Source organism: Chryseobacterium sp. sg2396 (assembly GCF_042610505.1).
Taxonomy (GTDB): Bacteria; Bacteroidota; Bacteroidia; order Flavobacteriales; family Weeksellaceae; genus Chryseobacterium.
Map to the genome: position 1 here is coordinate 288,358 of NZ_JBHGAQ010000003.1, position 48,957 is coordinate 337,314.

47 protein-coding genes and 1 tRNA gene (1 of these 48 only partly in view) are annotated in these 48,957 nt (G+C 39.9%); 41 read left to right on the plus strand and 7 right to left on the minus strand.

Annotated elements, in window-relative coordinates; all coding sequences use genetic code 11:
• Nucleotides 1-266: the 3' end of an endonuclease/exonuclease/phosphatase family protein gene (locus ACED20_RS04775; protein ID WP_294199118.1), read on the plus strand. It extends 568 nt beyond the left edge of the window; the window shows 266 of its 834 coding nt (coding positions 569-834); the start codon falls outside the window, past its left edge; the stop codon is at nucleotides 264-266.
• Between the two features lie 438 nt (nucleotides 267-704).
• Nucleotides 705-2,567 (plus strand): M1 family metallopeptidase, encoded by a 1,863-nt coding sequence (locus ACED20_RS04780; protein WP_294232794.1) that lies wholly within the window; start codon nucleotides 705-707, stop codon nucleotides 2,565-2,567.
• 83 nt (nucleotides 2,568-2,650) lie between these two features.
• On the opposite strand, the gene ACED20_RS04785 is transcribed toward ACED20_RS04780, so the two are convergent.
• Nucleotides 2,651-3,646 (minus strand): zinc metalloprotease, encoded by a 996-nt coding sequence (locus ACED20_RS04785; RefSeq protein ID WP_294232797.1) that lies wholly within the window; start codon nucleotides 3,644-3,646, stop codon nucleotides 2,651-2,653.
• A gap of 859 nt (nucleotides 3,647-4,505) precedes the next feature.
• Nucleotides 4,506-7,100, minus strand: coding sequence for an ATP-dependent chaperone ClpB (gene clpB / locus ACED20_RS04790; RefSeq protein WP_378103646.1), 2,595 nt, complete (start codon nucleotides 7,098-7,100; stop codon nucleotides 4,506-4,508).
• Between the two features lie 562 nt (nucleotides 7,101-7,662).
• On the opposite strand from clpB, the gene ACED20_RS04795 reads away from it, so the two are divergent.
• From ACED20_RS04795 to paaZ, 19 genes are all read left to right on the plus strand, one after another.
• Complete coding sequence (locus tag ACED20_RS04795; RefSeq protein ID WP_294199114.1) at nucleotides 7,663-8,241, plus strand: TetR/AcrR family transcriptional regulator; 579 nt, start codon at nucleotides 7,663-7,665, stop codon at nucleotides 8,239-8,241.
• Between the two features lie 504 nt (nucleotides 8,242-8,745).
• Complete coding sequence (locus tag ACED20_RS04800) at nucleotides 8,746-10,062, plus strand: phenylacetate--CoA ligase family protein (protein ID WP_294221926.1); 1,317 nt, start codon at nucleotides 8,746-8,748, stop codon at nucleotides 10,060-10,062.
• Nucleotides 10,063-11,148 carry a 2Fe-2S iron-sulfur cluster-binding protein gene (locus ACED20_RS04805; protein WP_294221924.1) on the plus strand — a complete coding sequence of 362 codons (1,086 nt, stop codon included), beginning with the start codon at nucleotides 10,063-10,065 and terminating at the stop codon, nucleotides 11,146-11,148.
• Nucleotides 11,149-11,244: 96 nt separating this feature from the next.
• A complete protein-coding gene (paaA, locus tag ACED20_RS04810) occupies nucleotides 11,245-12,183 on the plus strand; it encodes a 1,2-phenylacetyl-CoA epoxidase subunit PaaA (RefSeq protein WP_378103647.1) in 939 nt (312 codons plus the stop codon).
• A gap of 113 nt (nucleotides 12,184-12,296) precedes the next feature.
• Nucleotides 12,297-12,578, plus strand: coding sequence for a 1,2-phenylacetyl-CoA epoxidase subunit PaaB (gene paaB / locus ACED20_RS04815; protein ID WP_039364405.1), 282 nt, complete (start codon nucleotides 12,297-12,299; stop codon nucleotides 12,576-12,578).
• A gap of 69 nt (nucleotides 12,579-12,647) precedes the next feature.
• Nucleotides 12,648-13,397, plus strand: a complete 750-nt coding sequence (paaC, locus tag ACED20_RS04820) for a 1,2-phenylacetyl-CoA epoxidase subunit PaaC (RefSeq protein ID WP_294321685.1) — start codon at nucleotides 12,648-12,650, stop codon at nucleotides 13,395-13,397.
• 194 nt (nucleotides 13,398-13,591) lie between these two features.
• Complete coding sequence (paaD, locus tag ACED20_RS04825) at nucleotides 13,592-14,029, plus strand: 1,2-phenylacetyl-CoA epoxidase subunit PaaD (protein WP_378103677.1); 438 nt, start codon at nucleotides 13,592-13,594, stop codon at nucleotides 14,027-14,029.
• Nucleotides 14,030-14,205: 176 nt separating this feature from the next.
• Nucleotides 14,206-15,006: an enoyl-CoA hydratase/isomerase family protein gene (locus ACED20_RS04830; protein WP_294275617.1), complete on the plus strand. Its 801-nt coding sequence runs from the start codon at nucleotides 14,206-14,208 to the stop codon at nucleotides 15,004-15,006.
• 77 nt (nucleotides 15,007-15,083) lie between these two features.
• Complete coding sequence (locus tag ACED20_RS04835) at nucleotides 15,084-16,220, plus strand: 3-hydroxyacyl-CoA dehydrogenase NAD-binding domain-containing protein (protein WP_378103648.1); 1,137 nt, start codon at nucleotides 15,084-15,086, stop codon at nucleotides 16,218-16,220.
• 57 nt (nucleotides 16,221-16,277) lie between these two features.
• On the plus strand, nucleotides 16,278-17,615 hold the full coding sequence (locus tag ACED20_RS04840) for a M48 family metallopeptidase (protein ID WP_294199560.1): 1,338 nt from the start codon (nucleotides 16,278-16,280) through the stop codon (nucleotides 17,613-17,615).
• Between the two features lie 236 nt (nucleotides 17,616-17,851).
• Nucleotides 17,852-18,160, plus strand: a complete 309-nt coding sequence (locus ACED20_RS04845; RefSeq protein WP_378103650.1) for a hypothetical protein — start codon at nucleotides 17,852-17,854, stop codon at nucleotides 18,158-18,160.
• A gap of 27 nt (nucleotides 18,161-18,187) precedes the next feature.
• Nucleotides 18,188-18,436 (plus strand): hypothetical protein, encoded by a 249-nt coding sequence (locus ACED20_RS04850; RefSeq protein WP_294321675.1) that lies wholly within the window; start codon nucleotides 18,188-18,190, stop codon nucleotides 18,434-18,436.
• Nucleotides 18,433-18,846, plus strand: a complete 414-nt coding sequence (locus ACED20_RS04855) for a PaaI family thioesterase (RefSeq protein WP_378103651.1) — start codon at nucleotides 18,433-18,435, stop codon at nucleotides 18,844-18,846. Before ACED20_RS04850 ends, ACED20_RS04855 begins: the two co-directional genes overlap by 4 nt.
• A gap of 147 nt (nucleotides 18,847-18,993) precedes the next feature.
• Entirely contained in the window at nucleotides 18,994-19,236 is a 243-nt protein-coding gene (locus tag ACED20_RS04860; protein ID WP_378103653.1) for a four helix bundle protein, read from the plus strand.
• An 81-nt stretch (nucleotides 19,237-19,317) separates the two neighbouring features.
• Nucleotides 19,318-20,526, plus strand: coding sequence for a 3-oxoadipyl-CoA thiolase (pcaF, locus tag ACED20_RS04865; RefSeq protein ID WP_378103655.1), 1,209 nt, complete (start codon nucleotides 19,318-19,320; stop codon nucleotides 20,524-20,526).
• A gap of 152 nt (nucleotides 20,527-20,678) precedes the next feature.
• Nucleotides 20,679-21,272 (plus strand): transferase hexapeptide repeat family protein, encoded by a 594-nt coding sequence (locus ACED20_RS04870; protein WP_294199555.1) that lies wholly within the window; start codon nucleotides 20,679-20,681, stop codon nucleotides 21,270-21,272.
• Between the two features lie 104 nt (nucleotides 21,273-21,376).
• Entirely contained in the window at nucleotides 21,377-21,547 is a 171-nt protein-coding gene (locus ACED20_RS04875; protein ID WP_294266407.1) for a hypothetical protein, read from the plus strand.
• Nucleotides 21,548-22,121: 574 nt separating this feature from the next.
• Nucleotides 22,122-22,952, plus strand: coding sequence for an alpha/beta hydrolase (locus tag ACED20_RS04880; protein WP_294233241.1), 831 nt, complete (start codon nucleotides 22,122-22,124; stop codon nucleotides 22,950-22,952).
• A gap of 78 nt (nucleotides 22,953-23,030) precedes the next feature.
• Complete coding sequence (gene paaZ, locus ACED20_RS04885; protein WP_378103659.1) at nucleotides 23,031-25,526, plus strand: phenylacetic acid degradation bifunctional protein PaaZ; 2,496 nt, start codon at nucleotides 23,031-23,033, stop codon at nucleotides 25,524-25,526.
• Nucleotides 25,527-25,573: 47 nt separating this feature from the next.
• Here the strand turns inward: paaZ and ACED20_RS04890 are convergent, their stop codons facing one another.
• Nucleotides 25,574-26,776 carry a hypothetical protein gene (locus tag ACED20_RS04890; protein ID WP_295213051.1) on the minus strand — a complete coding sequence of 401 codons (1,203 nt, stop codon included), beginning with the start codon at nucleotides 26,774-26,776 and terminating at the stop codon, nucleotides 25,574-25,576.
• 233 nt (nucleotides 26,777-27,009) lie between these two features.
• Here ACED20_RS04890 and ACED20_RS04895 point away from each other — a divergent pair, with 233 nt between their 5' ends.
• The 4 genes from ACED20_RS04895 to ACED20_RS04910 all read left to right on the plus strand — a co-directional run bounded on the left by ACED20_RS04895 (nucleotide 27,010) and on the right by ACED20_RS04910 (nucleotide 33,313).
• Nucleotides 27,010-27,780 carry a DUF4241 domain-containing protein gene (locus tag ACED20_RS04895; protein WP_294233249.1) on the plus strand — a complete coding sequence of 257 codons (771 nt, stop codon included), beginning with the start codon at nucleotides 27,010-27,012 and terminating at the stop codon, nucleotides 27,778-27,780.
• Between the two features lie 5 nt (nucleotides 27,781-27,785).
• Nucleotides 27,786-28,472, plus strand: coding sequence for an SMUG2 DNA glycosylase family protein (locus ACED20_RS04900; protein ID WP_378103661.1), 687 nt, complete (start codon nucleotides 27,786-27,788; stop codon nucleotides 28,470-28,472).
• 443 nt (nucleotides 28,473-28,915) lie between these two features.
• On the plus strand, nucleotides 28,916-29,680 hold the full coding sequence (locus ACED20_RS04905) for an enoyl-CoA hydratase/isomerase family protein (protein ID WP_294221882.1): 765 nt from the start codon (nucleotides 28,916-28,918) through the stop codon (nucleotides 29,678-29,680).
• A 120-nt stretch (nucleotides 29,681-29,800) separates the two neighbouring features.
• A complete protein-coding gene (locus ACED20_RS04910; protein WP_378103664.1) occupies nucleotides 29,801-33,313 on the plus strand; it encodes an SNF2-related protein in 3,513 nt (1,170 codons plus the stop codon).
• A 483-nt stretch (nucleotides 33,314-33,796) separates the two neighbouring features.
• Here ACED20_RS04910 and ACED20_RS04915 read toward each other — a convergent pair whose 3' ends face one another.
• Entirely contained in the window at nucleotides 33,797-35,341 is a 1,545-nt protein-coding gene (locus ACED20_RS04915) for a hypothetical protein (protein ID WP_378103666.1), read from the minus strand.
• A gap of 127 nt (nucleotides 35,342-35,468) precedes the next feature.
• On the opposite strand from ACED20_RS04915, the gene ACED20_RS04920 reads away from it, so the two are divergent.
• The 9 genes from ACED20_RS04920 (at nucleotide 35,469) to ACED20_RS04960 (ending at nucleotide 40,988) form a co-directional block, all read left to right on the plus strand.
• Nucleotides 35,469-36,086, plus strand: coding sequence for a hypothetical protein (locus ACED20_RS04920; RefSeq protein WP_294200351.1), 618 nt, complete (start codon nucleotides 35,469-35,471; stop codon nucleotides 36,084-36,086).
• A 2-nt stretch (nucleotides 36,087-36,088) separates the two neighbouring features.
• Nucleotides 36,089-36,559: a hypothetical protein gene (locus tag ACED20_RS04925; protein WP_294200353.1), complete on the plus strand. Its 471-nt coding sequence runs from the start codon at nucleotides 36,089-36,091 to the stop codon at nucleotides 36,557-36,559.
• 5 nt (nucleotides 36,560-36,564) lie between these two features.
• Nucleotides 36,565-36,855, plus strand: coding sequence for a transcriptional regulator (locus ACED20_RS04930; RefSeq protein WP_294294333.1), 291 nt, complete (start codon nucleotides 36,565-36,567; stop codon nucleotides 36,853-36,855).
• A 67-nt stretch (nucleotides 36,856-36,922) separates the two neighbouring features.
• Nucleotides 36,923-37,213 (plus strand): hypothetical protein, encoded by a 291-nt coding sequence (locus tag ACED20_RS04935; RefSeq protein ID WP_378103667.1) that lies wholly within the window; start codon nucleotides 36,923-36,925, stop codon nucleotides 37,211-37,213.
• Between the two features lie 356 nt (nucleotides 37,214-37,569).
• On the plus strand, nucleotides 37,570-38,055 hold the full coding sequence (locus ACED20_RS04940; RefSeq protein ID WP_294200359.1) for a Coq4 family protein: 486 nt from the start codon (nucleotides 37,570-37,572) through the stop codon (nucleotides 38,053-38,055).
• A gap of 3 nt (nucleotides 38,056-38,058) precedes the next feature.
• Nucleotides 38,059-38,358 carry a hypothetical protein gene (locus tag ACED20_RS04945; RefSeq protein WP_378103668.1) on the plus strand — a complete coding sequence of 100 codons (300 nt, stop codon included), beginning with the start codon at nucleotides 38,059-38,061 and terminating at the stop codon, nucleotides 38,356-38,358.
• A gap of 18 nt (nucleotides 38,359-38,376) precedes the next feature.
• Nucleotides 38,377-39,747, plus strand: a complete 1,371-nt coding sequence (locus ACED20_RS04950; protein WP_378103669.1) for a DUF4153 domain-containing protein — start codon at nucleotides 38,377-38,379, stop codon at nucleotides 39,745-39,747.
• A gap of 134 nt (nucleotides 39,748-39,881) precedes the next feature.
• On the plus strand, nucleotides 39,882-40,427 hold the full coding sequence (locus ACED20_RS04955) for a hypothetical protein (RefSeq protein WP_294221865.1): 546 nt from the start codon (nucleotides 39,882-39,884) through the stop codon (nucleotides 40,425-40,427).
• Between the two features lie 48 nt (nucleotides 40,428-40,475).
• Nucleotides 40,476-40,988, plus strand: a complete 513-nt coding sequence (locus tag ACED20_RS04960) for a hypothetical protein (RefSeq protein ID WP_294200367.1) — start codon at nucleotides 40,476-40,478, stop codon at nucleotides 40,986-40,988.
• 77 nt (nucleotides 40,989-41,065) lie between these two features.
• Here ACED20_RS04960 and ACED20_RS04965 read toward each other — a convergent pair whose 3' ends face one another.
• The 3 genes from ACED20_RS04965 to ACED20_RS04975 are packed head-to-tail and all read right to left on the minus strand — an operon-like array spanning nucleotide 41,066 to nucleotide 42,685.
• Entirely contained in the window at nucleotides 41,066-41,749 is a 684-nt protein-coding gene (locus tag ACED20_RS04965; RefSeq protein ID WP_294200368.1) for an FKBP-type peptidyl-prolyl cis-trans isomerase, read from the minus strand.
• A gap of 30 nt (nucleotides 41,750-41,779) precedes the next feature.
• On the minus strand, nucleotides 41,780-42,229 hold the full coding sequence (dtd, locus tag ACED20_RS04970) for a D-aminoacyl-tRNA deacylase (protein WP_294233273.1): 450 nt from the start codon (nucleotides 42,227-42,229) through the stop codon (nucleotides 41,780-41,782).
• A 3-nt stretch (nucleotides 42,230-42,232) separates the two neighbouring features.
• Entirely contained in the window at nucleotides 42,233-42,685 is a 453-nt protein-coding gene (locus tag ACED20_RS04975) for a hypothetical protein (protein ID WP_294200370.1), read from the minus strand.
• Nucleotides 42,686-42,794: 109 nt separating this feature from the next.
• Here ACED20_RS04975 and greA point away from each other — a divergent pair, with 109 nt between their 5' ends.
• The 7 genes from greA (at nucleotide 42,795) to ACED20_RS05010 (ending at nucleotide 48,685) form a co-directional block, all read left to right on the plus strand.
• The gene (gene greA / locus ACED20_RS04980; RefSeq protein WP_294200371.1) at nucleotides 42,795-43,265 is read left to right on the plus strand and encodes a transcription elongation factor GreA; all 471 of its coding nucleotides are present in this window, start codon (nucleotides 42,795-42,797) and stop codon (nucleotides 43,263-43,265) included.
• Between the two features lie 27 nt (nucleotides 43,266-43,292).
• Nucleotides 43,293-43,682 (plus strand): HIT family protein, encoded by a 390-nt coding sequence (locus ACED20_RS04985; protein ID WP_294200372.1) that lies wholly within the window; start codon nucleotides 43,293-43,295, stop codon nucleotides 43,680-43,682.
• Nucleotides 43,683-43,753: 71 nt separating this feature from the next.
• Complete coding sequence (clpX, locus tag ACED20_RS04990) at nucleotides 43,754-44,941, plus strand: ATP-dependent Clp protease ATP-binding subunit ClpX (RefSeq protein ID WP_378103672.1); 1,188 nt, start codon at nucleotides 43,754-43,756, stop codon at nucleotides 44,939-44,941.
• Nucleotides 44,942-45,018: 77 nt separating this feature from the next.
• On the plus strand, nucleotides 45,019-46,986 hold the full coding sequence (locus ACED20_RS04995; protein ID WP_294221856.1) for a T9SS type A sorting domain-containing protein: 1,968 nt from the start codon (nucleotides 45,019-45,021) through the stop codon (nucleotides 46,984-46,986).
• Nucleotides 46,987-46,991: 5 nt separating this feature from the next.
• Complete coding sequence (locus ACED20_RS05000) at nucleotides 46,992-47,219, plus strand: signal peptidase (RefSeq protein WP_294221852.1); 228 nt, start codon at nucleotides 46,992-46,994, stop codon at nucleotides 47,217-47,219.
• Between the two features lie 61 nt (nucleotides 47,220-47,280).
• The gene (locus tag ACED20_RS05005) at nucleotides 47,281-48,567 is read left to right on the plus strand and encodes a TlpA disulfide reductase family protein (RefSeq protein ID WP_294237266.1); all 1,287 of its coding nucleotides are present in this window, start codon (nucleotides 47,281-47,283) and stop codon (nucleotides 48,565-48,567) included.
• Between the two features lie 44 nt (nucleotides 48,568-48,611).
• Nucleotides 48,612-48,685, plus strand: a tRNA-Met gene (locus tag ACED20_RS05010).
• Nucleotides 48,686-48,957: the final 272 nt, after the last annotated feature.

Below are 48,957 nucleotides of genomic sequence, written 5' to 3' on the forward strand. Positions count from 1 at the left end.
TTAACCTGACGGAAGATTCGGAGCCGATCAAGATCATGTCGAAAAACTTGGAAGATACCTTCTACCATTCGGAGACAAAACATTACGGACCAAAAGGGACTTTCACAGGATTCAATGTCAACGAAGTTCCGCAGGAAAGAATCGATTATATTTTTGTAAAGGGCTTCCGGATCAAATCGCACCGTCATATCAATGACAGGAGGGGAAATTTGCTGTATCCTTCCGACCACTTTCCGGTGCTTGCCGAATTACAGTTTATGAGATAATAAGGGTTTAAATAAAAGAAAATATTCCAATATCAGTAAAAGCGCATTTTTGACATGCGCTTTTTTTTGTTTCCGAAAATCGCATGCTGTAGAGATTCGCGTTTGGATTTCTGCCGGAGTGACATCGCATACTATTTCTCCATAATAACCAATACTGTAAATACTTTTGTGGAAAACTTGTTTTTAATTTAAAACTTATTTAAATAATTGATTTTTAAATATTTATTAATTTAAATTTTACCAAAATAAAGGAATTTAAAAGTTATCCACAAACCGATCCCCGGCTTATCCACAAGTTATCCACAATTTTCCTGTAGTGAAATTTGCAATTGAATTATTAAAAACAGTCTTTTTCCCTGGTACAAAAATTTGCAGGGGCAATAAGGCTGGTATTGCTGTTTTTTGTACTTTTATATTGAATTAAATACCTATAATTTAATGAAGAGAATTATATTGGGCGTTGTGCTTTTAACTTCGTGGCAGCTTTCCGCACAGGAACTGTATATGCCGAGAAATATTAAAAAAGCATACGAAAACGGAACCCGTGACAGATCGGGTGCTCCGGGAAAAAACTACTGGCAGAACAAGGGGATTTATAATGTTGAGGTAAAAGTAGATGCCGGTTCAAAGATCGTTTCAGGGAAAGAAACGATCGTGTATACGAACAACAGCCCCAATGCACTTAACGACTTAGCCATAAGGTTCGTTAATAACCTGCATAAACCTCAGGCGCCAAGATCAGGAATGGTATCCGAAGATTTTCTGACATCGGGATTACACCTCAAATCGTTTGTCGTAAATGGCGAAAAATATGCGGTGAACAGCAAAGATTGGGGGACAGTGGAAAAAATAAAGCTGAATGCTGCACTCAAGTCCAAAGCAAAAGCGGAAGTGAAAATAGAATGGGAGTATCCGCTGTCGGTGCAGAGCGGAAGGGAAGGGCAAATTGACCCTGAAACATTCTATGTCGCTTATTCTTTCCCAAGAATCTCCGTGTACGACGATTACAATGGCTGGGATATGCTGCCGCATTCGGACAGGCAGGAATTCTACAACGATTTTAATGACTACAGTTTTGCAATCACCGCTCCGAAAAATTATGTAGTCTGGGCAACCGGCGATTTTCTGAATCCTGATGCTGTCCTGCAGCAGGAATATCTGAAACGGTATAAATCTTCCCTCAAAAGCGATAAGGTGATTCATGTTGCGAACGAACATGAGATGAAGTCGGGAAAAGTGACCAAACAGAATAAATGGAATACCTGGAAATTCAAAGCCAGCCATATTACCGATTTCTGTTTTGCGCTCAGCAACCATTACGTCTGGGATGCGGCCAGTGTACAGCTGAAAACGAAAAGGGCCAGCGTGCAGGCAGGGTATAAAAACGGAGCTAAAGATTTTGAGCATTATGTAGAGTGGATGCAATATAACCTCGATTGGTTCTCAAAGAAGTGGCCGGGCGTAGAATATCCGTATAATGCAATGACGGCAATTCAGGGATATGCCGATATGGAATATCCAATGATGATTAATGATACAAGCATTCCGGATGACTTTCAGGATGCAAGGCTTACGGCAGATCACGAAATTGCACACACCTATTTCCCCTTCTATATGGGAATCAACGAAACGCGTTATGCTTTTATGGATGAAGGCTGGGCCACTACGTTGGAATATCTTATCGGGATTGATGAAAACGGAGAAGCAAAAGCGAAAGAGTTTTATCAGAATTTCAGGGTCAAAAGATGGATTAATGATCCTTCCACGGAAGAAGACCAGCCCATTATTACCATGAGTACGCAGGTAAGCGGTGCCGGCTACGGAAACAATTCGTATGTAAAAGCTTCCCTGTCTTATCTGGCATTGAAAGATTACCTGGGCGATGACCTGTTCAAAAAAGCCCTTCATCATTATATGAACAACTGGAACGGTAAGCATCCGATCCCGTGGGATTATTTTAATTCGATGAATACGGGCTCCGGGAAAAACCTGAACTGGTTCTTTAACAACTGGTTTTACACCAACAACTATATCGATCTGAAAGTGACTAATGCTTCGCAGATAAATGATCTTCTTACTGTGAATGTTGAAAATGTAGGAGGTTTTGCAGTTCCTTTTGATGCTGAAATCGGTTATGAGGACGGAACCATCGAAAAGCTGCATTTTTCGCCGGCTGTCTGGGAAAAGGACCAGAAGCAGATGGTGCTCACCGTGCCAATTAAGAAGAAGGTAAAATCGGTAAAGTTTGATGGAGGGATTTTCATGGATTACACTCCGGTAGACAATCAGAAAAACTTATAATAAAAAATGCTTTTAACTCTATAGAAAACCCGGCTGCTCAAGAAAGAACAGCCGGGTTTTTTATAAAAATTAATGTGAAAAGCTTAATAAAGTCTCAGCCCGGATCTTGCTCCTGAAGAAGCTACTACCGACTGCATTCTTGATTTCTGCCCTGCAGAGAACATGAACATGGCTGCATCATCCACATAATCCATATAGTTCATAAACATTACGGATCTTTGGGTACCGCTGCAGGTATTGTAAAGAGGATAGCTTGGCTTTCCTGAGTTGGCCCCGGTTTGGGTAGGGGTGTCGGCTACAAGGTCATTTCCGCAGTTGGCATCTCCCCAGATATGCCTCAGGTTCAGGTAGTGTCCAACTTCGTGGGTAGCGGTTCTTCCTAAGTTAAACGGTGAAGAAGCGCCTGTTTTTCCGAAATACGGAGCGGCAATTACTACACCGTCATTCCATAATCCTGCGGATTCAGGAAAGGTGGCGTATCCTAAGATCTGTCCCATATTTCCTACTACCCAAATGTTCAGGTAATTGGACGGGCTGGTGGCATCGATTCCGCCGCTGGACGATTTTTTCATCGCATCATTGGTGCTCCAGCTGGTTTTTGTCGTGGATTTTCTTACGGTATTGGCTAGTCTGAACCTTACTTTAACATCGCCTGCTTTTACGCCCTGGAATTCAGTAGGAATTTTAGAAACATCACTGTTGCTTCCTGCATAATCGGCATTCAGGACGGCAATCTGCTCTGCAATACGGGAATCGGAAAGGTTTTCTGAAGAGGTTCTGTATAAAACATTTACGACTACCGGGATTTCCACAGAGCCGTCAGATAATACTTTTCCGAGCTTAAGGTCGTTCTCAAATTTTAAGGTTTTTGATTCCAGCTCGGAATATCTCTGTCTCAGTTCCGAACTGTTTTTGAGGGCGTTTTGTCTGATTTCTTCAGAAGCACAGCCCCTTCTTAATGCAGCTCCCGAAACCGGGGCACTAAGGTCCTGAGAATTTTCATTCTGGTTGGAAAGATTGTCGCTGTTACAGGCAGACATGAAGCCAAGTACTAAAGCTCCGAATAATAACTTTTTCATAGATATATATATTTTGTTACGTAAGATGAAATTATAGTTTTTGAAATTACTGTGCAAGTATTTCACGAAATTGTTAGTTATTTTATTATTCGATCAATAGTATTTATTGAAATATGTTATTCAATGTGTATTTAAAACGGATTTTAATTGTAAATATTTTATGGTAATCTGTGTTTTGTTATGTGTCATTTTAGCTTTAAATAGATAGATGTGTGAACGTGTTTAGATTTGATCATTAAAAATTACTTCTTTGAAAACAGGGAAATATCTCAATTGTAGTTACGATATAAGTGAATGTACTTTAAAATTTAAGATTCTGCGAAGCGGTTTTTATTTTAAAATTGACTGGCCGATTTTAGATTTAGTTTAGTATAAAGCTGATCGCGATAACTGTTTCTTGTTTAACAAATTTTGAATTAGCTGAAAAAAAAATGTGTTGTTATCTGTAGGTAGATAAATTACTTTAGAATTAAAAAACACTGTACTCATGCTAAGTAAATCTTAGACCAGACGGAGTCTTTGCAAATTAAAAACAGTTGGTCGAAAAACCTTTACGGATTTTACGGTTATTAAGAGCCTTTTTAAATTTTAATTCAGCAAACTTTCCGTCATTTCTCTTAATTTTCTGAATTAAATAAACTTTGTTTATTCTTCACTTTAATACGATGATTTCAATGGATTTAATTGAATATCGCCGGGCAACCGATATATTGATTTTTTTAAGCTAAAATGCCTTAAATTCTTAATAAAATATAAAAGGTAAATTTAAACAGGCTCTAAATTTAGCAGGATAAAAGTAAGTGCCGCAGATTTTGTCTGCGGCACTTACTACAAAAATAATATATATGAAAAAAACTACTTATAAATCAGTTGGTCTGAATACCAGACCTGTCTCCTCGAAATAATCCAGCGTAATTCTGTCGCCGTCGTTTACTTTCCCGGCGAGGATTTCCCTTGACAATTTATTAAGGACTTCCTGCTGGATCACTCTTTTCAGCGGTCTTGCCCCGAAAGCAGGGTCGTATCCTTTGTTCATCAGGTAATCTACGGCATCCTGGGTTGCGGTCATGATAATGTTCCGTTTGGAAAGCATTTCATTGAATCCTCTCAGCTGGTAGGTTACGATTTTTCCGATCTCTTTTTTCCGTAGCGGCTGGAACAGTACGACCTCATCGATTCTGTTCAGGAATTCCGGACGCAGGGTCTGTTTCAGTAAGTCGAAAACCTGATCTTTTGTTTTATCAACAATCTCATCCTGGTTTTCATCGGTAATATTTTCAAAATTCTCCTGGATCAGGTGTGAGCCTAAATTTGAGGTCATGATGATGATGGAGTTTTTGAAATTCACCACCCTTCCTTTATTATCGGTCAAACGTCCGTCATCTAAAACTTGAAGCAATGTATTGAAAACATCCGGATGCGCTTTTTCAATTTCGTCCAGAAGCACTACGGAATAGGGTCTTCTTCTGACAGCTTCTGTCAGCTGCCCACCTTCATCATATCCTACATATCCCGGAGGCGCACCGACTAATCTTGAAACGCTGTGGCGCTCCTGATATTCACTCATATCGATTCTCGTCATATTGTTCTCATCGTCAAATAAGAACTCTGCCAATGCTTTGGCCAGCTCGGTTTTTCCAACCCCGGTAGTTCCAAGGAACAGGAATGATCCGATCGGTTTTTTATCGTCGCTCAATCCGGCTCTGTTTCTTCGGATCGCATCGGCTACTGCTGTAATGGCTTCGTCCTGTCCGACTACCCTGTGGTGAAGTTCGGTTTCAAGACTTAACAGTTTTTCCCTCTCTGACTGCAGCAATTTGGTTACCGGAATGCCGGTCCATTTAGCAATTACTTCGGAGATATTCTCGGAAGTCACTTCTTCTTTGATCAGCTCATTCTGGTGGTTCTGCATTTCCAGCTCAAGTTTAGAAAGCTCATCTTCTTTTTCACGAAGTTTACCGTACTGGATCTCCGCTACTTTGGCGTAATCCCCGGATCTTGAAGCTCTCTCCGCTTCCAGTTTCAGGGATTCGATCTCTTTTTTAATCTGGGTTAAATCCTCAGACTTTTGCTTTTCTTTCAGCCATTTGGCGTTGATCTCATTCCGCTGCTCGGAAATCCGGGCAATATCTTCTTTTAAATGGTCGATTTTGGTCTGGTTGCCTTCCCTTGAAATGGCGGCCAGCTCAATTTCCAGCTGCATCAGCCTTCTATCCAGGACATCAAGTTCTTCCGGTTTGGAATTGATTTCCATTCTCAGCTTGGCGGAAGCTTCGTCGATCAGGTCAATCGCCTTATCCGGTAAAAATCGGTCGGAGATATACCGCTGCGACATTTCAACGGCAGCAATAATCGCCTCGTCTTTAATTCTTACTTTATGGTGTGCCTCATACTTATCCTTGATTCCACGGAGGATGGAAATGGCGGATTCGGTATCCGGCTCTTCCACCATTACCTTCTGGAAACGTCGTTCCAGGGCTTTATCTTTCTCGAAATATTTCTGATATTCGTTCAGGGTCGTCGCACCGATGGCTCTTAATTCTCCTCTTGCCAACGCCGGTTTAAGGATATTTGCTGCATCCATTGCGCCTTCACCGCCTCCGGCTCCCACCAAAGTGTGGATCTCGTCGATGAAAAGAATGATCTGCCCGTCGGATTTGATCACCTCATTAACCACCGATTTCAGCCTTTCTTCAAATTCACCTTTGTACTTGGCACCGGCGATCAAAGCTCCCATATCCAGAGAATACAATGTTTTATCCATCAGGTTTTCCGGAACGTCGCCACTGATGATTCTGTGTGCTATTCCTTCCGCGATGGCAGTTTTACCCACACCCGGTTCACCGATCAGGATCGGGTTGTTTTTGGTTCTTCTGGAGAGAATCTGCAGTACCCTTCTGATTTCTTCATCACGTCCGATCACCGGATCAAGTTTGCCTTCTGCAGCCAATTCGTTGAAGTTCTTGGCATATTTATTTAAGGATTGGTAAGTTTCTTCCGAGCTTGCAGAAGTCGCCTTGCTGCCTTTCCTCAGTTCTTTGATTCCGCCTTCCAGCAGGTTTCGGGTGACGCCCATATCTTTCAGCATCTTGGATACTTCCGAATTTGTTTCGATCAGGGAAAGCCATAAATGCTCAATGGTTACGAATTCATCGCCCATTTTTTTGGCAATATTCGGGGCATCCAGCAACACTTTGTTGGCGGATTGGGAAAGATAAATGTTTCCTCCCTGCACCTTTGGAAGTTTCTCTAAGTTTTCACGGTTGCGCTCCCTCACCAAAGCGGCATCCGCTTCGGATTTTTTCAGCAGGAACGGCGAAATATTTTCATCCACCTGAAAAATACCTTCAAGAAGATGTTGTGGCTCGATACTCTGGTTGCCGAATTCCATGGCTACCTGTTGTGCGGCCTGGATGGCTTCCTGCGATTTTACAGTATATTGGTTTAAATTCATATCTCTATATTTTTGATGTTATTCAGTTTTTGCTTTGATTTCAGACATCAGATTTCAGACCATAAGTATTTAATAAAATGTTAATTTTAAAAATCTGATTTTCTAACTTCTGATGCCCTCCATCGTATTTAATCATTTAATTCGTGAGCTATATCGCAAAAAGTATTCAATTGTTGATTTTTCAAAAATAGGAGACAAATTTTCCGGATTTTTCATTTTTAGTTAAAGGTCACTGGTCAAATTTTCCTACATTTAATATTTTAACAAAAGATTTCCGGAATAAAAGTCAGTTTGTAAAGTATCTTAAACTAAATCTTAATCAATAATGAGCAAATTCTTTTTCAAAAGACGGCGAAATTGAAAAGATTTTGATGGGATAATTCGCACGGCAAGTTTTAAGCAAAGTCAAAACGGTGTAAAGGAATTTGGTTCAGCCGTAATTTTAGTAGAAGAAACTTCCTGCACCGTCGTTCTTTTTCCAGTCTAAATTGGTGCTCTTTCAAAAATCATATCCCAAAAATCCCGTTTTACAACCAAAATAAGTACTTTTGCGTTTTACCTGATGGAACTTAAAGAAAAACAGAAGAAAATATTGGACGTTGCCGTAGAACTTTTCAAAGAGAAAGGCTACATGGGAAGTTCCGTACGTGATCTGGCGACACGGCTGAATATTAAAGCAGCTTCTTTATATGCGCACATCCGTTCTAAAGAAGAAATCCTGGAGTGGATCTGCTTTGGCATTGCGCAGGATTTTTTTGACGAACTTCAGGAAGTAAAAAATACCGAGATTGCGCCGAGGGAAAAACTCAATCTGTTTATTGAAAAGCATTTATCGGTAGTCCTACAGAACCGGGATGTGACCCATATCTATTCCAACGAATGGAAGCATCTGGAAGAAAGGCTGCCCGAATTCTTGGAATTACGGAAAAACTACCAGCAGGAAGTGGAACAGCTGATTTCCGATATTTACAAAGCGGAGCAGTGGGAGATCCGTTCCCCGTCCTTTACCACAAGATTCATTCTCCATACCTTAAACAATTCTTATTTCTGGTTTAAAAGGAACACGGAATCCACTACGGAAATTACGGCAGAGATCCGGGATAAGATCCTTTTCGGATTGCTGGGAAAACGTAATGTTTAAAGCCGGCTTTTAATTTTCCCACGGATGGCACGGATTTTCCCGGATGGCTGCGTTTATTTTTGACACATAAGTCACAGAAAGAATTTTAAATAGGCTGAAAATATTTTAGAATACATAAAAAAAAATCAGAGATTTTTTTTAAATTTTGTGCTCTTTTATACATTTTATATTTAGCTTTCTTGTTCGACCCGAATATCTTTTGCGGCTTTTGTGATTAATATTTTCACACGGATGACACGGATTTTCACAGATAATAAGGTGGCTTCGGCTCCGCTCAGCCGCCGGATATCAGATGTAAGGATACAATTTATGAAAATCTTTGATTTTCTTTAATGTGCTCTAAAATATGCGCCAAGCTTTACCTGAAAATCTCATGTTTCTTATGTGCTAAAACTCATCTTCCGTAATGCTAAGAGTCCTACATGACGAAAATCATAAAAATTTGGCAGAAACAAAAAATCTTTTTACATTTACACCTAACAAATGTTAGTTAGTTGAGTTGATATGGATTTTTCAGTGGAATATTTACAATTAGATCAGTTGCGGGCTTTGCAGTCTGAGCGGCTGGTTCGTTTGGTACGGTATCTGGGGGAGAAATCGGAGTTTTATGCAGGGAAATTAATGGAGTCAGGACTTTCACCGGAAGATATTCGATCCATTGACGACATTGCTAAACTGCCGATTACCTACAAACAGGATCTTAGGGATAATTATCCGTTCGGATTATGTACGGTTCCTAAAAGTGAACTGCAGAGGATTCACTGCTCCAGCGGGACAACCGGTAAGCCTACAGTGGTAGGGTACACAAAAGAAGATGTAGACCTGTTCAGTGAAGTGGTCGCACGATCACTTAATGCGGCCGGAGCCCGACCGGGCATGCTGCTGCACAATGCTTATGGCTACGGGATTTTCACCGGAGGACTGGGACTTCATTACGGAGCCGAGAAATTAGGAATGAGCGTGCTGCCGATTTCAGGAGGAATGACGGCCAGACAGGTGGATTTAATTATCGATTTTAAACCTGAAGTAATCTGCTGTTCGCCATCGTATGCGCTAACCATTGCCGATGAATTTGCCCGCCGTGGAATTTCCGCAGAAGAGATCAGCCTGAAATATGCGGTGCTGGGTTCAGAGCCCTGGACGGAAATCATCAGGCATCACATTGAAGAAAGGTTGGGCGTCCATGCCACCAATATTTACGGACTCAGTGAAATTATCGGCCCGGGTGTATCCGTAGAAGACTTTGAAGAAAAGGGAGGTTCCTACATCTGGGAAGACCATTTTTATCCTGAAATTTTAGACCCGATCACAAAACAGCCGGTTCCTTTCGGGGAAGAAGGCGTTCTGGTGATAACGACCTTAACAAAGAAAGCCATGCCGCTGCTTCGTTACTGGACCAACGACATTACCAGCCTCTATTACGATGAAAAAGGAAAGAGGACGATGGTAAAAATGAAACCGATACTGGGAAGGGCGGACGATATGCTGATCGTAAGAGGCGTCAATGTATATCCGAGTCAGATCGAGGAAGCTTTTTCCCATATTCCCGGCGTAGTTCCGAATTATTACCTGACACCGGTAGAGAAAGAACAGATGTGCGTTGCACTGGATATTGATGTAGAAGTGGATGATGACTTGGTAAGAACGCAAAATTTAAGTTTAAATACCGACGATTATACTATTTTTGTCGGAAATTTCGGAAAAACTATAGAGAACGAAATAAAAAAACGGGTGGGTATCACCACGAAAGTGAAAATTCACGCCCAGGACAGCCTTCCGAAATGTGAAGGTGGAAAAATTAACAGAATACTTAAAAAATAAATGAATTCATTTTACAAACTAAAAACGGTAAAAGTTCAGAAAGATACCAGCGATGCAGTGAATGTAGCTGTTGAAATCCCTGAGGAACTGAAGGATAAATTCAGGTTCAGGCAGGGGCAGTATCTTAATTTCCGGATGATGATCAACGGAAATGAAGAAAGACGTTCTTATTCCATTTGCAATGCGCCGAGCGAAAAAAGCAATACGCTGGAAGTATTGGTGAAATTGCTGGAAGGCGGAAAAGTTTCCGGGTATTTCAACGAACATCTTCATATGGATGAGCTGCTGGAAGTGATGCCTCCGATGGGTGGATTCAATACGTCTTATCACCCGACCAATGTGAAAACCTATATCGGACTGGCTGCGGGAAGCGGAATTTCTCCGGTTTTATCCAATATAAAGGAAAGCCTTTACCAGGAACCTAATTCCAATGCGTATCTGTTTTACAGCAACAAAAGCATGAGCCATGTGATGAAGAAAGCCGAAATTGAAGAACTGGTGAAAAAGTTCAACGGCAGGCTGAAAGTCATTTACCTGGTTAGCCGCGAGAAGCACGAGGATGAACTGTTTGAAGGAAGGATCTGTCCGGATAAACTGGAACAGCTGTTTGAAAGACACCCCGAGATCGATGTGAAGGAATCTACTTACTTCATCTGCGGCCCTGCAGAAATGATCAAAAGCGTGGCAGATTACCTGAAAAAGGATAAAAAAGTACCGGCCATTCAGGTTTTGTTTGAATATTTTACCGCTCCGGATGAAGAAAATACGGAGGAAATGAGCGACGAATTCAAAGCCATTGCCAATATCGAAAGTATGGTAACAGTGATCATTGATGACGATGAATATTCATTCCATTTGAATTCAAAAAAAGAAAGTATCTTAGATAAAGCATTAAAGGACAATCTTCCTGTGCCGTTTGCCTGCAAAGGAGGAGTGTGCTGTACGTGTAAAGCCGAAGTTCTCGAAGGGGAAGTCTTCATGGAGAAAAACTACGCGCTTACCGAGGAAGAAGTAGCCCGCGGCTATGTACTCACCTGCCAGTGTCACCCGACAACCAATGTGGTGATGCTGAATTATGATGTGTAATTAATATACCAATTTAACAGTCTACCAATGTAACAATAATTGCCAGACTGTTCAACTGATACATTGCTACATTTTAAAATTTAAAAAATTTTAATTATGGACTTAGAAAAATTCGTACAATACGTACATGAAGAAAATAAAGTGGAACCGAAAGACGTAATGCCTGATGATTACAGGAAGCTTTTGGTTCGTCAGATCTCACAGCACGCGCATTCTGAAATCGTGGGAATGTTACCGGAAGCCAACTGGATTTCCAGAGCACCTTCATTGAGAAGGAAAATGGCCTTGCTGGCTAAGGTTCAGGATGAGGCCGGACACGGATTATACCTATATTCCGCTACCGAAACTTTAGGTGACGGAAGCATCAGAGCCGATCGTGATGCGACCTATGAAGATATGCTTTCCGGAAAAGCCAAATATTCAAGCATCTTCAATTATCCAACACTGAGCTGGGCGGATATAGGCGCGATCGGGTGGCTGGTAGACGGTGCTGCGATCATGAACCAGGTGATGCTGATGGGAAATTCTTACGGGCCTTATTCCAGAGCAATGGTGAAGATCTGTAAGGAAGAATCTTTCCACCAAAGACAGGGATATGAAATACTGATGGCCCTTTGCCGCGGAACCAAGCAGCAGAAAGAAATGGCGCAGGCTTCGTTAAACCGTTTTTGGTGGCCGGCTTTGATGATGTTCGGGCCGAATGACGACAGTTCGCCAAACTCTAAGATCTCCATGAATTACAGGGTTAAAAGAGAAAGTAATGACAGCCTGCGTCAGCGTTTTGTTGATGTTACGGTTTCCCAGGCTGAATTCTTAGGCCTTACCATTCCGGATAAAGACCTGAAATGGAATGAAGAAAGACAGCATTATGATTTCGGGGAACTGCCATGGGATGAATTTATGGAAATCCTGAAAGGAAACGGGCCATGCAACAAAAAACGCATCGAAACCAAAAGAAAGGCGCAGAGAGAAAACGCCTGGGTGAAAGAAGCAGCTGCCGCTTTTGCAGAGAAACAACAAAAAGAAGTAATATAATCATGTAACAATATACCAATGTAAAAATGTAACAATTATTGTCATGCTGAGCTTGTCGAAGCATTTCATGGAGTAAAATTGGTACATTGATACATTGTAAAATTAATTTGAATATGGCAAATTTAGATATGTGGGAAGTGTTTATTCAGACTAAACCGGGATTGTCCCACAAACACGTAGGAATCGTACAGGCACCGACTGCCGAAATGGCGTTGCAGAATGCGAGAGACGTTTATACCAGAAGAAAAGAAGGAACTTCTGTTTGGGTAGTGCCAAGCAAATATATAGTGACTTCGGAAGGCGTGGATAAAGAAGCATTCTTCGATCCGGCAGACGATAAACTGTACCGTCACCCAACTTTCTATGATATCCCGAACGATGTAAAAAATATGTAAAACAGCAGTTGGCTGTTAGCTTCTTGCCATTTGCCAAAAGCTATACGCCAAAAGCCAAAAGCTAAAATAATGAACCCATTATATAATTATTTATTAAAACTGGCAGACGACAGCTTCATCATGGGGCAGCGGTTGTCGGCGTGGTGTGGCGAAGGGCCTTATCTGGAAGAAGATATTGCGTTAACGAATATCGCGCTGGATGAACTGGGGCAGGCCAATAACTTTTATGTGTACGCTTCAAGGGTTATCGATAACGGTAAGACCGAAGACGATCTGGCTTTCTTAAGATACGAGCACGAATATGTCAATGCCCACTGGGTTGAGCTTCCCAATGAAGATTATGCCCATACCATTCTGAAAGTCTATGTTTTCGCAGTATACCAAAAGCTGATGTATGAAGCATTGTCCAATTCGGCAAATGAAGAATTGGCCGCTATTGCCCAGAAGTCTCTGAAAGAGGTACGGTATCATTACACCCACGCTGCTTCGTGGATGAAAATTTTCGCTCAGGGAACGGAAGAAAGCAGATCCCGTCTTGAGAAAGCCATTGAGAATATCTGGGAATATACCAAAGGCTTATTTGCCAAAACCGAAGGCGAGGATGATCTGGTAGCTTTGAACATAGCTCCGAATACAGATGCTCTTTACGAAGAGTTCTTAGCAATCACTAAAAAAGACTTTGCCGAATACGGACTGGAATACCCTTCCAACCCTTTCATGCAGCCGAAATCCAGAACCGGATATCATACGGAATATTTCGGATTTATGCTTTGCGAACTGCAATATATACAGAGAGCGTATCCGGGATGTACTTGGTAAGATTAATGGAACAATGCAGCAGTTTCACAATGTAACAATCTGTACTGTTGTTAAAAGTATACTTTGATGGCTTTGCTGAGTAGAACGCCTTTGCGAACTTAAAAACAGTTAGTTGTCAAAAAAACTTAGCGCACTTTGCGTTTAAAAACTTTTCAGAATTAAAAAGATTGAGAAATCCTTTAGACATATTAGAAATGGTTCCCGATCCGGAAATCCCCGTGATCAATATCGTGGAATTGGGCATTGTAAGAGCAGCGAAAGTTACCGGCGAGAATTCGTGCGAAGTAACCATCACGCCCACGTATTCAGCCTGTCCCGCTATGTTTACCATCGAGGAAGACATTATCAAGATCATGAAGGAAAACGGCTGGGACGCAAAAGTGGTGACCAAAATGTTCCCGATCTGGACAACCGACTGGCTCACGGATGAAGCCCGGGAAAAGCTGAGAGCTTACGGAATCACGCCACCCGAAAAAGGAGCCGACGAGCATCATATCGGAAAGCCGAAAAAATGTCCACGCTGTGGTTCGGAGCACACCAAGCAGATCAGCAGGTTTGGATCGACCTTGTGTAAGGCTTCCTACCAATGTCTGGACTGCCTTGAGCCGTTTGATTATTTTAAATGCCACTAAAATTAATATAACAATGTAAAAATATACCAATGTAACAATACATCAATGTAGAAAATAACCAATAAAATTCAGACCGAATTATAAGTATTACATTGTTAAACTGGTATATTGATAGATTATTGTACTGGTACATTGTTACATTATTTTATATTTGTTTAATCATAAAATTAAAAACTATGTACACCCAACTCGATATCGAAACGCATTTCGAAGGAAAGCTGAAAATCGCTTACCTCAACCAGCCGGAAACCATGAACGCGCTGACCAAGCCATCGCTTTCGGATCTGAAAGATTTCATCAGAGAATGCAGCAATGATCCTGCCGTTCGCTGTGTCGCTATTTCCGGAAGAGGAAGAGCGTTCTGTTCAGGCCAGAACCTGGATGATGCCTTTGTAACCGGTAACGAACATCACGATCACGACATTATCCGGAAAATCGTAACCGATTATTACAATCCGTTGGTATTGGAACTGACGCGTTGCAAGAAACCGGTCGTGGCCTTGGTTAATGGTCCTGCCGTAGGTGCCGGAGCCATGCTGGCGTTGATCTGTGATTTTGTACTTGCCAACAATAAAGCGTATTTCTCCCAGGCTTTCTCTAATATCGGATTGATTCCGGACACCGGAGGAACGTATTTCTTACCAAGATTATTGGGTCGACAAATGGCGAATTATCTGGCATTTACCGGGAAAAAATTATCTGCTGAAGAATCGAAAGCCTACGGCCTTGTGGCTGAGGTTTTTACAGAGGAGGAATTTAATTCAAAATCAATGGAAATTCTCGAAAGAATGTCCAACATGCCGACTGCAGCCTTTAAGCTCACCAAAAAAGCATTCGCCAATTCTTACAATAATACATTGAAAGAGCAATTGGAACTCGAAGCCGACCTTCAACAGGAAGCCGCAGAAACAGAAGATTTCATAGAAGGCGTAAATGCATTTTTACAGAAAAGAAAACCTGAATATAAAGGAAAATAAATTAATATAACAATGCAACCAGTGTATCAGTTTGCCAATCTTATTGTTACATTGTTACATTGATATACTGTTACATTATGAATATAGGAATCATCGGTGCCGGAACCATGGGAATTGGCATCGCACAGGTAGCTGCGACGAACGGATGTAAAGTTTTGGTGTATGACGCAAATGCCAAACAGGTGGAAACGGCAACCCTCGGTCTGGAAAAAACACTGACCAAACTGGTAGACAAGCAGAAGATTTCAGGTGAGAAAATGACTGAAATTTTAGCCAATATCTCCATCGCGACAGAACTGAAGGACTTCAAAGACTGTGAACTCATCATTGAGGCCATCATCGAAAATAAAGAAATCAAGACCAAAGTCTTTACGGAACTGGAAACCTATGTTTCTAAAACCTGCATCATCGGATCAAATACCTCTTCCATTTCCATCACATCGCTTGGCGCAGAGCTAAAGCATCCGGAACGGTTCATCGGGATTCACTTCTTCAACCCGGCTCCTCTGATGCCGCTGGTGGAAGTGATTCCATCATTACTAACTGAAAAAGCATTACCGGAAAAAATCTACAACCTCATGAAGGATTGGGGAAAAACGCCGGTGATCGCCAAAGATATTCCCGGATTTATCGTAAACAGAATTGCCCGTCCGTATTACGGGGAAGGATTGAGAATTGTGGAAGAAAATATCGCAACGGTAGAACAGGTAGATGATGCCATGAAAACGTTGGGTAACTTCAAAATGGGTCCTTTTGAGTTAATGGACCTTATCGGGGTGGATGTGAATTTCTCCGTTACCACAACGGTTTACAAAGAATACTTCTACGACCCGAAATACAAGCCGTCCCTGCTTCAGCAGAGAATGTCCGAAGCCAAATTACACGGCCGGAAAACCGGGAAAGGCTTCTATGATTATGCAGAAGGAGCTGCTAAACCTGAACCTCAGAAAGATGATTCGCTTTATCAGCAGATTTTCCTGAGAATCATCTCCATGCTGATCAATGAAGCGGTAGAAGCCAAAAGATTGGGGGTTGCCAGTGATCAGGACCTTGAACTGGCCATGCGAAAAGGGGTTAATTACCCGAAAGGATTACTGGCCTGGGGAGAAGAAATCGGATATGCAAAAATCTCCGAAACCCTGCAGAATCTTTATGAGGAATACCAGGAAGACCGCTACAGACAAAGTCCGTTGCTGAGAAAAATGATTTCATGATTTTCCCATCAATTTTTTATTAGATAAATTCTGATCGTATTAATATAGACAATTCAAGTGGCAAGTAAATATTCAATAGATAAAATAAAAATCGATTATGATACGGATACGAAAAACTATCCACCTTTTGTATTACAAAAAATTGAGGAATTTTTTCAGAAAGTAAGAAAAAGTAAAATTGCATGGAAGGTGGCTGAAGATCTGCAAAAATTAATCGTTAAATTTCCAAGGATTCCCGAATTCAAAAATTTTCTTGCAGTAGCTTTTGAAAGACTCGACAGAAAAAATGATTTGAAAAACATTCTCCTGAAGACCGTTGAAGAACATCCTGACTATATTATTGGAAAAGTTAGCCTGGCCAGATTTTATATGGATAATGATGAAATCGATTTGGCGGAAAGTGTATTCGGATATGCTGAAAATGTATCGGATTTGCTACCCGGACAGCAAATTTTCCATTATACTCAGGTTCAGACTTTTTATTATATCCGGGCCTTGATCGAACTTAAAAAAAACAACGAGCAGAATGTGGTGGAAATACTACAGCTTCTTCATTCCATGGATGCTGAGAAAGGTTACATCGATGATCTTGAAAACAGATTAATGATGCACAGCCTGCCGGATTTCAGGGATTATGATCTGGAACCTCTTCCTGAAAAAATTATTGAGATGGATTCTTCTGAAGTAGAACCAGCTCTTCAGAACAAAGAATTATATAAACTTTACAAAGGTAATTTAGCTTTTACAGACGAAGTCAGGTCTTTGGATAGAAATTCGGTTATCAATGATTTGCGGAAGCTTTTAAAAGATGCCGAAAACCGTTACCACCATTTCCTGTCTTTGGGAACCGATTTCCCATTTCCGATTCATGTGCTATTGTTGTTGAGAGAACTGAAGGCTGAAGAAGCTTTAGAAGACATTCTGGATTTTATAAGCAATGATGAAGATTTTCTTGAATTCTGGTTAGATGATTTTCTCTCCGAATACCTTTGGGAAGTGATTTTTGTGCTTTCTGAAAATAAGAGGGAAACGCTTAAAGACTTCTTGTTGAAACCGGGTATTTATTCGTTTTCCAAAGGAGCCGTCTTATCTGCTATGGTACAGGCATCGTTTAAAGAGGCTGATATCCATGACATGTGGAATTACTGTTTGTCTGTTTATATCAACGCCAAAGAAGAAGATAATATCATTTCAAAAGAATTCTTCTCTTTGTTTGTTGCGGATGTATTTCCATTCGTTCAAAAGGATTTCGTTGAAAATATTAAAATCCTTTTTGATAAAGGTTGGATAGACGAAACACTGACAGGAGATTTTGAAGAATTAAAAAGCATTAATCTCATGCCTAAGCAGAAAAATTTAACAGAAATATCCGAGATCTGCAAAATTTATTCATGAGTAGGTTAAAAAAGAAAACTCCGATTATTGAAATAACAAATACTGATACGGAAAAGAAAGATAAATTATAGGCTAACAGGCAATTAAGAATATTAAATGGAATTAAAATCCACAAGGTAAGTTTTGAACTTTTTCAGTTAAGAGAAATATCAAATGTATTGAATTTCGATAAAGATGGAAACAGTATTTAAAAAAGCCTGACTGGAAAGATATATAATGAAGTAATTAAAGTTTTGATGCATATAGAAGAATTCAGAGCCGAACTGGAAATCAGGCTGCGTATCGAAAAAGAGTATCTGGTTCAGGAACTTTCTTCGATAGAGAGCGATCAGGACCGGCTTGAAATATTGTCGAAATTTAATATAAAATACAAAGTGCTCGTTCAAAAAATGGTAGATGAGGAAGGCATTGATCTGGAGGCGTCTGATCTTAATGAAAATAACAGCGATCCGAAAAACCTTTCCAATGGCCAGGTTATTCTGGGGAAAACCATGAGTATTTACGACCGTTTAGCTGATGAATTATATGAAGAAATCATACAGTAGTAAATACTTTAATCTAAAACTGAAATCATGCTTAAAAGAATATTGACTAAGAAAAATGTCCTGCGCTCCCTGGTGAACGCAATTATTTTCACTTCCTGTTTCTTTCTGGTAAAGCTTCTTTTTTATAAGTTCGGATGGGATGATGAAGAAAGCCTGAGTGCATTTGGTTTTGTATTTTATTTCCTCTCTATATTTTTAGGTTTTTTCATCTTGGATGGCAGAGATTATACTTGGAAAGACGTACTGAAATTTAAAAATTTAAATAAGACTAAATGACACCACAACAGGTTGCAGAATATATGCTCGGTCAGGATGCGTTTTCCCAATGGATGGATATCAGACTGATCGACGTTAGCGAAAACTATTGTTTGATCGAAATGCCCGTTAAAAAAGAAATGATCAACGGGCTGAAAACGGTACATGGAGGCGTTACCTTTGCCTTCGCCGATTCGGCATTGGCCTTTTCTTCCAACAATTCGGGAGACGCCGCCGTAGCCCTAAACTGCGTCATCAATTTTACCAAAGCCGGGAAAGAAGGCGATGTTTTCAGGGCAGAAAGCATTCTAGCCAACGAAACCCGGAAAACGGCAGTCTACGACATTAAAATTACCAATCAGAATAATGAACTGGTTGCCAAATTTGTGGGGACTGTTTACAAAATAGGGAAAAAGGTAACGGAACTTTAGCTCCATGTAACAATATAGCAATGTAATAATATATAATAGTGGATAAATAAAACAATTAAATTAACACAAATGATCAATTTTGGAAATAGTCCATTAATAGAAAAAAGTGTACAGTTTTCTTTAAATATTATTGAATTCTGAGAACTGTTGGAAGAAAAGAAAAAGTTTGTTATTGCCAAACAGCTGCTGCGTTCCGGTACAAGTATTGGAGCTAATGCATTTGAAGCACAAAATCCGCATAGTAAAAATGATTTTATCAGTAAAATAAAAATTGCGGCTAAAGAATTAGAAGAAACAAAATATTGGCTCTATCTCTGTAAATATTCCAGCACATATCCATTTGATAAAAAATTGGAATATCAAGTTACAGAAATAGGAAAAATTATATAAAATATTAAGTACAAGTTTAAATAAAAAACAAGACATTTAGTATTGTTGCACTGTTACATTGCTAAATTGTTACATTAAATTATGAACAACGTATACATCATAGACTACATCAGGACTCCCATTTCAAAGTTAAGCGGAGGCCTTTCAGAAGTAAGAGCCGATGATCTGGCAGCTATTGTCATCAAAGAAATCATCGCGAGAAACCCGGAAGTTCCGGTAGAGGAAATCGAGGATGTGATCTTCGGATGCGCCAACCAGGCCGGTGAAGACAACCGGAACGTGGCGAGAATGGCCCTGCTGCTGGCCGGACTACCGTATAAAATCGGGGGTGAAACCGTAAACAGACTGTGCGCTTCGGGAATGTCTGCCGTAGCCAATGCTTTCCGTGCTATTGCTGTCGGAGAAGGGGAAATCTATATTGCTGGGGGCGTAGAGCACATGACGCGTTCACCGTACGTGATGTCGAAACCGAGCACAGCATTCGGCCGGGACAGCCAGATGTTCGATACCACTTTCGGATGGAGGTTTGTCAACCCAAAGATGAAAGAAATGTACGGCGTGGACGGCATGGGAGAGACTGCGGAAAACCTGGCTGATATGCATCAGATCAGCCGTGAGGACCAGGACCAGTTTGCCTTATGGTCTCAGCAGAAAGCATCCAGAGCGCAGGAAAGCGGAAGACTGGCAGAAGAAATTGTACAAGTGGAAATCCCGCAGAAAAAAGGAGAACCTAAAGTTTTCGATAAAGATGAATTCATCAAACCGACTTCTTCCATGGAAGGCCTGGCAAAACTTCGTCCGGCTTTCAGAAAAGAAGGCGGAACGGTAACCGCCGGAAATGCGTCAGGAATGAATGACGGCGCCGCCGCATTAATTTTAGCCAGCGAAGAAGCGGTGCAGAAATATGGATTACAGCCGATTGCTAAAATCCTTGGATCAGCCGTTGCCGGTGTAGAGCCGAGAATTATGGGAATCGGTCCGGTAGAAGCCGCCCAAAAAGTGTTGAAAAGACTGGACCTGTCACTGGAAGATATGGATGTCATCGAACTGAACGAAGCATTTGCTGCCCAGGCTTTGGCGGTGACAAGATCGTTAGGTCTGAAAGACGATGATTCCAGAGTCAATCCAAACGGAGGTGCTATTGCCATCGGTCATCCACTGGGCGTTTCCGGAGCGAGAATTATCGGTTCGGCCGCGATGGAATTGCAGAAACAGAATAAGAAATACGCCTTGTGTACCCTTTGTATCGGTGTCGGACAGGGTTATGCAATGGTTATTGAAAAAGTGTAACTTTTTAATAATATAACAATTTATCAATGTAACAGTATAACAATGTAGCAGTGAAACAACTTTTGCGTAATGTCATGCTAAGCCTGTCGAAGCATCCATTTGTAAACTGGTATATTGATCCCTTGTTACATTAAATTTTTAACAGAAAATTTATGAATATTTACTCCTACCACGGCATACGGCCGATCATTAAACCTTCCGCTTACGTTCATCCGCAGGCGGTGATTATCGGGAATGTGGAAATCGGTGAAGAAGTATACGTCGGTCCCAATGCGGTCATCCGCGGCGATTGGGGGAAAATTATCGTGAAAGACGGCGCCAATGTACAGGAAAACTGCACGCTGCATGTTTTCCCGGGCATTGAAACCATTCTGGAAGAATCGGCGCACATCGGCCACGGAGCGATCATCCATTCCGGACATATTGGAAAAAATTGCCTGGTGGGAATGAATGCGGTGGTGATGGACAAAGCGGTCATAGGTGATGAATGTATCATTGGCGCGCTGGCTTTTGTTCCCGCCAACTTCAGATGCGAAGCCCGGAAACTTATCGTCGGAAGTCCGGCAAAAATCATCCGCGACGTTTCCGATGAGATGATCAAATGGAAAACGGAAGGAACAAAACTGTATCAGGAACTGGCCAGGGAAGGGAAAGATGCTATTCTGCCCTGCGAGCCGTTTACGGAATATGTAAAACAGGTTCCAACTAAAATTATCGATTACAGTATTTGGGATGACGTGAAATAAACTTTGAAAGTTAGGCCTCTCTAAACCTAACACAAACCTTATAGGTTTTCAAAACCTATGAGGTTTAGAGTTACTCAGTAGATCCCTTACTTAAAAACACAAAAATGAAAAAAAACACAAACATCGATAATTTTGAGTGTGGATATGTTTATCATATCTACACTCATGCTAATGGAAAAGATTTAATTTTCAGGGAAGAGGAAAATTACAGATATTTTTTAGAGAAGATTTTAAAATATATAATCCCTGTTGCTGAAATATATGCTTACGCTTAATCCCGAATCATTTCCATTTACTGCTTAGATTTAAAGAATTAAAGCATGTTGAAAATGAGCATTTTTATTTAATGAAACAGTTTAGTAATTTATTAAACGGATATGCAAAGCCTATAACAAGAGATATAATAGAAAAGGTTCTCTTTTTCTTGATTATCTGAGACGCAAGAGGGTTAATGATGAAAAATATCTGACTAAATTACTGCACTATATTCACAATAATCCGGTGAATCATGGGTTGGTAAAAGATATCAGAAACTGGAGGTATTCATCATATCATTCTTATATCAATACAGCAAAGACGAGTCATGTTGAAAGAGCTGAAATGATGAAATATTTTGATACGATAAATGATTTTATAATGTATCACCGCTCTAGTATAGAGTATGATTTTATGGAAACTTTATAGTACAAACCTCATAGGTTTTCAAAACCTATGAGGTTTAAAAACCGCATCAGGTTAAAAATAAAGAAAAATGATTAAAAAAATCCTGCTGATCTGCAGCATGTTATTGGGACTTTCAGCTATGGTTTCAGCTCAAAANAAACCGCATCAGGTTAAAAATAAAGAAAAATGATTAAAAAAATCCTGCTGATCTGCAGCATGTTATTGGGACTTTCAGCTATGGTTTCAGCTCAAAATGGTAACGTAGAGCCATTAACGATCGGTGAAATCCGAACATTGAAATCTAAAATTTTAAATGAAGACAGAATATTGAATATCTATCTTCCGCAGAATTTTGATAAAGCCAAATCCTATCCGGTCATTTATCTGCTGGATGGAAGCCTCAATGAAGATTTTATCCATGTTACCGGACTGGTGCAATTCTTCAACCAAATGTACTCGATGCCGGAAACCATCGTGGTTGGAATTGCTAATATCGATCGGAAAAGAGATTTTACTTTTCATACAGATTTGAAAGATCTACAGAAGGATTACCCGACAACCGGACATTCTGACAAGTTCATCAGTTTTATTGAAAAAGAATTAAAACCTTATATTGAAAACCAGTTTAAAACTACTGAAACATACATTTTCGGACAATCATTGGGCGGACTTTTAGCCACAGAAATTTTACTGAAAAAACCGGAGCTGTTCAATAATTATTTTATCATCAGCCCGAGCTTATGGTGGAATGATGAAAGCTTATTAAAAAGTGCAAATCAGTTGCTAACCAAAATTCCGGATACGAAGAAATTTATTTATATTTCGGTCGGAAAAGGAGAGCATCCGGTGATGATAAAAGATGCACAAGATTTATATGATGTGCTGAAAAAATCCGGTAAAAATAACTGGACGATCGAATATAAAATGATGGAAACCGATAATCATGCAACTATTTTGCACAGAAGTTTGTATGAAGGTCTGGTGAAATTATTTCCCTATCAGGAACAGAAAAATTAAATATAACTGTAGACCGGTGTAAAAATGCAACAGCTAATTGGTAAACTGTCACATTGATACATTGTTAAATTAAATTTTATGCAAAAACTAAAAAACTATATCCACGGCGAATGGATCGAAGGGACCGGAACCGGGATCCCTTTGTATAATGCCGTGACGGGAGAGCAGGTAGCCGTTTCCGATACGGAAGGGCTGAATTTTGAACAGGCTCTGGACTACGGAAGAACCGTAGGATACAAAAATCTTTCATCCATGACGTTCTATGACCGTGGGGAGATGTTGAAGAAAGTAGCCTTGTACCTTCTTGAAAGAAAGAAAAAATACTACGAATTATCTTATAAAACAGGAGCAACTCATGTGGATTCCTGGGTGGATATCGAGGGCGGTTTCGGAACGTTCTTTACCTATTCCGGACTGGCAAAGCGGATGCTTCCGAATACCCCGTTCTGGGTAGATGGAGAAACCCAGAAAATTTCTGCTAACGGAACTTTCCTGGGAACGCATATCTTAACGCCGAGTGAAGGGGTTTCCGTTCAGATCAATGCGTACAACTTCCCGGTTTGGGGGATGCTTGAAAAACTTTCCACTTCCTTGTTAGCCGGCGTTCCTTCCATTGTAAAGCCATCACCGTTCGGTTCCTATTTAACGAATGCCGTATTCCAGGATATGATCGAAAGCGGAATTCTTCCTGAGGGAGCGGTACAATTGGTGTGCGGAGAACCGGGAAATATCCTGGATTATGTTCAGGATGGTGATTCTGTGCTATTTACAGGTTCTGCAACCACAGGGAGAAAACTGAAATCCTTACCGTCGGTGGCGGGAAATGCCGTTCGTTTCAATATGGAAGCGGATTCCCTGAACTGCTCCATCTTAGGACTGGAAGCGAAGCCAGGGACGCCTGAATTCGATTTATTCATCAAGGAAGTCCGCAACGAAATGACGACCAAAGCCGGGCAGAAATGTACCGCCATCCGAAGAATTATCGTTCCGGAAAATTTAATCGGAGACGTTCAGAATGCTTTATCGAAAGCGTTGGACCAGACTAAAATCGGAAATCCGTTAAGCAGGGAAACGAGAATGGGATCTCTGGTCGGGAAACAGCAGTACGATGAGGTGATCAGAAAAATAAATTTATTGAAAGCTGAAACGGAACTTATTTACGACGGACAGCACGAACTGGTAGATGCAGACTATGAAAACGGAGCCTTTATGAGTCCGAAACTGTTCTTAAATGACAAACCTTTTGAAAAAAATATCTCTCACGACGTCGAAGCCTTCGGACCGGTTTCTACGCTGATGCCGTACAAAGATGCGGAAGAAGCTGCTGCTTTGGCCAAAAGAGGAAAAGGAAGTCTGGTTGGATCGATTATTTCGTATGATGATCAGTTTGTGGCCGAAACTTCCTGGAAAATGGCTTCCCAGCACGGAAGGATTTTCGTCTTGAACAGAGACAACGCGAAGGAAAGCACCGGTCACGGTTCACCGCTCCCGACACTGATGCACGGTGGTCCCGGAAGAGCCGGAGGAGGCGAAGAGATGGGCGGACTGAACGGTCTTCATTTTTTCCTTCAGAAAACAGCCATTCAGGGATCACCGGATATTTTAACAGCCATTACCAAAGTGTACCAGCAGGGTGCTGAAAAGAAATATTCTGATAAGCATCCGTTCCAGAAGTATTTTGAAGAAGTGGAAGTCGGTGATTCCCTGGAAACGGCGGGAAGAACCGTTACCGATGCCGATATCGTAAATTTCTCCAATGTTTCATGGGATCATTTCTATGCCCACACCGATGCGACGAGCTTATCGGGAACCATTTTCGATAAAACCGTAGCGCACGGATATTTCATCCTTTCCGCAGCGGCAGGATTGTTCGTTTCCGGAAAGAAAGGACCGGTGATCGCAAACTACGGACTGGAAAACTGTTCGTTCTTCAAACCGGTCTATGCCGGAGATACAATTACTGTTTATTTAACTGCCAAAGAAAAGATCAACCGTGGCGTAAAGGGAAGAAATATTCCTTCCGGAGTGGTGAAATGGCTGGTAGAAGTTGTCAACCAGAGAGAGGAAGTGGTGTGTGTAGCGACCATTTTAACGTTGGTGGCAAAACAATCGCCGTTCATCGATCTGAATGTAAAAAATGTTCAGAAGCTCCTGAACAGCCTAACGGAAAATACCGTTTCACAATGGGGAAAAATGTCTGCTCAGCAGATGATCGAACATTTGGAGCACGGTGTACTGGTAAGTCTCGGCGAGCCGGAAGCAGACCCGTGTTTTACGCCGGAAGAACAACTGGAAAAATGGCAGGATTCGCTGTATAACCACCGCAAAATGCCGAAAGACTTCCAGGCTCCGTTCCTGAATGCCGACGGCTCCTTACCGGAACTGAAGCATAAAAACCTGGAAGCCGCAAAACAGTCGTTCCTGGACAATCTGAAAAGATTTTCCATTTACTACAGAGAAAATCCTCAGGCGGAACACATGAATTTCGTATTCGGAAAACTCAATAAGGAAATGTGGGAACTAATGCATAAAAAGCATGTTACCCATCATTTCGAGCAGTTCGGATTGATATAACATATGGCAATACAGCAAAATGAGGCTGTCCAAAAAGTTGGGCAGCCTCATTTTTTTTGGGGGGCAGCCGGTTTTTTCTTATTTTTAAAATTCCAGATCAGATAGAATAAGAATAAAACAAGCCACACGCTTACCACAACAGCGGCAAAAATCATGCGGATGGACGGATGGAGATAATTCGGATGGTAAAACAAATGATCGACAGCCTTTAATTTTTTAGCCAGGTCATTTCTTTCAAATGTATTCCGGATGCCATTTAAAATTTCTTTTTTATGATCCCGGTAATAAAAGACATCTTTTGTCAGGTCTTCGGGAATAATCTGTGTTTCAATATTATATTTTTTCAGCACCATGTTCAGCTTTTGAAAGCGATGCAACAGGGAATCCTGTTTGTACCGGTACAGCAGGTTGTATCTTTCTACAGCATTATGATACTGTTGTTCAGAAACCGGAAGATCAGAAGCAGGAGAAAATAAATTGTTGTTTTCAAGGAAAATACATACCCTGTCATCATATTCCGGTTGTACTTCCTGACCCTTATAAATAATTTCTGTACTGTCTTTAATAACTTTTTCGGAAATAATCCTTTTATTAAATTCTTCAGGATCCATTTGTAAAAAATCAGAAAAGAATTTTGCACCGGTGCTTATCTTTTTCTTATCGGAAGTTAACACTTTTAACGTATCGATGCTGTAGTAGGTATGCTGAATCGAATAATATTCTTCATGATCCGTAGCGTACCGGATAGAGTCTTTCTGCCCGATAACAGGATAAGGTTTAGGGTACAGGATATGCTCCGGATTAAAGAGCTTTTCTGAGCTGTAAGAGGTAAAGTTATACAGAAAAGGGCGCAGTACGTTCAGCAAAGTTTTGTCTTTATTCAGATCTTTTTCAGGCAAGTCATGTCTAAGCTTGGCATTCATCCCTAGGCTGTAACTGATGAAAAAAGTAAACGTGAGAAAAGAAACAAGCAGTAAAGCTGCTCCTGTTTTAAAAAGATTAATAAAAGAATAGCCCTGTCTTGAATGTTTCCAGAGCAGTATGACTAAAAACACAAATAAAAATAATCCGGATATAAAAAAGTGGGAAATGGAAACATCATCGTAAAATTTGAACCGATAAAACTCGGTATAGATAGAAACCTGCTCCAGTCCTTTGAATTTAACATATCCATAGAGGAAGTACCCCAGATGAATGATCAATAAGACAACAACCGATTTGACGAAAAACCGTTTTAATTTTTTATCCATACAATGATTTTGGAAATGGTGTCTTGAAAATAGACAATTTTTTCCTGTCATACTAAATAAATTTTCAGAAAAGTAAGACTTTGTTTGAGAAGTTGATAAAGCCTGACAGGAAGTATCATTTAGATTAGGAAGATATCAGCTGTTATAAACTTTTGTTAAAGTTGATTCCCTGTCTGATTTTTTTCTTTTTATTACATAATTTAATAGAGAAATCAATCACAAAATTGTAAGTCATGAACAAAACCTGGATTAAACGGTGGGAAAGTGTCAGGCATTTGTTGGTCTGTCCTACGGATCTTGAAAGCTATTTTACATCAAAGGAAATTTTTGGCCTGCCTATGGAAACGATGGATATTGGGCAGATTTCTCTCCATTCCGGTAAAGTGGTGGTCAGAGATCCTCTGGTATATCTGAACTCCGCACAGGAATCTTATTTCATAGAAACACTGAAAGGTGATTTTCCCGTGACCGTTGCCGTTGTAAAGTCAGAAGAATGGGGTAGCCGATATGCTGTTGTAAGAGTACGGTTTACCAATGAAAAGCCGGTGATCTATCGGGAAGCTTTGATCGGGAATGAAAATCTGGAAGATATACAGCCGGATGATTATTTCGGATTTCACGTTGATGCCGGCTTAGCATGTATTACCGATGCGGAAGCCCTTCCAGCCTTTGACCGTTTTGTAGAAAGTCTCAATGTGGATAATCTCTATGATGATTATTTTGCAAAGCTTTTTAAAAAAAGCTACAAAGCACATCCTGAAAACCAGCGGGAAAGTGGCGATTGGATTAACTGGACGATTCCAGGAACTTCATATAAAATACCGATGTTTGCCAGTGGTTTCGGTGACGGCAGCTATCCGGTATATTTTGCTTATGATGAGCATGACATTGTGTGTGGACTTTACATTCAGTTTATCGATATTGAACTGGCGTTAAGTGATGAAGAAGAGGATGATGATGATGAGGAGGAGGAGAAAGGACGGCCACAAAATTTTATTTTTTAAAATTAATGGATAAAAGCTTTGCCGTCCAGGTGATCGAATTTAACCGTACGCTGCATTACACCGGTAAACTTCCGGATGATTTCCAAGTGTTGAACCCATACCTCGACAATCCGGAAACACTGGAAGTGATGCAGCAGTTTTACCATAAATACTACAATGACTCCAACCGGAGAAAATTTCTGTTGGGAATAAACCCCAGCCGTCACGGAGCAGGTGTTACCGGAGTTCCTTTTACCGATACGAAGCGGCTCCAGAGCATTTGTGGAATTAAGATGCATTCAGCCTGCACCCATGAGGTTTCATCCGTATTCGTCTATGATATGATCGCTGAATATGGCGGACCGGAAGAATTTTACAGGGAAGTATACATTAATTCACCTTTTCCCCTGGCCATCGTCAGGAAATCGAAAAGAAACTGGATTAACGCCAATTATTACGATGATAAAGCCTTGTTTAACGATGTGAAGGATTTCATAATCGATTCTTTAAAAAAGCACCTCAGCCTGAATCTCGACGCTTCGGAAGTTTTTATTATGGGGAAAAAGAATGCGGACTTCCTCGCAAAGATCAATCAGGAAGCCAATTTATTCGGAAAAATGACGGTCCTTGAACATCCGAGATACATTCAGCAATATAAATCGAAGGAAAAACAGCTGTATATCGATAAATATATTTTAGCTTTGAAAAAATAAAAATCCCCTGCTGTAAGGGGATTTCTTCTCATTTATGCAATTAGAATCTTCGCGATCTTCTGCAGCGTTAAAGTTTTTATGGTTATTAGTCTTTATATTATAGGTACCAATTATTTCTCAATGGTGGTATAAAGTTTACAAGATATTTTATTCTGAAGCTTTTATTCTTAAATATTCAATTAATTCCATTTATTTGAACCCTGCTTCGTTGACAAGACCAAAGTAACAGCAATTATAAATTTTGTGGTAGCGTAGAAAGTACCAAATTAATGATTCCGTATTTATACGGTATGGTAGAAAAATGTTGCTTATTGCCAGAGACTTTCCAGAATGGGTTTCATTACGTAAAGGATTGTAAGACAACAGCTATGGGTATTATTTAATTTGAACTTTGCTTTTCGCCGAACTTTCCTATTTTTGTGTAAATCCAATTTAAATTAAAAATGAACGAATTTGTAGTATCAGAACTGAAAAACAATATTGCCGAAATTACCTTTGGAACGCCGAAAAGCAATGCTCTTCCGGGAGCCATCCTTGAAAAACTGGCGCAGACCATTCTTGAGGAAGGGGCAAAAGATGAGGTGAAAGCCATTCTTGTAAAAAGCGAAGGGGAAAAGGCGTTCTGCGCCGGGGCCAGTTTCGACGAATTGCTGGAGATTGAAGAGCTGGAGAAATCGACAAAGTTTTTCGGAGGTTTTGCAAAGGTCCTCAATGCCATGAGGAACTGCGGTAAAATCGTAGTGGTAAGAGTACAGGGAAAAACCACTGGCGGCGGCGTGGGAATTGCCTGTGGAGCAGATTACTGTTTTGCGGTAAAAGACGCAGCTTTAGCTCTAACGGAAATTAACCTTGGTATCGGGCCGTTCGTCATCGGACCTTATGTGGAAAGAAAAATCGGGAAGTCGCAATTTTCCGCGATGGCCATCGATGCGGACTTCAGGTCGGCGGAATGGGCAGAACAGCACAATATTTACCATTCGGTTTCCGAAAACATGGCAGAAATGGATGCCAAGCTGGAGAAGTTCCTGCAAACCCTTGCTTCAAGGAGCAGTGATGCTTTAGCTTTGATTAAAAAAGTATCATGGGAAGGAACGGACCATTTCAACGAACTGATGCCGGCAAGGATCCATATGAGTGCCAGCCTGATTCTGGAAGATTCTGCAAAGAAAAGCATCGGAGCGATTAAGGAAAGACTGAGAGCAAAGTAACCTGTTTCCTGAAAGATATGTCTGTATAAGCATTTCAAATCCCCCGATACAGATATGGTATCGGGGCCGAAGATAATGTAGAAATGCCGCTATCTAAATTAAATTAAAAAAATACAAATTATGGCTAAGCAGTTTGGCAAAACCTGGTGGGGACAGGAGTGGCTACTGGCCTTGAATAATATAGATTACAGCAACAGGCTTCCCAGAGGCTCAAGTTACGCAAGGAAAGGTGCCGTAAAGCAGATCAGAATAGATGGAAATCATATTTTTGCTGAAGTGGCAGGAAGCAGTCCTTTCCCGTATAAAATAGATATATCTATCCCGACATTTGATAACGATAAGATTGAAATTTTTTTGGAAGCTGTCGAGCTGTATCCAATGATTATTTCCAGACTGCTGAACCGGGAACTGGATCCGCTACTGCTCCGGCTGGCACAGGATGCTGGCCTCCGGATTTTTCCAAGGCAATGGACGGATCTTACTATGTACTGCAGCTGTCCGGATCGGGCTGTTCCCTGTAAACATCTGGCTGCCGTTATTTATAAGCTTAGCGAAGAAATTGATAATAATCCTTTCCTTGTTTTTGAACTCCATCTGCTGGATCTGATAGCCGAGCTCAATAAAAGAGGGAGCTTTATCAGCAGAAAAGCGGTAGAAATTCCTCAGCTGGCAGACTTTTATATCGAAAATAAAAAAAAGAAAAGCGTTTCTGTAAAAGATGCTCCGGGCAGAGAGGACATTTACAGGCAGCTTATTTTTACTTCGCTTTCCCCCATTCAGGAGCCGCTGATGTCTCTGCTTCCTGAAAAACCCGTATTCTTCAGCAGTACAACCGATTTTAAAAGTAAGTACGGAACGGCAGTACAGAAGATCGTGAAAAATGCTCAGAAAATCCTTCAGGGAAAAACAAGTTTTGCCCATGCGGCAGGCTTCCCGGAAAATGAAGATGGCAAGATCACTATTCATGACACCTGCTTTATCGTGACCGATAAAAACTTCAGGGTTGCGGCAATGATCGGTGAAAGCCGTGTTTCCGTCCGGAGGATGATGGTGGAGCTCAGCCGTATCTCATCCGGCAGAATGCGGGATTACCAGCCTTCGGCAGCTTCTCTGCATACCGCATTTCTCCTGGCGCTTCACCTTACGGCAAACGGTGCCGTTATTCCGCAGGTGGTCATAATGCCGGGCGGAAAATATGGCGTCCGCTGGATTCCGGCTTCTGTCAGTAAAGAAGTAAAAGCGCTGGAGAACGAAATGGCAGAGATCATTATTCCAGGTATATTCCGGTGGCAGGAAGCAGGATCTGAAAAAAAGATGAAGAACATGGCTCAGAATCTGTTATCCGTTTTCATCACCGAACTGATTACCGCGTTATCAGGAAAAGAACAAGGAGAAATATTTCATGATCTCTTTTTTGCCAATCGTTCCTATGCTTTTAATGCACCCGGAGAGCGGTCTTCTGCAGGCGGCATACAGACTTGGCTCCAGAAGTATTATCTTACGCAGGGCGATCTCCGTCCGCAGCTGGTGGTTTCGGAAACAGACCGTCATCTTTTTTTAGTGGAAATAAATGTTTCCGGCATCAAAGAATTTCCGGAAGAACAGATTTCCCTCAGAACGATCCTTTCGCTTGACATTTTTAAGAAATACAGGTCGGATATTTTACAGACCATGGCCGCCATGTCCGACTTTATTCCCGGGCTTGAACAATGCATTAATTCGAGAGGGAAGGACCTTATCGTGATGGATCATGTCTCTTTCACTCCTTTCCTCTTTCGGATGATTCCCATAATCAGTCTGCTGGATGTGGAGGTTCTGCTGCCCAAATCGTTGCAGGACATCCTCAGGCCGAAACCCAGTGTCAGGGTGAAAACCAAGCCGGGAAGATCTTTTTTAAACCTGGAACAAATGCTTTCCTTCGAGTGGCAGGTGGCTGTAGGAGACACGGTCATGGATGAAGAAGAGTTTAAAAAAATACTGGATAAATCGGATACCCTCATCAGGTATAAGTCACACTACATATATGTAGGAAAAGAAGAACTTGAAAAACTGCATCGGCATTTTTCCTCCGGTCAGGAACTTTCATCGCGGGAAATCCTCCATGCAGCATTGAGTGGCGAATATCAGGGCGCAAAAATTACCATGGATGATGAGGTGCTGCGCCTTATTGAAGAACTGACATCCGTAAATGAGGTTCCTCTTCCGGAAAGCATCAGGGCAGAACTCAGGCCGTACCAGAAACGCGGCTATTCCTGGCTCTACCGGAACTCGAAAATAGGCATTGGCTCTCTGCTGGCTGATGATATGGGTCTGGGAAAGACATTGCAGGTCATTACAACATTACTCAAATACAAGGAAGAAGGATTGCTGGAAGATAAAAAAGTCCTTATTATTGCCCCTACCGGCCTGCTGACCAATTGGCAGACGGAAATTGAAAAATTTGCTCCCTCCTTATCGGTAGCTCTGTTTCACGGAACCGGCAGAAAGATAGCAACCGGATATGATGTTTTGCTTACTTCATACGGAATTGCCCGTACCGAGGCATCCAGGTTAAAAAAGATTCCGTGGCAGAGTGTTGTTATTGATGAGGCACAAAATATTAAGAATCAGGATACGGCTCAGGCAAAAGCTGTAAAGAGCATCCCGGCAGACTATTGTATTGCCATGAGCGGAACCCCTGTGGAAAACCGGCTGAGCGAACTTTGGAGCATCATGGATTACTGTAACCGTGGTTTTTTGGGCAGCAGCAAACAGTTTAAAGAAGATTTCGGGATGCCCGTGGAAGTCTATCATGACGTGAAAGCTGCTGAAAAACTAAAAAAGATTACGGCTCCCTTCATGATGCGACGGCTGAAATCTGATCAGTCAATTATCAGCGATCTTCCTGATAAAATGGAAATTAATACATTTACAACACTGACGGCTGAGCAGGCTGCCCTGTACGAAAAGACCCTGGAAGAAGCTATGATGGCTATAGAAGCCATTGATCCTCAAAACAGCAAAGAACTTTTCAAAAGGCAGGGGCTGGTGCTTCAGATGATTCTGGCCCTAAAGCAGATATGTAATCATCCTGTCCAGTTTCTCAAGAACAACAGAATGGATGCTTCTTTGAGTGGCAAGATGGCCTTGCTGTTCGATATGGTAGACAGTATCGTGGAAAGCGGAGAAAAAGTTCTGATTTTTACGCAGTTCAAAGAGATGGGAGACCTGATTCTGTATTTTCTGGAAGAACGTTATAAAGAGCCGCTCATGTTTTATCACGGAGGATGTACACTAAAACAGCGGAAGGAAATGATTCACCGGTTTCAGCATAATCCTGCCGACAAAATTTTCATTCTTTCCCTGAAAGCTGCCGGAACAGGTCTGAATTTAACGGCTGCAAGCCATGTCATCCATTATGATCTCTGGTGGAATCCTGCGGTAGAGGCTCAGGCTACGGATCGTGCTTATCGTATAGGACAGAAAAATAATGTTATGGTTCACCGGTTTATTACCAGAAATACTTTTGAAGAGAGAATTAATGAAATGATTCAATCCAAAAAAGCGCTTGCCAATATGACGATAGCTACCGGAGAAAGCTGGATCGGTAATCTGAACAACAGGGAGATCAAGGAACTGTTTGCTATAAAATAACGTGCAATCCTGTTTTTTACATAGCAATATGGAAATACAATGAAACTCCTAAAATTATACAGATCTTAAAAAATAGAATATTAATATTATCAGTTGCCACTTACCAAGTCTCAACTATTTGTATAGGAAAGCTCTGAATAAGTATTTTCTAAAAGAATAACACTTTTATTATATCGCAAAGATTGCTGCTGCAAAATAATGGTAACGGATTATACGATGGGTAACGCTAAGTTGATATGATCTCAAAAGGTTGCAGAGCATTTTGTTAATGGCGTATAGTGTGAAGTAGCAGTAATAATGATCATAGAGATAAATTTTTTTCAGCCTTACTATAACAACTGTACACTTTTTCGATTGATTCTTTTTGTGCTACTATTATTACATTTAATGAATATCTACCATACCTGAGTTCTTATTCAGATCACTTTAAATAATTATGGCCGGGAACTATCCCAGCCATAAACTATATGTTATAATTATCCTTTATTTATTTTTAATAAATTTCTTTCTAATCTCTAGATTATTCAGTACGAAAATATAACTGCCCATACTTAGAGTTCCTATATATATTTTATTAGAATTGAGTCTGCCATTTAATAATAATTTTCCTGAAAAATCATAAATAGCATAACTTGTGTCCTGAATCTTATTTTTTGATTCTACAACAAGATTTTCCTCATCAACGTATATATTTACACCACTATTCTTTGTTGCTGTTTCTGCTGTAGATAAAAAAGCGGTATTGTTATATCTTGCAATGGCAATGTCGTTTCCTGAATATCCAACTGCAATGATTTTATTATCACTTTGGATAGCGGAATCATAAGCTTCATTTATTGCATTTCCAAATGTAGTAGTAACTTTACCTGTAGTTCCGAAAGCTGTATCAACTGTGAAGTCTGCATTTATTCTTGATAGAGCAAAAGTTTTAGAACTCGAAGTACCGGTAGAGCCTACACAGATCAATTTGTTGTATAAATCTTTTTTCAGATCATAGTTCATTGATACATCAAGCGCTCCAAAACTTACGGTTCTCTGATTTTGAGCTAACGGAGTAGCCAATGCTCCAGCACTTGTAATTCCATAAACGGCAAAAGCATAGTTTTGTGCAGAAATGTCACTGCTTCCACCCATCACAAAACTATCGTCTGAATTTAGAATTAAAGAAAATGCTTTATCATTACCGTTATAAGCACCGTTAAAAAAATTAACACCGTCATTGGAGTAAGTGGTATCAAATGTCCCATTGGAGTTTAATCTGCAGGTATAAGAATCTGCACTCCACATAAGGCCTTGCTGTTCATACCAACCTACAGCAGTTATCTTACCATTACTTTTAATTACTAAATCCTCTATTACCGGAGAGTAAGTTCCTGCACCTATAGTAGAAGAATTGGATATGGTGGAGATACCTGCATTTCCAAATGTTGTGTCAAGAATACCTGTAGAAGTATATCTGGCAATAATCATGGAAGTACTTGTGTTGGTAATTCCAGATTTTCCTCCTACTACAATCGTTCCTGAAAGCGGGTTGATCTTTACAACCTTAATTTCATCAGATCTATTAGTAATAAAATCAGTTATTGTCTTTCCTGAAGTACCAAAGGCATTATCAATAGTTCCGTTACTATTAAGACGCATTAAGGCAGCATTCTTATTAGATCCATCATCCGAAAACCCTGCTAAAACAATTTTTCCGTCAGATTGAAGAGCTATAGAATAAACCACATCGTCGCTTCCGAATTGCAGATCAGAAGTGAAGATTCCGGCATTTCCAAAAGTTGTATCTAAGGTACCATTTGTATTATACCTCAAACAAAGAAAATCTTTTCCGGTTGTTGAATTATTTGTTGTCCCAGCAACAAGAATTTTTCCATCCGGCTGAATGGTTACTCCATAAGCGATATCAGCTCCTGGATTTACTGATGTTAAGACTTTGCCGGCACTTCCAAATGTAGTATCAAGACTTCCGTCTTGTGCTTGAATGATGCCAAATAATAATAAAGGGAGTAATTTTATAATCCTCATAAAGTGAAATTTAATTTGCGGACAAAAATATAATTATTTTGGTTAGGGATAGGAAATAAAAATTATTTTTATAATAAATTTTGCACATTCAGAAAAAATAATAACTTTGTAATTCAAAGTTCTTTTTATGGAATCAAAAAACTATCACGAAGACTTATCACACATTCGTTCTATGATGGAACGCTCTTCCCGGTTTATTTCCTTGAGCGGATTATCCGGGGTTGTTGCGGGATTAGCCGCTATCATCGGAGCTGTATATGTGTATTTTGTATTTCAGAAGAATGGAATTGATTATTTTGACGGGAAAAGAAATGTTTTCGGACCCTCTCTGGTAAAAGAACTGGTGGTGATCGGAACCGTGATTTTGATTGTAGCAGTGCTTAGCGGTTACATTTTTACCGCCAACAAAAGTAAAAAGAAAGGACTGAAGATCTGGGATGCCACTACGAAGCGACTTTTGATTACCTTTGCAGTCCCTTTGGTAACGGGAGGTTTCTTCTGCTTAGGATTGCTTTATCATCATCTTTTTGTATTCATAGCCCCGGCAACGCTAATTTTTTACGGCCTCGCGCTGGTGGGCGCGGAACGATATACATTGACGGATGTAAAATATTTAGGATATTGTCAGATCATTCTGGGGTTGATCTCCTTATTCTTTTTGGGATGGGGACTGCTATTCTGGACAATAGGTTTCGGAGCCCTGCATATTGTATACGGATTGATTATGCATAAAAAGTATAAGTAAAAATGGATGATTCTGCTTTTTTTATTATTTTAATCCTGGCAGCTGTCATTTTAGGTATCTTTTGGCTTGTATTAAAAAATAAGAAAAGACGATTGCTAAAGAGTATCCTGTTAACTGGTATTATTTCTCCGGTTATTTATTTTCTGATCATTTCTATTCTGATCTATAGTATAACCAAAGAAAGAAGCAGAGATTTTGATTCCGTTATATGGCAGTTAAACAAAAGAACGGAAAGCGGAGTTGACAATTATAAAATGATTGATGATCTTATTGATAGTAGATTACTGATTGGTAAAGATTCGTCAGAAGTAAAAGAAATCTTAGGTAGCCCTGAATTGAAAGATAAACAACAGAACTTCTGGCAGTATTATGCAGGAACAGGTACCGGCTTTGGTTTTACGGATCATCAGCTGATTGTGAAATTTGCCAATAATAAAGTCATTATGCTTGAGCATATAAAACAGCAAGATTAATTAAAATGATAAAAATAAATCAACTCAACAAAGAATTCGAAAGCCGTGTAAGATTGGGCATCATGTCCGTTCTTATAGTAAACGACTGGGTTGATTTTTCCGAAATGAAAGCTTTACTTGAAATTACGGACGGTAACCTGGCGAGTCACAGCAACGCATTAGAGAAATCCGGTTACATTGAAGTTAAAAAAGAATTCGTCGGCAAAAAACCGAAAACCTCTTACCGGGTGACCCAGAGCGGAAGAGAAGCTTTTACACAACACATCAATGCGCTTGAAAAATTGCTGGGGAAATAAGCTATATATTTTTTTTCATTTTAACTTTGAAATACAAAGTACTTTTAATTATTAAAAATTTGAAACTATGATTTTAGACAAACAGAAAACAGCCATTATTTTTGCCATACCAGCATTACTGATCATTACTGCTTTTTTCGGAAACTTATTCTTGGAAGGGTGGAGCTGGTCACCGTTTGATTTTCTCATTGCCGGAATATTGCTTTTCGGGACGACATTTTTTGTCAACCTGGTCATCAGATCACAGAAGACGCTTCGTTCCAAATTCATGATCTGCTTCGTTATTCTTTTAGTATTGGCGATAGTATGGATCGAACTCGCTGTTGGAATTTTCGGAACCCCTTTCGCGGGAAGCTAAAACAGAAATTTATATGGTCCGTCCGGAAATTACAATATTCAAACTTAAACGTGATGAAAGAGTTTAAATATAACAGAATTGCATTACAGTATTTTTGTGCAAACTGGTTGATCGGGATTTTGATTATACTATTAATGGTACTAAAAATAGACGATGATACCGTGATGATATTCATCTTTTTATCCGGAATTAATTTGGTCATCAATATATTTTCAGTGTTGCTGCTTTTTGCATTGATCTTCATTTTTCCTGAAAACAGAACCGAATTCAAAAATTCCATGATATTGCTGATATTCAATTTTCCGATTCTTTTTTTCTTTTTTCTCATCCTGTCATTAATTTAAATTTTATAAACTATGAAAAAACTACGCGTCCGCTTTCTGCTTTTCGTTTACGATAAAACCCAGAAACTTTACCGGAAATATTTTAAGAAAAAGAAAAGGCAGTGGCGGTTTACGGAAAAACAGCTGCTGGAATTTCAGGAAGATTCCCTGGGCCGGAAACTCGGCGAATTTTACAGAAAACATGGCTTCAGCATGATCCCGAAAATGGAAAATCATGATGTCCATCATCTGATCACCGGCTGCGGAACCCATTTTGAGGATGAAATCGCCATGCAGTTTCTCCTGCTGGGGAACGGAAAGCTCAATGCCCACCTTCTGGCAGCCATCGTGTTGGGAAGCCTCATCCTGCCGGAATATTTCAGGGATTATATCAGAGCCTATAAAAAAGGTAAGAACATGCGCGCTTTTTACCACTGGGATTTTGAAGCGCTGCTCTGGCAGAATTTCGACCATTTGAAAGACTTTATTCAACAGAAAAATACCACTGTTTTACATTAAATTATGGGAAATATAAAATTCAGTATAGAAGGAAAGACCGCGTTTTATCTTTCATTCACCTTGGGAACGCTCCTCCTGATAATCTATCTTCTTACAAGAAGCGAATTTCTGTTAATCATAGGATTCTACTATGTTCTTGCAGCTGCCGTCATTAATGTCATCGTATTCTTTTATGAACTCATATTCTTTATGTCCAATAGTACCGACAATAAGCCGCACGTAAATGCTGCCGTCCTCATGCTGCTGAACATCCCGATCAGTATCATTTATTTCCTGGCGGTCATCAACTGCTGCAACTTTTAATTTTATAAATAAGCCATCATGAAAACACATCATTATATATTTCTTACCACTATCCTTTTCATCATCCTCTTTTACGATCAGAATGTCGGTCTGAACCTCGGAATCATCGGGTTGATCTACGCGGTTCTCACTTTTTTCAGAACTCCGCAAAAGAACAGGACCAAAACCTTTATTTTCCTTTTTATGACAAGCATTTTTTCCAGCTGTGCATTTGCCTGGTACGGGGATTTCCCTTCATTTCTGGCTGTGATCAGCTCGGTGATTTTGTTGGGCTACCGCTCACGGAACAGAAGAATGAAAATTCTGTTGTTGATTCCCGTTATGGTTACTAACCTTTCTACTTTTTTGTGCAGGTTCTTCAGTTTTGATCAATGGCTTCCAAAGAAAAAAATACATGGATTTTGGCAGAAAGTATTTGCATTGATATTCGTCCCGTTGCTGTTAATCTGTGTTTTCTTTTGGATCTATTCTGCCGGAAGTGATCATTTTGCAGGTCTTTTCGAAGATGTTGAATTTGATATTAAATTTTGGCAGCTCATAGCAATTGCCACCCTGGGTATTTTTATTGCTTTTACGTACTGGAATCATGTTGTCGAAAGGTTGATTTATAAAACCAACTCTACTTTAGATAATGACTTCAATGAAAAGGATAAAGTACTGAAACCTACCTATTCTTTTTTTGATCTTGATACAGAAAGAATGAGCGGCGTGATTTCCCTCATGGCCCTGAATATTTTGCTGGTATTTTTCATTATTACCTATAATTACGAACAATTCTATGAAACGGTAAAAACTCCGGTCCGGCTTTCGGAAGAAACCCACGAACGGGTAAATGCCGTAATCATTTCGATCATCATGTCGATTCTGGTCATTATGTTTTACTTTAAATCGAGCTTTAATTTTGATCCTAAAGCAGGCTTCATGAAAAATTTAGCAAAAATCTGGATTTTCCTGAATGCGGTATTGGTAATTTCAGCAATGTTGAAAAATTCGGAATACATAACCAGCTACGGATTTACCTATAAAAGACTAGGCGTATATGCATTTTTGATTTTAGCACTGGTCGGATTGTTCATGACTTTCATTAAAATTCGAAGACAGAAAAGAAATGTTTTTTTGTTCAATTCAATGGTGTGGTGTATATATGGAATAATCCTTATCTGCAGCTACATCAACTGGGGCGGAATAATTACTTCCCAAAACATGAAACGTAAAGATTTTGTTCTCAATTATTATGAGATAACCATTAATTTTAATGATAGGCAGCTGTTGAAATATGCCTCAAAAGCTCATGACGAAAATCTCAGAAAATCGATCCTCAGCAAAGCCAGAATGCACAGAAATGAAAAAATACTGTCCAGAGTCCTTTATTATCAAGCCATAAAGTAGCAAAGAAGAAATTTAATCAGTAAAGATTAATCTATTAAAATCTAATTTTATTTTAAGGTTATGATGGAATTAATGGAATAATTTTGGCATCATTAACTGCCTATAGTTTAGAACATACAATTAAATTCATTATTATGAAAAAAATCTTATTGCTCATTCCCCTGATCATCATTTCCTGTAAAAAAGAACCGAAAGTTACGGAAATGCAGACCCTGGATTCAGATTCAGTGGCAGTTTCAGAACAGGCCTCTCCAATAGAGAAAGCAGATTCTGCCGCCGTAAAAATGAAAGATTCCGTTATCAATAATGCCCCAAAAACAAAAGAGGTACTAAGCAAAGGAGTAATGAGGGATGTAAAAGACGGGCAGATCATCCGTACCGCCGACGCGGCACAGCTTCCTTTCAAACTGGGGGAAGAATTTACGAAGGACGGCCAGGAATTTATTTTAAAAATTACCAATTTCAATAAATCGACCTTAAAGGCGAAAATTTCAACCGACGTCAAGGATTTTAACATCCGTTTCAATCAGATCAAACTCCCTAACGGCGACTACGACGGGCCTTTCGGAAAGGAAATTACCTACGATGTAAAAGGGAAAGGCGAAGTATGGCTGATCGTCGGGAAAAGCAATATGGCATCCGGCACAACGAAGGGAAGTTTTACTATAAATGTGGAGTAATTTCCGATTTGGTATAATTTCTGCAAACAAAATTTAAAATTTATCATTATGAAAAATATATTTTTGACAGCGGCAGTGACTTCAGTAGCTTTGGTAAGCTGTGGTACCGTACAGTCGTTGGTTCAGAATACTTTTCCTTACACGGCAAATGTCTTGGTATCCACCGGTGTTCCTGCGGATAAGGAAGTTTCTTCGACAGCAACTGCTTCCAATATTCAGACATGGTTTGGAGGGAATAATGATGCTAAAATTAAAGATGTAAGGATTTCGGATGCAAAAGTATCCGTGGTTTCACCATCCGGAGGAACGCTTAATGCCTTCAAATCGATTAAAGTATATATTTCATCAAACGGAACCGGTGAAAAGCTGGTAGCTTCCAGATCCAATATTGCAACCGACGCTTCAAGCATCAACCTGGACCTTGAAAATACAGGGTTTCTGGATAGTGTGGTGAAAAGTACGGGCGTTACCGTAAGAACGGTTTATGAATTGAAAAATCAGACAAGTTCAGATATGAACCTCAGGGTAGCACTGAATTTCAGCAGTGTGCCTGCTAATTAATTTTTTATAAAAGTTTATTTAAAAAAGCGCCTTTCAAATCATTTGAAGGGCGCTTTTGAGATGTTATGCTATGATTCTTATTTGAAATCTACCAGCTCGATGTCGAAAATAAGAGTGGCTCCCGGAGGAATAACGTTTCCGGCACCATTGTCACCGTAAGCCAGGTTGGCAGGGATGTAGAATCTGTATTTTGCCCCTTTGCTCATCAGCTGAATTCCTTCCGTCCATCCCGGAATCACGCCTGAAAGATTCAGTTCGATCGGTTTTCCGCCGTTTTTATCCGTAGAATCGAATACCGTTCCGTCCATCAGTTTTCCGGTATATAGTACATTGGCCGTGCTTGAAGCGGCAGGTTTTGCTTTTCCGTCCCCTGCTTTCAAAACTTCATACTGCAGGCCGCTGGCCGTTGTCTTAATATTCTTGTTCAGCTTATTCTTTGCAAGAAATTCGTCGCCTTTCTTTTTGTTTTCTTCTGCTTTTACTTTAGCTTCCGCCTGCTTTTTTTCATTCTGCTTCTGCATAAAGCCCTGCAGGAAAGTTCCCATTTCTTCTTTCGGGAACAGCGTCGGCTTGTCAGCCAAAGCATCTTTAATTCCCTGAGCCAGAAGTTCGGCATCTGCCGGGAAGCCCTGTCTTTTCATGTTCTGCGCAATATCAAGACCAATATAGTAAGAAGCTTTCTGCTCGTCCGTATACGATTTCTGGGCGTAGGCAAGGTTTACTCCTGTAAGAAGAACCAAGGTAAATAAGGTTTTTTTCATTGTTGAATATAAATAAATTTTTCTGCGAATTTAAGCTTTTGTAACGGAATCCATCACAATAGTTACCGGACCGTCATTAATTAATGAAACTTTCATGTCGGCCCCGAATATTCCGCTTTCTGTTTTCAGTCCGGATTTTGAGATTTCTTCTTTAAAATATTCAAAGAGCGGAACGGCTTTATCTGGTTTTGCAGCTTTGATAAAAGAAGGACGGTTCCCCTTTTTATAATCGGCAATCAGCGTAAACTGGCTGATGCAGAGAATCTCTCCTTGCACATCCTGTACGGAAAGATTCAGTTTGTCCTCTTCGTCCCCGAAAATTCTGAGGTTTAAGATTTTCTGAACGAGCCAATCGGCATCGCTTTTCTCATCATTTTCATCAACCCCGATCAAAAGCATCAGTCCTTTTCTGATTTCACCCACGGTTTGTCCGTCTACTTTTACGCGGGCTTCGGAAACTCTCTGTATAACGACTTTCATTTTTTAATAATAAATATTTAATACTTTGCTTCCCGGATCGTAATTGTAAAGATACGTCTTCGGCGGAACGTTGGCCACGGCCGTCGGCTGTCCGGTCAGTAAAATCCATTGGGCATTATCTTTCGGGCAGACGATCCTGATGTTGTCCTGAACTTCAAGGGTTGTATTGCTTTCGGGGCAGATATGCGGCGCGTTTCGGTCGTAGGCTTTGAATGTCGTGTCCGAAGCCCGTACAACGATCAGCCCTCTTGTTCCCGACTGTTGTTCGTTAATATAAACCCATCCGCCGACCTGGTTCAGATTATAATAAGCCGGAAGATTCAGATTTAAGCTTACATTGATCGGATTGGTTGGGAAGCAACTTACGGTATCTTCGCGGGTTCCGCATGAATGTATGCATAAATTACTGAAAATCAATAATGTGATGATGGGTAATATTGAGAAACTTTTTTTCATTTGAATTTAAATTTTTATATATTTGTAAAAATTAAACGATTACAACTCGAAAACATTGTCCGGCAAATGTCGGATTATTTTTTTATACTAAAACTAAATTTTGAAAATTATGGCAAGCTATGTTACAAAGGAGGGACTGGAGAAAATGAAAGCTGAGCTGGAGCAGTTGGAAACTGTAGAAAGACCGAAAATTACCCAGCAGATCGCTGAAGCAAGAGATAAAGGAGATTTGTCTGAAAATGCAGAATACGATGCAGCCAAAGAAGCCCAGGGAATGCTCGAAATGAGGATTTCCAAGCTGAAAGACGTTATTTCAGGTTCAAAAATAATAGATGAAAGCCAGTTGGATACCTCAAAAGTTTCCATTCTTACAACAGTAAGGCTTAAAAATAATGCTACAAATCAGGAGCAGGCATTTACCCTGGTTCCGGATAATGAAAGCGATCTTAAGGCCGGAAAGATTTCGGTAAATACACCCATTGCCAAAGGCTTACTGGGAAAAGCGGTAGGAGAAACGGCAGACATTACTTTACCAAACGGCAACAAACTATCGTTTGAGGTATTGGAAATTACTCTGTAACAGACACTCAACTTTATATTTTAGAACATGAGTACCATATTCACAAAAATCATCAATGGCGAGATCCCTTCCTACAAAATAGCTGAAGATGAAAACTTTATTGCCTTTCTGGATGCAATGCCTTTGGTAAAAGGGCACACACTGGTAGTTCCCAAAAAAGAAGTGGATCTGATTTTTGATCTGGAAAGTGAAGAATATAAAAACCTCTGGGGTTTTGCACAGGAGGTTGCCAAAAAAATTAAAAAAGCAATCCCGTGTATAAGAGTAGGAGTGGCTGTGGTCGGACTGGAGGTTCCTCACGCCCATATTCATTTAATCCCCTTAAACCAGGTGGAGGATATGAATTTTAAAAATGAGCGTCTGAAGCTTACCGATGAAGAGTATACCGGGATCCGGAACTCCATCATTAATTCTTAAAATACCAGGAACTCGTGAAACTCATTTTACGGGTTTCTTTTATCTATACCTTTATTATAGTTATATAACAAATGAATTCAAACCAATGTTCTTTCTGCGGAAGAAAGAGAAATGAAGTGCAGATGCTGATTTCCGGACAGAACGGCTTTATCTGCGAAAACTGTATCGAGCAGGCACATGCTATCGTAAAAGACAGCGGATCCAAATCCGGATATGCCCCGGCAGAAAATATAAACGAACTGAAAAAGCCGAAAGAGATCAAGGAGTTTCTTGATCAGTATGTCATCGGACAGGACCAGGCCAAAAAGCAATTGTCCATTGCAGTTTACAACCACTACAAAAGACTCCTTCACGCTCAGGAAGAGAACAGGGAAGTGGAGCTGGAGAAATCCAACATCATCATGATCGGCGAAACGGGAACCGGAAAAACCTTGCTGGCAAAGACTATTGCCCGCGAACTGAATGTACCGTTCTGTATTGTGGATGCAACCATTTTAACCGAAGCCGGATATGTAGGGGAAGATGTGGAAAGTATCCTTTCCAGGCTTTTAATGGTTGCAGATTATGATGTTGAGAAAGCGGAAAAAGGAATCGTATTTATTGACGAGATTGATAAAATTGCCAGAAAATCGGACAATCCTAGCATTACCAGGGATGTTTCCGGGGAAGGCGTGCAGCAGGGATTACTGAAACTGCTGGAGGGAAGCATCGTAAACGTTCCGCCACAAGGAGGAAGAAAGCATCCTGATCAGAAATACATCCAGGTAAATACCCAGAATATACTCTTTATTGCCGGTGGCGCTTTTGACGGAATTAAAGAAATTATTGAAAGAAGAATGAACAAGCAGGCGATCGGCTTCAGTTCGGAGAAAATCAATAAGACAGATGAGGACGAATATATATTAACAAATATTAATGCAATTGACCTTCGTTCCTTCGGATTAATTCCCGAGCTTTTAGGGAGATTTCCGATCATCACGTATCTCGATAAGCTCACGAAAGAGACAATGGTTAGGATCATGAAAGAACCGAAAAACTCTATTGTGAATCAGTTTATTGAACTTTTCAAAATGGATGGTGCCGAATTGGTGTTTACGGACGGTGCTGTTGAAAAAATTGTGGAAGAAACCATGGAAAAGGGGCTTGGAGCAAGGGGTCTGAGGGGAACGACGGAAAAAGTACTGGAAGATTATATGTTTTCAATAGGGGAGGAAAAAGAAATCATATTAACGGAAGATAATATTTTTGTTAATAGATAAAATATTTTTGTTTTTTAGTAAAAAAGGCATACCTTTGCCATTGAGATATTGTATTAACGCACAAATATTTATATACAATGAGAAAAAGTTTATTTGCTATTGGCTTATTAACAGCCATTTGTTCTGTTCAGGCGCAGAATGTTCTGATACACGTAGATGATAATGCTACTACGTACGTAAGTAAAGGCACTCTGGTTTACAGTGGCGGCGGATTACAGATGAGAGGTACAGGAGTTATCGAGAATCATGGTAATTTCATGATTCAGGGAACCACCACAGATTCTTTTAAAACCATTACTACCAGCAATGTTGATAAAACGGAAAGCAGTGGCGGAGGTAATTTCATTAATAAGCTTAATGAACCTACTGCTTATTCTACCTATAATACCAACAGTTCTTCTGCAACACCGGCTTATACATACGGTCAATTATTTATTTCAGGAGTTCCTCAGGCCAATATTACCGGGATCATAGACCAGGAGTACAGAGCCGTTAACCATGGTACCTACCAGCAGGTCGGTCTTCCTTTTTATGATAAAACAGCATCTACATTAAGCTCTGAATTAGGAAAAACATTTACGAATGTAAGACATTCAAAAAATGAAATCCTTTGGAACAACAATACAAACGTTGTAGCACAGAATTTTGGTACCGGCTACAAGATAGGAGTCGGACTGGACGGATTTGCTTATTATATGTTGGGAGGTTTGGGCCTTGATGTAAGCAATACGACAAGAACGCTAAAAGGACGTCCTCTTACGGATATTGGTGCTTCTACTACGTTGCAGGGTGCCGGAGCAAATGTGAATTTCGGAACAAACGGGAATGCGCTTAACCAATACAATGAAAAGTATTATTCTTATGTTCAGGATGAATTCGAAACCACACCGTGGGTTGGGACATATGGTAAAAACGTTTATCAGTTCGGTAATCCGTTTCTAACCAATCTTGATTTGTCAAATATAAAGAATCCGGCTACTACTGATGGGGTTTATATACCAAATGTCCAAGGTGTAAGGCTTGAAATTTCTCCGAATGCTGTACAAACTACATCTGGAGGAACTACTACAACCGGCGGAAACAGTGCATATAAATATATTACTTTTGCAGCTGGTTCTTCTACTCCTACAGGGGATATTAATTACATGATGGTAAGACCGATGGGTACTTTCGTTATTAAATTAGACGGTAGCTCAGGTACACCACCCCAACTTAACTTTGCAAATCTTCGAAGATTTAATTATTATACAAGAAATGCCACTACGGCTTATACCGTAACAGCAAACAAGAATACTACTTTGGGAACTGTAAAACAGCTGGGTGTTATTGGTCTTGATGCTAATGGTAATGAAGTAGCCAGAACATATTATGTGGTTTATCCTGATGGAGCTACCGGACATTCTGTAAATGCCGCAAAAACTCAGGTGACATTAGATGTTACTGATGTATTAGGTACTTATGAAGAAGCTTCTACCGGAGGGGTTGACACAAACTATCAGTCTCAGTACTGGTTGTATATTAACGAAGCCAACGAAGCTAACTTTAAAGGCAAAAATATTAAGATGAAAAACTTTGATCTTAATACGATAAAGTCTTATAAGTTTGAAATTCTTGAAAATGCAAGCCCAATCAATAATGGTGTTCACACCTTATCTTCTGGTATTGGTTTTTATTATAAATCACAGACCGGAACTGTTCAGCCTGCACTTCAGGGTGCTGTAATTCCTGTAAACGGAGCTGAATATGATCTTTATTACGGTGAACCAAGCAGTGTTGTATTGGCAACTAACGAAACGAAGTCTCCTTCAAGAACGGTAGTCGTATACAATCCTGGAATTGAGAACTACATCGTTAGATTCGATCCTAATTGGAAAAAAGCAGATATTGAGGTTTATGATATGAGCGGTAAATTGGTTATTGCTAAGAAAGCAGTTAATACTTCTACAGATTTTGTAATCGAACTTGACAGTAAACTTAAAAATTCTTATGTTGTAAAAGTTGTTTCCGACAAAGGAGAAACTGTTAATACCAAAATCTTAAAATAATAAATATGAGAATAATAAATAAACTAGTTTCAGCTTTTTTCCTGATTTTCGGATTTCTTCTGATCAATGCACAGAAGATGCCGCCGGCGCCAGATTCCGGGGCAACCAATAGAGGCGCAGTTGGACCAGGTGCACAATCCTCTCCAATTGATATGTATGTGTTTGCATTAGTCATTATTGCAGTAATGTTCATTGTATTTTTCACCAAAAAATATACAAGCAGAAAAGCATAAAATTTTATTAAAATAATATTAAACTCTCCGATTAATCGGAGAGTTTTTTTATTTTTACCTTATGAAAAAGATTTTTATTATTCCGGCATTATTGGCTGCATTTTCATTACAGGCTCAGTTTACGGTTACCATTCAGGCTCCTGCCGATTTCAAAGACCAGGATGCTATTTTATATACTTTAAACGGTTCAAAGGATATCATATTTACTAAGGAACAAAGTAAAAATAATACATGGACGTTCCGGTATCCAAAAAACTATATGGGAATGATGAAAGTGTATTTTCCGGGTTCCAACAATACTTTTAACTTTATTTCAGAAAATAAGGATGTAACTGTTAAACTGGAAACTCAGGGAAATAAAGTTAAAGATATTAAATATCTTGACGAAGCTAATGATGTAATGAGTAAACTTCAGGAAGGTTCACAGAAAAAAGAAATGATACTTCCGGCTTTGACTCAGATCAAGGAATATTATAAAGACAATACAGATTTTGGTAAGGCTTTGAAAACTGAGATCAGCAGACTCTCGGGAGGTACTGAAGGTATTGATCAAAGCCAGCATCCTTTTATTTATTACTATAACTCAAATTACAGTAAATTTCTTTCCAACAATCCTGCGAAAAAGGTAAGTCAGGATGAAATCATTAATTTTATTGACAAATCAAATGATATGCTTGAGACTTCGTCTCTTTTGAGACCTATTCTGGTTGCTTATCTTAATACAGGTGGAAATACGAATGTAGGAACTTCTGTAGATAAACTGTTGGATACACTAAAGGTGGAAACCCCACGCGGCCAGACCGTTCTTTCTGAATTGATCGACATTTTTGATGTATACGATATGCAGGAATTTAAAAATAAATACCTCAGTCTTGCTAAAAACCTCAAATGTACGATTACGGATAGGTTGGCTTCCACATTAAAATCAAATGCTAACGTTGAAATCGGAGCGGCTTTCCCTGATTATAAATTTCAGTCTCCTTTAAATACAAATGCAAAATCATTATATGATGTAAAAGCAGACAAAAAAATCATTATCTTCTGGTCTTCAACATGCTCCCACTGCGAAGAGGAGCTTCCTAAGTTACTTACTAAATATAATGATTTAAAAGCGAGAAACATTCAGGTCGTAGGATTATCAATGGACGTGGATAGAGATTCATATGCTAAAAAGATTACAGCATTTCCGTGGATAAATGATTCCGAATTAAAAGGCTGGAACAGCAGTTATGTAGATACCTACAACGTTCATGCGACGCCAACGTATTTTATTTTAGATGCTAACAATAAGATAATCAATAAACCAGAGCATGTTGCCGATGTTTTGGAGTATTTTAAATTAAAATAAATTTGGAGGGAGTAAATATTTTTGTATATTTGCACCACCAAAACGGCGAGGTAGCTCAGTTGGTTAGAGCGCAGGATTCATAACCCTGAGGTCACGGGTTCAATTCCCGTCTTCGCTACAATAATAGAGGGGTGTAAGAAAATATCTTACACCCCTTTTTCTTTTTAGTTACAACATAGATACAACATTTTCGGATTTAGATAAAACCTAAATTTCGAAATCTGTTGCTTCATTCCACAATTCCGGAGTTTATTATATTAACTTTTTATTTCCGGTACAAGACTTCAATTTCTATGTTAATTTAAATGAAGTATCATATAGCAAAACATTATATTTCAAAATTTCAGTTTAAATTACTCTCCCATTCTCCAACTCTTTGATTTTTTCAGG

What these genes read in the sequence shown, in the direction of transcription:
- ACED20_RS04780 (WP_294232794.1), top strand. Translation starts at nt 705, where the DNA reads ATGAAGAGAATTATATTGGGCGTTGTGCTTTTAACTTCGTGGCAGCTT.
- ACED20_RS04785 (WP_294232797.1), bottom strand. Translation starts at nt 3,646, where the DNA reads ATGAAAAAGTTATTATTCGGAGCTTTAGTACTTGGCTTCATGTCTGCC.
- clpB (WP_378103646.1), bottom strand. Translation starts at nt 7,100, where the DNA reads ATGAATTTAAACCAATATACTGTAAAATCGCAGGAAGCCATCCAGGCC.
- ACED20_RS04795 (WP_294199114.1), top strand. Translation starts at nt 7,663, where the DNA reads ATGGAACTTAAAGAAAAACAGAAGAAAATATTGGACGTTGCCGTAGAA.
- ACED20_RS04800 (WP_294221926.1), top strand. Translation starts at nt 8,746, where the DNA reads ATGGATTTTTCAGTGGAATATTTACAATTAGATCAGTTGCGGGCTTTG.
- ACED20_RS04805 (WP_294221924.1), top strand. Translation starts at nt 10,063, where the DNA reads ATGAATTCATTTTACAAACTAAAAACGGTAAAAGTTCAGAAAGATACC.
- paaA (WP_378103647.1), top strand. Translation starts at nt 11,245, where the DNA reads ATGGACTTAGAAAAATTCGTACAATACGTACATGAAGAAAATAAAGTG.
- paaB (WP_039364405.1), top strand. Translation starts at nt 12,297, where the DNA reads ATGGCAAATTTAGATATGTGGGAAGTGTTTATTCAGACTAAACCGGGA.
- paaC (WP_294321685.1), top strand. Translation starts at nt 12,648, where the DNA reads ATGAACCCATTATATAATTATTTATTAAAACTGGCAGACGACAGCTTC.
- paaD (WP_378103677.1), top strand. Translation starts at nt 13,592, where the DNA reads ATGGTTCCCGATCCGGAAATCCCCGTGATCAATATCGTGGAATTGGGC.
- ACED20_RS04830 (WP_294275617.1), top strand. Translation starts at nt 14,206, where the DNA reads ATGTACACCCAACTCGATATCGAAACGCATTTCGAAGGAAAGCTGAAA.
- ACED20_RS04835 (WP_378103648.1), top strand. Translation starts at nt 15,084, where the DNA reads ATGAATATAGGAATCATCGGTGCCGGAACCATGGGAATTGGCATCGCA.
- ACED20_RS04845 (WP_378103650.1), top strand. Translation starts at nt 17,852, where the DNA reads ATGCATATAGAAGAATTCAGAGCCGAACTGGAAATCAGGCTGCGTATC.
- ACED20_RS04850 (WP_294321675.1), top strand. Translation starts at nt 18,188, where the DNA reads ATGCTTAAAAGAATATTGACTAAGAAAAATGTCCTGCGCTCCCTGGTG.
- ACED20_RS04855 (WP_378103651.1), top strand. Translation starts at nt 18,433, where the DNA reads ATGACACCACAACAGGTTGCAGAATATATGCTCGGTCAGGATGCGTTT.
- pcaF (WP_378103655.1), top strand. Translation starts at nt 19,318, where the DNA reads ATGAACAACGTATACATCATAGACTACATCAGGACTCCCATTTCAAAG.
- ACED20_RS04870 (WP_294199555.1), top strand. Translation starts at nt 20,679, where the DNA reads ATGAATATTTACTCCTACCACGGCATACGGCCGATCATTAAACCTTCC.
- ACED20_RS04875 (WP_294266407.1), top strand. Translation starts at nt 21,377, where the DNA reads ATGAAAAAAAACACAAACATCGATAATTTTGAGTGTGGATATGTTTAT.
- ACED20_RS04880 (WP_294233241.1), top strand. Translation starts at nt 22,122, where the DNA reads ATGATTAAAAAAATCCTGCTGATCTGCAGCATGTTATTGGGACTTTCA.
- paaZ (WP_378103659.1), top strand. Translation starts at nt 23,031, where the DNA reads ATGCAAAAACTAAAAAACTATATCCACGGCGAATGGATCGAAGGGACC.
- ACED20_RS04890 (WP_295213051.1), bottom strand. Translation starts at nt 26,776, where the DNA reads ATGGATAAAAAATTAAAACGGTTTTTCGTCAAATCGGTTGTTGTCTTA.
- ACED20_RS04895 (WP_294233249.1), top strand. Translation starts at nt 27,010, where the DNA reads ATGAACAAAACCTGGATTAAACGGTGGGAAAGTGTCAGGCATTTGTTG.
- ACED20_RS04900 (WP_378103661.1), top strand. Translation starts at nt 27,786, where the DNA reads ATGGATAAAAGCTTTGCCGTCCAGGTGATCGAATTTAACCGTACGCTG.
- ACED20_RS04905 (WP_294221882.1), top strand. Translation starts at nt 28,916, where the DNA reads ATGAACGAATTTGTAGTATCAGAACTGAAAAACAATATTGCCGAAATT.
- ACED20_RS04910 (WP_378103664.1), top strand. Translation starts at nt 29,801, where the DNA reads ATGGCTAAGCAGTTTGGCAAAACCTGGTGGGGACAGGAGTGGCTACTG.
- ACED20_RS04915 (WP_378103666.1), bottom strand. Translation starts at nt 35,341, where the DNA reads ATGAGGATTATAAAATTACTCCCTTTATTATTATTTGGCATCATTCAA.
- ACED20_RS04920 (WP_294200351.1), top strand. Translation starts at nt 35,469, where the DNA reads ATGGAATCAAAAAACTATCACGAAGACTTATCACACATTCGTTCTATG.
- ACED20_RS04925 (WP_294200353.1), top strand. Translation starts at nt 36,089, where the DNA reads ATGGATGATTCTGCTTTTTTTATTATTTTAATCCTGGCAGCTGTCATT.
- ACED20_RS04930 (WP_294294333.1), top strand. Translation starts at nt 36,565, where the DNA reads ATGATAAAAATAAATCAACTCAACAAAGAATTCGAAAGCCGTGTAAGA.
- ACED20_RS04935 (WP_378103667.1), top strand. Translation starts at nt 36,923, where the DNA reads ATGATTTTAGACAAACAGAAAACAGCCATTATTTTTGCCATACCAGCA.
- ACED20_RS04940 (WP_294200359.1), top strand. Translation starts at nt 37,570, where the DNA reads ATGAAAAAACTACGCGTCCGCTTTCTGCTTTTCGTTTACGATAAAACC.
- ACED20_RS04945 (WP_378103668.1), top strand. Translation starts at nt 38,059, where the DNA reads ATGGGAAATATAAAATTCAGTATAGAAGGAAAGACCGCGTTTTATCTT.
- ACED20_RS04950 (WP_378103669.1), top strand. Translation starts at nt 38,377, where the DNA reads ATGAAAACACATCATTATATATTTCTTACCACTATCCTTTTCATCATC.
- ACED20_RS04955 (WP_294221865.1), top strand. Translation starts at nt 39,882, where the DNA reads ATGAAAAAAATCTTATTGCTCATTCCCCTGATCATCATTTCCTGTAAA.
- ACED20_RS04960 (WP_294200367.1), top strand. Translation starts at nt 40,476, where the DNA reads ATGAAAAATATATTTTTGACAGCGGCAGTGACTTCAGTAGCTTTGGTA.
- ACED20_RS04965 (WP_294200368.1), bottom strand. Translation starts at nt 41,749, where the DNA reads ATGAAAAAAACCTTATTTACCTTGGTTCTTCTTACAGGAGTAAACCTT.
- dtd (WP_294233273.1), bottom strand. Translation starts at nt 42,229, where the DNA reads ATGAAAGTCGTTATACAGAGAGTTTCCGAAGCCCGCGTAAAAGTAGAC.
- ACED20_RS04975 (WP_294200370.1), bottom strand. Translation starts at nt 42,685, where the DNA reads ATGAAAAAAAGTTTCTCAATATTACCCATCATCACATTATTGATTTTC.
- greA (WP_294200371.1), top strand. Translation starts at nt 42,795, where the DNA reads ATGGCAAGCTATGTTACAAAGGAGGGACTGGAGAAAATGAAAGCTGAG.
- ACED20_RS04985 (WP_294200372.1), top strand. Translation starts at nt 43,293, where the DNA reads ATGAGTACCATATTCACAAAAATCATCAATGGCGAGATCCCTTCCTAC.
- clpX (WP_378103672.1), top strand. Translation starts at nt 43,754, where the DNA reads ATGAATTCAAACCAATGTTCTTTCTGCGGAAGAAAGAGAAATGAAGTG.
- ACED20_RS04995 (WP_294221856.1), top strand. Translation starts at nt 45,019, where the DNA reads ATGAGAAAAAGTTTATTTGCTATTGGCTTATTAACAGCCATTTGTTCT.
- ACED20_RS05000 (WP_294221852.1), top strand. Translation starts at nt 46,992, where the DNA reads ATGAGAATAATAAATAAACTAGTTTCAGCTTTTTTCCTGATTTTCGGA.
- ACED20_RS05005 (WP_294237266.1), top strand. Translation starts at nt 47,281, where the DNA reads ATGAAAAAGATTTTTATTATTCCGGCATTATTGGCTGCATTTTCATTA.